The following is a 56,898-nucleotide window of genomic DNA, read 5'->3' as shown; positions in this document are numbered from 1 at the left end:
TCGTCCGCGACGTCGCGCAGGCCCGGATACCAGGGATCGTGCAGGATCGGGGCGCCGAGCGCGGCCAGATGCACGCGCAGTTGGTGCTTCCGGCCAGTCACGGGCTCGAGCACGTAGCGCCAGCAGGCCGGTCCGCGCTCGAGCACATCGATCCGGGTCTCGCTGTTGGGCGTCCCGTCGCGTTCGCGCATGCGGAAGAACGGCTCGCCGCGTTCGATCCGGCTGCGGCGGACATGCGGAAACGCAAGGTCGGGCAGCGGCGGCGCGAGCGCCTCGTAGCGCTTGGCGATGCGGCCCTCGCGGAACAGGGCCTGGTAGGCCGCACGCGTCGCGGGCTGCGCGGAGAACAGCACCAGCCCGGCGGTGCCGCGGTCGATGCGGTGCAACGGCACGAGGTGCGGATTGTCGAGGCGCTCGATCAACCGGGTCAGCAGGGTCTGCCGGACGAAGCCGCCCGCCGGGACGACCGGCAGTCCGTGCGGCTTGTCGGCGACCACCAGGTGCGCGTCGACATGCAGGATCCGTTCGCCGGCCGTGGCGAGCGGTTCCTCCTCGACCTCGCGGTAGTAGGCGATCTCCAGGCCGACGCGATACGCCGCCTCGGCGGCCAGCGGCGCCGCATCGTCGGCCGCCAGCACGCGCCCGCGCGCGAAGCGCGCCTCCCAGGTCTGGCGCGGAATCTGCGGAAACCGCGCGCACAACGCGTCCAGCACCGTGGCCCACGGCCCGGGCGGCAACTGCAGCCGGCTGGCCGGCACGCCGTCGCGCGGCGGCAGCGGCCGACGCGTCATCGGGGGGCACGCGCCCGGATCATCGCGTCGGCAGCCCCATTTCCTCCAGCAGTGCGGGCGCCGGATAGACCTTCGCCATCAGCCAGCGCATGTAGCGCATGTCGACGTGGATCGCGCGCTTGGTGCGGGGATCGAACCACCAACTGGCGCTGACCGACTCCCAATTGCTGTCGAAGTTCAGGCCGACCAGTTCGCCGCGGGCATCGAGCACCGGCGAGCCGGAGTTGCCGCCGGTGGTGTCGAGGTTGGTCAGGAAGTTGACCGGCTGGCTGTCGAGGCTGGGCTCGGCGGTGCCGGCGAAGTCGGCGCGCGCGATCGCGTCGAGCAGCGGCGTGGGCGCATCGAACGGTGCCCGGCCGGTGTGCTTCTCGACGATGCCCGCGACCGTGGTGACCGGCGCGTAGGCGACCGCATCGCGCGGCGACAGCGGCTCGACGCGTCCGTAGCTCACGCGCAGCGTGCCGTTGGCGTCGGGGTACACCGCCCGCCCCTGCGATGCCCGCCACGCGAACAGCGCACGCATGTACGCCGGGCGCAGGCGCAGCTGCTCGCCTTCGCGCGTCTTGCGGGCGTCCTCGGCCTGCAGCTGCGCGGCGACCAGCGGGCCGGCCAGCGCGACCAGCGGGTCGTCGGCGAGCGCCCGGCCCTCGCGCGCGGCCTCGAACCGCGATAACCGCTGCGCCTCGTCGCCCAGCGTGGTCCGCGCATAGAGGGCGTCGAGCGCGGCGGCCAACGACGCGGGCGTGCGACCGAACGCGGTGTCGAACGCCGGCAAGCGCTGGCCGTCGGGCAGCTGCTGGTAGCGGCCGAGCAATACGGTCAGCAGCGCCTTCTCGCCCTCGGGCGAATAACGTCGCTGGGCCTGACGCAGCACGCCCTCGATCAGCGCGTGGTCGCGCTGCTGGTAGCCGCGTTCGCGCATCGCGTCGGGCCTCGCGGATTCGATGCGCAACCGCTCGAGCAGCAGCGCGCTGCGCAGCAGCTGGGTCTGGCTGGCGATCAGCTCGAGCAACTGCTCGCCCTCCCCGGCCGCGCTGCCCTGCGCGAGCACGGCCTGCAGGGCGGCGATGTCGCGCGCGTCCTCGCCATCGGTCGCGGCGAGCATCGCGGTCTCATCGGCCTGGCGTTGGCTCACCGCGTCGCTGCGCAGCAGCCCCTCGAGCTCGCCGGCCGCGCGCTTGCGACGGTTCTTGAGCGTCTGCAGCTGCGCGGCGTAGCGCGTGCGGACCTGCGGGTCGTCGCGGCCGACGGCCTCGACAGCCGCGATCAGCGCATCAAACACCGCGACGCGCTGCGGCAGCGTCCGCGCGACCTGGGCTTCGAACTCGGCGGCGGTGCGATGGCGGAAGGTCGTGCCTGGGTAGCCGGCGAGCATCGCGTAGTCGCCGGCGTGCACGCCATCGCGCGCGACCTGCAGGTGCGCCGGCGGCGCGTAGGGCACGTTGTTGGGGCTGTAGTCGGCCGGCCGCCCGTCGCGCCCGACGTAGGCGCGCAGCAGGGTGAAGTCGCCACTGTGGCGGGGCCACATGAAGTTGTCGATCTCGTCGCCGTAGTTGCCGATCGCGCGCGGCGGCGCGTAGACCAGGCGCACGTCGCGCAGCTCCAACTGCCGGATCAGGTAGAAGTCGGTGCCGTAATAGATGTCGGCGATGCTGCAGCGGACCTCGCCGCCCTGCTCGCACTCGGCCACGAGGCGCTTGCCGGCCGCGTCGACCGTGTCGTGGTAGGCGCGCCCGCTGCGGCCGCGGGCATCGGCCAGCACCGTGTCGGTCACCCGGTCGAAGCCGACGGTCACCAGCACGCGGAAGTCCGGGTTCGACGGGCGTTCGTCGGCGCGGCCGTCGGCGATGAAGCCGGCGTCGATGATGTCGCGCTCGGGACTGCTGTTGTACTGGATCACGCCGTAGGCGACGTGGTGGTTGGTCAGCAGCAGGCCGTCGCCGGAGACGAACGCGCCGGTGCCGCCGCCGACGCGCACCACCGCGCTGAGCGGCGGGCGCGTCACATCGGCCAGCACCCGTGCGTCGCCGCGGAAGCCGGCCTCGCGCATCTGTGCGGCGATCTCGGGCAGCTGGCCGGGCATCCACATGCCCTCGTCGGCATGGGCGGCGGCGGACAGCGACAGGCCGGCCGCGAGGGCGACGGCGAGGGTGCGATGGAACGGCATGGCGGGCATCCGGGAGAAGACGGCGGGACGGCTGGCGACCTTATCCAGCCGGACGGGCCACGACAACGCCCATCGGTCATGGCGCCCGGTTAACGCACCGTCAAGCGCGGCGGCCGCCATGGTCACGTCCGCATCATAGGGGCGTTGCGAGCATGGCCAACATGCCAGTCAACCCCGATCCACGCCGCCCCCACCCCGAAACCTTTCTCACCCCCGCCACCCCGCCTGCCCTGCGCCTGCGCGAGGATGCGTGGGACCTCGTGGCCGCCGACGGCCCGGTGATCGCCACTGCGATCCACGACGGCCACCTGCTGCGGTCGTCGCTGCGCGACCGCGTGGCACTCGACGAAGACACGCGCTGGCGCGAGGAGGACCCGCTCACCAGTCTGCTCGGCCAGGTCGGCGACGTCCGCCTGCGCGTACGGACCTCGCGGTTCGAGGTCGACCTCAACCGGCCGCGCGACCAGGCGATCTATGCCACGCCCGAGGCCGCCTGGGGCCTGCAGGTCTGGGCGTCGCCGCTGACCGAGGCCGAGCGCGACGCGTCGCTGGCGATGTACGACCGCTTCTACGCGATGATCGGCGAACTGATCGACCGCACCGTCGCGCGCTGGGGCTGCGCGCTGCTGATCGACATCCACAGCTACAACCATCGTCGCGACGGTGCCGAGGCGGCGCCTGCCGGGCAGGACGACAATCCCGACATCGAGCTCGGCGTGACCACGCTCGACGCCGCGCGCTGGGGCGGAACCGCGAAGCGCTTTGCCAACGTGCTGCGCCGGCATCCCGTCCGCGGCGTGCTGCCCGATGTGCGCTGCAACGTCCGCTTCCCGACCGGCGGGCATTTCCCCGAATGGGTCTACGCGCACTGGGGCGATCGCGTGTGCACGATCTCGCCCGAGTACAAGAAGATCTTCATGGACGAATGGAGCGGGCAGGTCGACATCCCGGCGCTCTATGCGCTGCGCGACGGCCTGCAGCACGCGGTGGAGGCGGTCCGGCCGGAGTTCCTGGCGTGAGTGCGGACGCTTCGGCGCCCGTGCGCCCGCAGGCGCGCAGCCTGCCCCCGGTCGCGGCGCACATCGACGAGACGCTGGCGCGCCTGGACGCGCAGCTCGACTGGCTGCTCGCCCTCTCGCCGCTCGACGGCGAGGCGTTGTGGAGCGAATTCGACGCCGCGGGCCGTAAGTCAGAACCACAGCTACGCTACATCGACCTGGACACCGACCTCGACGCGGCCCGCCGCACGCTCGACGCGCTTCCGCTGACGCAGGTCGAGCCGCCGGCGCTGCAGGCGCTGCTGGCCGAGAAGCAGCTCGAGCTGCGCCGGATGATCGATCTGGTCCGCGAACGCGACCGGCCGGGCTTCGTGGACGCCAGCATCGCGCTGTTCGGCGGCGTCGAACCCGAGTTGCTCGACGTCGCCGGCCGCATCCTCGATGACGTGCCGGTCAGCGAACCGCTGGCGGCCGACGCGGGCATCGACGAGGTCCGCGCCGCGGTCGAGGCCGAGATCGACTGGTACCGCGCGCAGGCGCCGGGCTTCCACATCGACGTCGTCGTCGACACCGACATCAGTTCGATGCTGATGGTCTCCCACGGCACCTTCTACATCGACGGCAACATCCGGCTGCCGCGCGCGCGCGTGGACCCGCTGATCCAGCACGAGATCGGCACGCACGTGGTCACGCGCCACAACGGCCAGCAGCAGGCGCTGCGCCAGCTGCAGGTCGGCCTGGCGCAGTACGACCCCACCCAGGAGGGCCTGGGCGTGCTGGCCGAATACCTGGCCGGCTTCCTGCCCGGCGAGCGCCTGCGCGTGCTCGCGGCCCGCGTCGTGGCGGCGGCGATGGCCGCCGACGGCGCGGGCCTGCCGGCGATCTTCGAGCGCCTGCACGCCGGACACGGCCTGCCGACCGACGATGCGTTCGACGTCGCGCTGCGCGCCCGCCGCGGCGGCGGCCTGACCAAAGACGCGGTGTATCTGCGCGGCGTCCGCGACCTGCTGGCCTACCTCGCCGCCGGCGGCGAATTCGATGCGCTGTTCCTGGGCAAGTTCGCGCTGTCGCAGCTCGACCTGCTCGAGTCGCTTGTCGACGACGGCTGGGTCGTGCCGCCGGCACTGCTGCCCCGCTACACCGCCGGGGACGACTTCCCCGCCCGCCTCGACGCGTGCCGACGCACGCCCGTCGAACACCTCCACCAGATCCACCGCCCGCCGGAAGCCACCGCATGAGCACGACCGACCACTCCCCGATGCGCCTGGGCTTCGTCGTCAACGACGTCGCCACCGAACAGGACAACTACACGACCATCCGCCTCGCCCGGCAGGCGGTTCACCGCGGCCACCGCGTCGCGCTGATCGGCCTGGGGGACTTCACCTACGACGCCGGCGGCACGATCCGCGCCTGCGCGCGCATCCCGCGCCTGGAACGCTACGAGGACGATCGCGCGCTTCTGGACGACATCCAGGGGCCCGAACGTCAGACCGAGCGGATCTCGGTGCAGGACCTGGACGTGCTGATGCTGCGCAGTGACCCGGCCGAGGAACTGGTCGAGCGGCCGTGGGCGCCGGGCAGCGCGCTGCTGTTCGCGCAGCTGGTGGCGCTGCACGACGTGCTCGTCGTCAACGACCCCACGCACCTGACCGATGCCTCGAACAAGACCTACTTCCAGCATTTCCCCGAGGACGTGCGCCCGGTGACCTGCATCAGCCGCGACGCCGACGAGATCAAGGCCTTCATCGCCGCCCACGACGGCCGCGGCGTCATCAAGCCGCTGCAGGGCTCGGGCGGCCAGGGCGTGTTCGTCGTCGACGAGGACAGCGGCGGCAACCTCAACCAGATGATCGATGCGGTCACCCGCGACGGCTACGCAATCGCGCAGGAATACCTGCCCGGCGCGAAGAACGGCGACCTGCGGCTGCTGATGCTCAACGGCCGGCCGCTGGAGGTCGACGGGACCTACGCCTGCATCCGCCGGTACAACGACAGCGGTGACGCGCGCAGCAACATCAGCGCGGGCGGCAAATACGAGATGGCGGTACCCGATGCCGATGCGCTGCGGCTGGCCGAACTTGTCGCGCCCAAGCTGATCCGCGACGGCATGTACTTCGTCGGTCTGGACATCGTCGGCGACAAGTTGATGGAGGTGAACGTCGACACGCCCGGCGGCATCAACATGGTCGAGGAACTGACCGGGCTGGACTTCAGCGGGGCGATTCTCGACGACCTGGAGCGCAAGCTGCGCCTGCGACGACACTACGGCCGCACGCTCGGCAACGCCGAGCTTGCGATGCTCTGACCCCTGCCCGGTGCCGCACGGCCTCCGCGGCCGTACGGCACCGGCAGCGCGATCACTCCGGCGCCGGGCCCGCGGGCACCGGCGCGTCGGTGGCGCCGCGCACGATGCGCACCGGCACGGACTTCGCAGCCGGAACATGACTGTCGATCGCGTGGTGAGCGACGGGAATCAGCGGATTGCACTCGGGATAGTAGGCGGCGATGCAACCGGCCGGGATCAGGTACGGCACCACGCGCAGCCCGCCCACCTCGCGCCGCACGCCGTCGTCGACGTCGGTGGCCAGCGCGATCTCCTCGCCCGCCGCGATGCCGAGCGCCTGGATGTCGTCGGCGTTCATCAGCACGACGCGGCGCGTGCCCTCGATACCGCGGAAACGGTCGCGGTAGCCGTAGACGGTGGTGTTGAACTGGTCGTTGCTGCGGATCGTCAGCAGCCGATAGCGTCCCGGGCGGTCCTCGAAGCCGGTCGCCGACAGCACGTCGGGCACGTGGAACTCGGCCTTGCCGCTCTCGGTCTCCCAGCGCCGCTCGCGCGCCGCGACCGGACGCGGGAACCCGCCCGGCGTGTGCAGCCGGGCGTTGAAGTCGCGGAACTGCTCGGGGTACGTCGCCTCGATCGCGTCGCGGACCCTCGCGTAGTCGTCCACCCAGGCCTGCCACGGCACGTCCGCGTCGCCGGGGACCGTCGCCAGCGCGATGCCCGCGACGATCGCCGGTTCCGAGCGCAGCTGTGGACTGGCCGGACGGCTGGTGCCGTGCGAAGCATGGATGCATGTCGTGCTGTCCTCGATCGTCACGCGCTGCGAGCCGGTCGCCTGGACGTCCTCCTCCAAACGCCCCAGGCACGGCAACAGCAGCGCCGTGCGGCCGCACAGCAGGTGGCTGCGGTTGAGCTTGGTCGCGACCTGCACCGTGAGCGCCATGTCACCCCAACGCGCCTCCAGCGGCCCGGTCTCGGGCGCGGCGCGCGCGAAATTGCCGCCGAGGCCGATGAACGCGCGCACCGAACCGTCGAGGATGCCCTCGACGGTCGACACCGTGTCGCGCCCCTTCGCCCTCGGCGCGACGAAGTCGTACTGCGCCTCCAGCCGGTCCAGCGGTACCAGCTCGGGCTTCTCCGAGATGCCGACGGTCCGCTGGCCCTGCACGTTCGAGTGCCCGCGGACCGGGCAGATGCCGGCGCCGGGCCGGCCGATGTTGCCGCGCATCAGCGCCAGGTTGCACAGCATGCGGACGTTGTCGACGCCGTGCCGGTGCTGGGTCAGGCCCATGCCGTAGACCAGGATCGCGGCCTTGGCCCGCGCATAGACGCCTGCGGCCGCCTCCATGTCGGCGCGCGCCAGCCCGGACTCGCGTTCCAGGTCCGCCCATGCGCTCGCCCGCAGCGAGTCGGCGAAGGCCTCGAAGCCCTGCGTGTGCTGCGCGATGAAGTCCACGTCCAGCACGCGCTCGCGGCCCTGCGCGAGTGCGGCGTCGTCGAGCGCGAGCACCGCCTTGGCGATGCCCTGCAGCACCGACAGGTCGCTGCCCGCGCGCACCTGGAAATAGGCGTTGCTGATCCGCGTCGACTGCCCGGTCGCCATCGCGACCGGCTCCTGCGGATTGGTGAACCGTTCCCATCCGCGCTCGTAGAGCGGGTTGAACGTGATGATCTGCGCGCCGCGGCGGCTCGCATCCTGCAGGGGGTGCAGCATGCGCGGGCTGTTGACGCCGACGTTCTGGCCGAACGACAGGATGCAGTCGCACTGCGCGAAGTCCTCCAGCAGCACCGTGCCCACCGGCACGCCGATGCTGCGCGGCAGGCCGACCGACGTGCTCTCGTGGCACATGTTGGAACTGTCGGGCAGGTTGTTGTTGCCGTAGACCCGCGCCAGCAGGCCGTACATGTACGAGGTCTCGAGCGAGGCGCGCCCCGATGCGTAGAACACCACGCTCTCGCGCTCCAGCGCGCGGAGCTCGCGCCCGATCGTCGCGAAGGCCTCCTCCCACGACACCGGGACGTAGCGGTCGCGCTCCGCGTCGTAGCGCATCGGTTCGACCAGCCGGCCCTGGGATTCGAGATCGCAATCGGCCCACTGCCGCAATTCGCTCAGCGTGTGGCGCTCGAAAAAAGCGGCGTCGGCGCGTTCCTCGTCGAGCTCCCACATGGTCGCCTTCGCGCCGTTCTCGCAGAACTCGAACGCATGCGGCTCGGCGGGCTTGGCCCAGGAGCAGCTGACGCAGGCAAAGCCGTCGACCTTGTTCTGGCGGGCCAGCTGCCGCGCGCCCTCAACCGTGGGCACGTCCGGCCCGACGCCGTGTCGGAGCAGCGAACGCACCGAGCCCCAGCCGCCTGCGGGGCTGTCGTACCGGCGAATGCGGGTCTGTGCCATCGTTCGTCCTTCGAGCGAGCGGCCCCCGACGCTAGCGCGCAGGCGCTGATGCGAACGTGAAACGGACGTGGTCGCGACGCGTCGAGACAGCGCTCAGTCTGCCAGCTCCCAGAACGCGCGAATCAACGGTTCGGCATCCTCCCATTCGAGCGCCTCGTTGCGCCGCAGGCGAAGCCATCCCGCCTCCAGCCGCGAGGCGCAGTCCTCCCACGGCACCGCGCCCAGGTACTCACGGGCCATCTGTCCGTAGATCCGGCACAACTCGACATCGTCGGTCTTCATCTGACGCTCCCGGCCATCCTCGGCCGTCCCCATCGCAGTGGCGCGACGGCAGGATGCGGGCCCAACATGAACCGGTCTGTGCGGTAACGCACCCATTCAGCCTGGCGTATGCGCGGTGCCGCACATACGACGCCCCATTCAGCAACGAGAATCCACGGTGTAACGACCGAAACGGATGCACCGCCCCGCATGAACAGCAACGCGCCCTGGGCGCCTCTCAATGGATTGCTTCAGGATCTGCCCGCGGAGGTCTGCGACCGCCTGGGCAAGGACCTGCAACTCGTGGAACTGCCGGTCGGCAAGGTGCTGCACGAAGCCGGCGCCGGCCGCTCCACGCTGTATTTCCCGCGCGAAGGCATCGTCTCGATGATGTATGCCCTGGAGAACGGCGACACCAGCGAAGTGGCGATGATCGGCAACGAGGGCGTTGTCGGCGTAGGCCTGCTCGCGGGCGCGCGCAGCATTCCGTTGCGCGCGGTCGTGCAGGTGGGCGGCGAGGCGCTGGCGCTGCGTGCCGACGTCGCGCTGCGCGAGTTCCAGCTCGGCAGCCCGTTCCAGACCATCATCCTGCGCTACATGCAGGCGCTGCTCACGCAGACGGCGATGACCGGCGTGTGCAACCGGCACCACACAGTGGACCGCCAGCTTTCGCGCTGGCTGCTGCTGGTCAACGACCGGATCGGCACGACCGAGATCAAGATGACGCAGGAACAGATCGCGCACCTGCTCGGCGTGCGCCGAGAAGGCGTGACCGAGGCCGCGCGGCGGCTGCAGGAGGAAGGCTGCATCCGTTACAGCCGCGGCCTGATCCAGGTCGTGGAGCCGGCGCATCTGCTCGATCGCGCCTGCGAGTGCTACGAGGTCATTCGCAGCGAGTACGACCGCCTGCTGCGCGAGCCGCTCGATCCCGAGCGCTGAGCCGCGCGACCCTCACCGGGTCTTGGCCCCGGGCCGCGGCATCATGGACGGCCCTCTCCCAGGAGCCGTCCGATGAGCCAGACGCCACCCCGCATCCACGTCGAGCGTGCCGAGCTCGACGCACTCGAACGCAGCATCCGCCTGCTCGACGACGAGGCGATCGTGCAGGTGACGATCGCCGACGGCACCCAGGTCGAAGGCGTGGTCTCCGCGCGCCCCGCGCTCGAGGTGTTCCGCACGGCCGACGGGGCCGAGGGCCACAATGCGCTGCTGCGACTCGACGATCTCGAGGATCCGGCGGTGCCGCACTACGTCTGGGTCGGCGAGATCACGGCGATCGACCGGATCGGCAGCGCCTGAAGCCGCAGCCGCGACACCGGTCGCGGCCCGCGCTCAACCCAGCGGCCACGTCCCCAGGCGTTCGTAGTCGGACTGGCCGCGGACGCTGTGCAGCAGCGAGAACGCGCGCACGGGCCAGTGGATCGGCTGGACCGCGACGGCCTCGGGCAGCGCCTGCTGCGGCCGCGCCAGCGTGACGTGCGGCACGAACGCGGTCCGTCCCGCCTCCCGCAATCCCTGCGCGAGCGCTGCGGCATGCAGCGCTGCGCGGAAGGCGTGCAGCGGCGCATTGGATGCGTCGTCGCCCAGCAGCACGCAGGGCGGCGGTGCGCCGCGGAAGCTTGCGACGCGATCGAACGTCGCCTCGAAAGCGGACACCGCCACCGCATCGGCGGCGCGCCGGGCCGCTGCGATCCAGCGCGGGTTCGCGCCCGCGCTCTCGCCCAGGTAGAGCAGCGTGACGTGCAGGCGATGCGGGGCGGTCATGCGGGCCGACGCCACCGTCGCCCGCGCCGCCGCCTCGATCCGCGCGCGCGTGTCCGCATCGGGCAGCAGCGCGAAGAACAGGCTGCGCACCGGCGACGGCGCGGCGAAGAGGTCGGACTGCGGCGTCTGCGATGGCATCGTGGCGGACCTGCACGGTACGGCGCGGCATTCTCCCATGCGGTGCGGCGTGGCCGCACCGCGCCATGCGCCACTGCGCCGTCGGCGATCAGCCCCTGGATGAACCTGCCGGATCGCCGGCACGTCCGTCGCGCAGCGCCCCGTGCCCGGGCGACCTCTGCGCGGCCGCGTCGTCGGGATGCGGCACCGGCATCGACGCCGGCCGCGCGCAGCCGCGGTACGGGCCCTTGCCGTCGATCGTCAGCAGCCCGGTCATCGGAAACCGCGCGCCCGACATGTCGTCCTCGCAGCGCATGCGACGCACGATGAGCACGATGCCGCCGTCGGCGTCGCGGGCCTCGATGCGCCGGCCGTCGGCCGTCATCGACGACGACACGTCCGCAAACCGCCGCTCCGGCGCATCGACGCCGGTCACCACCACGGTGTCGCCATCCACGCGCGCCTGCCAGAACGGCTCGTTGGTCGACACCACCACGTCGTCCTCGCCACGCACGTCACCCGCGCCATCGCCGATGGCCGCGGACGCGTCGGGGCGGCCGGCAGGCGCATCGGCGGCCGGCTGGCAGGCGGCGAGCGACGCGCACAGCGCGACGCACAGCGGGATCGTTCGATGGAATCGCATGGCGGGCCTCGTCTGAAAGGAGGCGCATCGTGCCGGCCGCCGCGTTCGCATCCGGTCACGACGCCGTGCACGGTCCGCGGGCGCCACTTCGCGTTGACGGCCGCAGGGCCACGATGGCGCCATGCCACGCCGGAAGGCCCGGCGTCTCCGCCCCACGCACCAGGAACCGCCATGCGCCAAGCTCCGTTGTCCGCCGCCCTGATCGCCCTCGCCCTCGTCGCCTGTTCGAACGAACGCGCCGCCGATGCCCACCCCAATCCGGCGTCGCCGCCGCCCACGCCCGCAGCGATGGAAGCGCCGCCGCCGACCGGCTCGCTGGCCGCGCGCGAGGCCGAGGGCGAGCAGCCCTCGACGGTCAGCTACCACTGTGGCGACCGCACCTACACCGTCGCCTACGAGGACGACGGCGCAACCGCGCTGATGCAGGTCGACGGCCGGACCCTGACGCTGCGCACGACGCCTGCCGCGAGCGGCGCCCGCTATGCGGACGACGACGGCAACGTGCTGTGGACCAAGGGCTCGGACGAGGCCGACATCACCGTGCGCGGCGCACCGGCGCAGGTCTGCCGCACGTCCGTGGAGACCGACAGCTGACGGCCGCGCCCGTACGCGGCCTTCACACCGATCGCCCGGGGTGCAGGTAGCCTCCGCTGTGCGCCTCCCCCCATGTCCGTCCCAGGTGTCCACACGCAAGGAGACGATCATGCGCCACGCTCCACCCCTGCTCATCGCCGCCCTGGGCCTCGCCCTCGCCGCCTGTTCGCCGGCCCAGGCACCGGCCGACGAGACCGTTCCGCCGCCCGCGGCCGATGCGCCGGCAGGCGCGACGATGCCGCCCGATCCGGAGACGCCCACGCCCGATGCCGCGCCGATCGCGCGCGTGGTGCACTACGACTGCGAGGGCACGCCGGTCGATGCGACGTTCGACGGTCGCGGCCAGGCCAGTGTGGCGATCGATGGGGCCAACGTCGTGCTGCGGACCGAGAGCGATCCGGCGATGCAGGGCGCGCGCTACGCCGACGACCAGGGCAACGTGCTGTGGACCCGCGGCGCGAACGACGCGATCCTGTTGCGCACCGACCATCCCGACCGCGTGTGCACCGGCACGCCGGGCACGCCCTGAGCGGCGCTTCCGCGCGCCCGGCTCGCCCCCGGCCGACCGTTCCGTCATCGCCCCGCACGCGGCCTGCGTGCGGGGCGATCGCGTTCACTCGCCGCTGGCGTTGCGTGCGGCGATGCGCTCGAGTGCGGTCTGCAGCCGGTCGCGCGGCCACCACTGCCCGCGCACCATGACGCCCACCGGCGTGCGCGCATGCGCCAACGCCTCACGCGGATCGCCGTCGAGCAGTACGAGGTCGGCGCGGCGTCCCACCTCGACGGTGCCGAAGTCGTCGGGCGTTCCGAGTGCGCGCGCCGGGTTGCGCGTGCCGGTGACCAGCACCTCGTAGGGGGTGAGGCCGGCCGCCTGCATCATCGCCATCTCGCGATGCACCGAGAAGCCCGGCACGTTGAAGAACTGCGGCGCATCCGAGCCCAGCGCGATCGGCGCGCCGCCGTCGTGGAGGGCCTTGAGCAGCTGGCGTCGCAACGCCACAAGGCGTGCGGCCGCGTCGGGCTGGAAGTCGGGGCGCTGGGCGTACTCGCGCTTCGCGCGCAGCCAGCGCGTGCGCTCGCGGGCGGGCATGTAGCGCATCTCGGGCCACGCGAGCATGCGTTCGGGCGTCTCGGCAGACGCCATGTGCTCGACCAGGCTCAGCGTCGGCACGTTCCAGGTCCCGGCGGCGACCGTGCGGCGGACCGCCTCGTCGATGCGCGCGGTGTCGACGCGGTCCACCCAGGCACTGCCGAACCAGCCGGCCTCCGCGTCGGCGACCGGCGCCCCCGGCACCAGAAACTCGACATAGCGGTCGAGATGGTCGATCGAGGCCTGCCCGGCGTCGAGCGCGGCCACGAGGCCGACGCCCGAGGGAATGTGCCCGGCGAACGGCAGGCCGAGCGCATCGGCCGTGCGCACCATCGTCGGATAGGCCTCGGCCGGAATGCTGCCGAGCTTGATCAACTCGGCGCCCGCCGCACGATGGGTACGGACCTCCGCCTCGACCGCCGCCGCGTCCTCGCCGCGCAGCCAGGGGCTGGCGACGACCAGCGTAGGGCCGGCCACCTCCCCCGATTCGATGCGCGCGCGCAGCGCCGGATGCGAGGGATCGCCGGACATGTTGCGCACCAGCGTCACGCCGTTCGCCAGGTACAGCAGCAGCGTGTCCTCGACCTCCTCCGGCCGGTCCGCGCCCGGGACGTGGCCGTGCATCTCGGCGAGCCCGGGCATCAGCACGCGCCCTGCGCCGTCGATGCGCTCGGCCTCCTCGGGAACGCGGGCCTCGGCCGTCGGGGCGATCTCGACGATGCGGCCGTCGCGCACGACGACGGTGTGGTCATCGAGTCGGACGTCGCGGTCCATCGGCAGCACGTCGACGCCGACGAAGGCGACGGCCCGCGACGTGCCGGGCGCCGGGCCGGCAGCGTGCGCGCAGAACGCGAGCGGCGCCAGCGCCAGCAGTGCGGCCGCGATCCAACGGCGCCCGCTCATGGATCGGGCGTCGCGTGCATCGCGACATTGAGCTGGTCGATCACGACGATCCAGTCCGCGTCCTCGATGCGTTCCTCGCGCAGCAGCTGCGCCTGGGCGGGCGTCCAGAACGGGGCTTCCTCGAGCCGGACGTCGTCGGGCAGCGGGGCATGCTCGGCGATGAAGGCGCGGATCGAGGCCTCGTCATCGGGCAGGCCGAGCTGGGCGAAGAGTTCGGAAAAAGGGTGCACGGTCTGGTCCACGGGGGTTCCTCGGTCGACGGAGCGGTGGCGGTCAGCCTAGCGACGCTGGCGTCAAGGACGCTTGAGCGTCGGCGGCGCGTCCGTTGCGCGCGCGATCGCGACGACTGCAGCGATAGGCGGCTTTCGATCCCAGATGAGCGAGAACAAGGAGTGGCGTTCCTGTGGGCGCCTGCCGGGTACCGCGCCCAGTCGCGGCCCGATATCCGCTTGGTGGTCACGGCACCCGGCAGGCACTGGACATGGATGCGACAACTGATCGAACAGCCATATGGCGAGCGCGCGCAAATTCTTCCAGCAGGCGACGCTGCGTCCATCCGAAGTGGGACTGCAAACGTATATGGGAGCGGACTGACGGCCGGTGGCCGCGACGAGCGCCATGGATGGCGCGCGCCCGAGTCAGGACAGGATGGCCTGACCGAGGGAAGAGCGGCTTCCGGCTGGCAGGCTGCTGCCTATCCGAAGTTGGGCTCCCATTTCCGCACCCCGGAGAAGGGCAAAAAAAAACCGCCGGCATGCCGGCGGTTGTGTGCGTTGCGGATCGACGGGATCGTCAACTGGTCACTTTCTTGGCGACCGTCAGGCCGAGCACGAACAGCACGACCGCGATGATGATCGCTGCCCAGAACAGGAACTTCGCGATGCCCATCGAGGCACCCGCGACGCCGGTGAAGCCCAGCGCGCCGGCGATGAGGCCGATGACGGCGAAAATGATGGCCCATTTGATCATGTCGTTCTCCAAGCGTCGGTGGAAACGCGACGTGGTGGATGTCGCGTCGGCGGTCCGCAGTCTGTGACCGCGCCGGTGCGGTTGGTGTGAACGCGCCTCACGACGAGGGCGTATGGATCGGCACCGCCGTGCGGGACCGTCGCCACAGTGCGAGCGAGACCGCGACCAGCCAGCCCAGGATCGCGGCGATCACCGTCTTCTGCGCCAGCCCGCGCGGCGCGTCCCGCCAAAGCGCCAGCACCCAGATCGAAGCGAAGCACAGCAGCGCCCACGGCAGCGCCCAGCGCGCGCAGGCCCGCCACGCGACGTCGCGGCGCAGGCGCACCGCCTGGAGCACCATGCCGGTGGTCGCGAACAGGAACGCACCCTGCGCGGAGACGCCGTGGATCAGGCCTTCGAGCGTGCGGTCGATGCCCGGCAGGTCCATCCACGCGTATGCCGTAGTCGCCAGCGACAGCCCGCCGAGCACGAACAGAAGCAACGGCGCCGCGCTGCGTGCGGCGGTGCAGGTGGCCCGCCGCAGCCCCCAGCCGAGCGCGGCCATCCCGGCGCCGAGCGCGACGTACGCGGCCTGCAGCCACGGCCCCCAGGCGCCGATCAGGTACAGGCTCATCTGGCTGTGCACCGGGTCGAGATCGGGGCGCAGCAGATGCAGCGCGACCGCGCTGACGCAGAACGCGACCAGGCTCGCCAGCGCCAGCAGCGCCCAGACCTGCGGGACCGGGCCCGGCGACGGTGGCGCCGAGGGCGGCGGTGGTGCAGACACCATGGTGCGACGAGCGAAGCGGCGGGCCGGCCATTCTATGGGCCTGCGGCGTGCGTCGCGGCCCAGCAACGCGGTCGTCACGCCACGCGACGCGACCCCAGGCACGATGCCGGCTGACTTCCGGCCGACCCCGCCCGATGGCCCGCACCCGCGACGACCGCAACCGCCACGCCGCCACCCGCCTGCCCGGGCTGACGATCGACAGCTGCAACCTCGCGCTGCGCGATGCCGACGGCGGCGGCTTCATCGGCGACCGCGCCAGCCAGCGCGCGTTCCGCGAGCTGCTGGACCTGCGCCGGCGCCACCACTTCACCGGCAGCCGCGATCCGTTCGGCCGCACGCCGACCGACGCGATCGGCAAGAAGGAGATCGACCTGGTGCTCGTCGGCGGCGATCCCGACGCCGCGCACCTCGTGCACGCCGCGATCGAGGACCATGCCGAGCGGCTGGCGGGCGTGATCCGCTGCTTCCTCGCGCAGCCGGAGTGGGACGGTGTGAAGCGGATCGTGATCGGCGGTGGATTCCCGGGCAACCGCACCGGCGCGCTGTCGGTGCGCCGCGCCGCCCGCCTGCTCAAGCTCGCGCGGGCCGGGGTCGACCTGACCCTGCTGCGCCACGACGGCGACGACGCAGGCCTGCTGGGCTGGGTGCCGCTGGCCCCGGCGCGGATGCAGCGGCATGACGCCTTCCTCGCGGTCGACATCGGCGGCACCAACATCCGCTGCGGCATCGTCGCGCCCCGCCTCGACGCGCGCGACGACGGCAGCCGCGCGACCGTGCTCGAGCGCACGCAGTGGCGGCACGCGACCGACGCGCCCGACCGCGACGAGGCGATGACCCGCACCGCGGCGATGCTCAACGGGCTGATCGCGCATGCGCGCACGCGGGGCCTGCGGCTGGCGCCGTTCGTCGGGGTCGCCTGCCCCGGGCAGGTCGCGCCCGACGGCGCCATCCTGCACGGCGCGCACAACCTGCCCGGCGACTGGGAGGCCGCCGACTTCCGCGTGGCTGATGCGCTGCAGGCGCGCCTGGACCGGATCGGCGGCCGCCAGGCGCAGGTGCGGCTGCACAACGACGCCGTCGTCCAGGGCCTGAGCGAACGCCCGCGCATGACCGGCGTGCGCCGCTGGGGCGTGCTGACGATCGGAACCGGCCTGGGCAACGCGAGCTACACGACGCGCCGTTCCTGAACCGCGCCGCCGGGGCGCGGGGACCTGCGCGCCCGCGGTGCTATGCTGGCCGCCGGGCCTTGCGCCCGTTCCGCGCGTCCCGCGCGACCTGAGCCGTCGCCCGCCTCGCTTCCCCCACGTGTACCGCCCCGCCCGGGCGACGCTCCCCAGGAAGCGCAATGACCGGCCATCACCCCTTCCCGCCCTCGCCTTCGTCGCACGCCTCGCGTCGTCCGGCGCGCCGTCGATGACGGGAGAGGAGATCGACTGCGCCCGCTGCGACGCGGTCTGCTGCCGGCTCACGGTGGTGCTGCAGGGCGACGATGACGTGCCGGACCGGTTCGTCGAGGTCACCGACGCGGGCCTGCACGTGATGGCGCGCGACGAGGAAGGCTGGTGCGTGGCGATCGACGCGGCCCGCATGCGCTGTTCGATCTACGACAGCCGTCCCGAGATCTGCCGGCGATTCGCGATGGCCGGCGCCTATTGCCGCTCGGTCCGCGAGGACTACGCCGAAAGCGGGCGACGCGGCATTCCCCTGACGATGTACTGAAGGAGCGACCGATGTCACGCACCAAGAAAACGGTGTCCCCCCCTGCCCCGCAGGCCTCCCCCGCGACCGCGTCGAGCACCGGCCACCTGTTCGCAGGCCCGCGCAAGCCCGGCGACCGGGGCGCGAACGTGACCAGCGACCGCATTGCGGCCGACCTCGCGCGGTTCCGCGCGGCCGGCGGGCGCATCGAGGTGCTGGGCGTCACCCGCACGCTGACGCGCGTCGACGCCGAGCCGCCGAAGGCCGCGACCGGCGCAGCGAAGAAGACCCGCGGCGGCTGAGCCGCCTGCACGCGGCGTCGATGCCGCCGCTGCGACGCTGCGGCCTGCCGTTTCGCCCCGCAGGTGCCGCGATGTCGCTGACCCCACCGATCGTCCCGCTCGACCCGTTGCCGATGCGCGACCGCGTGGTCGTCGTCACCGGCGGCGCACAGGGCATCGGCCGCGGCATCGCGCAGGCGGTGCTCGGTGCCGGTGGGCGCGTCGCGATCGGCGATCTGGATCGCGATGCCGGCGCCGCCTGCCTGGCCGAATGGAACGTCGGCGACCGCGCCTGGTTCGCGCCGCTGGACGTCGCCCGCGAGGCGTCGGTGCGCGGCTTCCTGCGGAAGGCAGCCGCGCGCCTGGGCCCGATCGACGGCCTGGTCAACAACGCCGGCCCGGCCGATCCGCAGGTCGACGACCTCGCCACGCTGCCGCTGGCGCAATGGCGTCGCTTCGTCGACGCGCACCTCACCGGCGCGTTCCTGTGCTGCAAGCACGCGCTGCCGATGCTGCGCGAACGGCAGGGCGCGATCGTCAACATCGCCTCCAGCCGGGTGCTGCAGTCCGAGGCGCACACCGAGCCCTACGCCGCGGCCAAGGGCGGACTCGTCGCGCTCACGCATGCGCTGGCGATCAGCGAGGGGCCGCGCGTGCGGGCGAACGCGATCAGCCCGGGCTGGATCGTGACCGACGACTGGCGGCGTCCGGCCGCGCGCCGACGTCCGAAGCTGTCGAGGCGCGACCACGCCCAGCACCCTGCCGGCCGGGCCGGCACGCCGGAAGACATCGCAGCGCTCGCGGTGCATCTGCTCTCGCCGGCATCGGGCTTCGTGACCGGCCAGAACATCGTGGTCGATGGCGGCATGACGCGGAAGATGCAGTACGCCTGACGCGGCGACGCAGCCGTCACGCGGCGCCCCGCGCGCTGAACCGCGGCGCTCCCAAAGCCCGGGTTTCATGTGGAGTTGCCAAACGCGCTGCGAGCATCGACGGCGTTCCTTCCGTCCTTCCGTGGAGATCGCCATGAACACGTTCCGCACGCTCGCCTGCCTCGGCCTGTTTTCGCTGGCTGCGGCCGGAACCGCCCACGCCCAGCACTACGGCCCCCAGGACGAGGGGCGCCGCTTCGACGACGGCAGCCGCGTGGTCTGCAAGGACGTCGAGGTCCAGCGCAACAGCACAGATCCCAATCGCGTCGGCGGCACGGCGGCCGGTGCGGTCATCGGCGGCCTGATCGGCAACCAGATCGGCAGCGGCAATGGACGCAAGATCGCGACCGTCGGCGGCGCCGTGGCGGGTGGCGCGATCGGTCGCAACGTCCAGGGCAACCGCCAGGAGACCCGCGGCGACCGCGTCGTCGAGACACGTTGCGATCGCGTCTATCGCTGACCCCATCGCTTCACAATGCCCAGCCGGCATTCCCTTGGGAATGCCGGCTTTTTTGTTTTTCGCCAATAGCCAGAAGCATCCCGTCAGGGAAAGGTTGTCGTCCCCAGCCCGCATCAGCCTGAAACGCTCCTTTCCGTCGCCCGCGCTACCGGGGCGCGTGCGCGGCGCCACACTTTCCGGTCGCCGCACCGCGGCCCGTCCCTCCCCACCAGGAAAGCCGAGCATGTCCAGCAACCCGTTTCTCGAGGCCTCGCGCCGCCGCCGCACCCAGTACAGCCTCGGGCGTTCGCTGCCGATTCCGCAGCAGGCGACCATCGAACTGATCCAGGAGGCGGTGCGCCTGAGCCCGTCGTCGTTCAATTCGCAGAGCGCGCGCGGGGTGATCCTGTTCGGCGACCAGAGCGTCGCGTTCTGGGGCATCGTCAAGGACGCGCTGCGTGCGATCGTGCCGGCCGACGCCTTCGCCGCCACCGACGCGAAGATCGACAGCTTCGCGGCCGGCGCCGGTACCGTGCTGTTCTACGAGGACCAGGACGTGATCCGCAGCCTGCAGGACCAGTTCCCGCTGTATGCGGACAACTTCCCGGTGTGGTCGGAGCACTCGAGCGCGATCGCGCAGTTCTCGGTGTGGACCGCGCTGGCCAACGCCGGCATCGGCGCCAGCCTGCAGCACTACAACCCGCTGCCCGACGCCGCGGTCGCCGCCCGCTGGTCGCTGCCCGCGAGCTGGAAGCTGCGCGCGCAGATGCCGTTCGGCTCGAACGAAGCGCCGTTCGGCGACAAGGACTTCATCGACGACGCCGTGCGCTTCCGCGTGCACGGCTGAGCCGTCCCACGCAGCGACGCCGCACGACGGCGTCGCTGCCGGTTGCGGTTCGATTGCCGCGCCGGCGCGCACGACAAGGGCATCGACCATCGTCCCAGGGCGTCGCGCGGCCGGTCCGGGTATCTTCGACGGCTTGCCGGCTTTCGGAGACCGCCCATGTTCCAGCGCGCCACGCGCCTGTCCGTCCGCCTGGTCGAGCGCTACCTGCCCGACGCCTACGTCTTCGTGCTGATCTTCACCGCGATCGCCGCCGCGGCCGCGCTCGCGATCGAACGCACGCCGCCGCTGGAGCTGATCCGGCACTGGGGCGGCGGCTTCTGGGAGCTGCTGGGCTTCTCGATGCAGATGCTGCTGGTGCTGGTGACCGGCTTCATCCTCGCGCGCACGCCGCCGGTCGCGCGGATGCTCACCGCGCTGGCCTCGCGCTGCCGCACGCCGCGCAACGCGATCGTCGTGGTCACGCTGGTGGCGCTGATCGCCAACTGGATCAACTGGGGCTTCGGCCTGGTCATCGGCGCGCTGTTCGCGCGCGAGGTCGCGCGCCACGTGCGGGTGGACTACCGCCTGCTCGTCGCCAGCGCCTACTCCGGCTTCCTGGTCTGGCACGGCGGCCTGTCGGGCTCGATCCCGCTGACGATCGCCACCGAAGGCCACTTCCTGCAGGACACGATGGGGCTGATCCCCACCAGCGAGACGATCTTCGCGCCCTTCAACCTCCTGATCCTCGCGCTGCTGGCGATCGCGATCCCGCTGATCAACCGCGCGATGACGCCGGGCGACGACGAGGCGGTGCTGTTCTCGCCGCCCGACGACCCCGCGCCGCCGGCGCTCGCGCACGACGCCACGCCGGCAGTGCGCCTGGAGCACGGGTGGATCCTGTCGGTGGCGGTCGGCGCGGCCGGGCTGGCCTACCTGGTCGACCACTTCGCCACGGGCGGCGGGCTCAACCTCAACATCGTCAACTACGGCTTCCTGATGCTCGGCATCGTGCTGCACCGCACGCCGGCGCGGTTGCTCGCCGCGCTGCAGGAGGCGATCAAGGGCGGCGCGGGCATCGTGGTGCAGTTCCCGTTCTATGCCGGGATCATGGCGATCCTCGTCGGCTCGGGGCTGGCGACCACGCTGTCGGAGTGGTTCGCCTCGTTCGCGAGCGCCTCGACGTTGCCGCTGTGGACGTTCCTGTCCGCCGGGCTGATCAACATGTTCGTGCCGTCGGGCGGTGGCCAGTGGGCGGTGCAGGCACCGGTGATGGTGCCCGCGGCGCAGGCGCTGGACGCGGATCTGGCGCGCGTGGCGATGGCAGTCGCCTGGGGCGATGCGTGGACCAGCATGCTGCAGCCGTTCTTCGCGCTGCCACTGCTGGCGATCGCCGGGCTGAAGATCAAGGACATCATGGGCTACTGCCTGATGCTGCTGTTCGCTTCGGGCGTGATCATCGGCGCGGTGTTCCTGTTCGCGTGAGCGGCGTGCGTAGAATCGCAGGCGCCTTCGTCCGATGGAACCGCCCGTGACCGCATCCCGCCGCATCGCACCCCTCGCCCTGGCCCTGACCGCCGCGCTGTCCGTCGCCGCGTGCGGCACGGCGCCGACGGCATCGACCCCGGACGCGTCGCGGCCGGCCGGCAGTGCCGAGCGCACCGACACATCGGTGTCGGCGTTCTTCGCGCGGTTCTCCGACGAATGGATGCGCCGGCAGCCGTCCGCATCCACCGCCAGCCGCTACTTCGACGAGGCCCTGCAACGGCAGCTGGACCGCGAACTCACGCCGCAGACGCCCGCGTTCCGCGCACAGACGATCGCGCTGGCCGAGCGCGGCCTGGTCGAGCTCGCCCGCTTCGACCCGGCGGCGATGTCCGACACCGAGCGCGTGTCGGCCGAGTTGATGGCCTGGCAGCTGCGCAGCCTGATCGAAGGCGACCGCTACGACGACTACGCGTATCCGCTGCAGCAGTTCGGCGGCGCCAACGTCGGCCTGCCGAACCTGATGACGGTCGTGCACCCGGTGCGCGACGCGCGCGATGCCGACAGCTACCTCGCCAGGCTGGATCTGTTCGAGGCCCGGATGGACGAAGCCACCGCGCAGGCCCACGCACTGGCCGCGCGCGGCATCCTGCCTCCGCGCTTCATCCTCGAGGCGACGATCGCGCAGATGCGCCAGTTCGTGGCCGCGCCGCCGCAGCGCAATCCGCTGGTCGCGACGTTCGACGAACGGCTGCAGGGCGTCGACGGGCTCGATGCCGCCACGCGCCAGTCCTCCGTCGAGGCGGCGACGCGCATCGTGCGCGACAGCGTGTACCCGGCCTGGTCGCGTGCGATCGCCGAGCTCGAAGCGCAGCTGCCGCGCGCGACCGACGATGCCGGCCTGTGGCGCTTCCCCGACGGCGAACAGGCCTATGCCTACCAGTTGCGCCGCTTCACCTCCACCGACCTGGACGCACGGCAGATCCACGAGATCGGCCTGCGCGAGGTCGCGCGCATCGAGGGCGAGATGGACGCGATCCTGCGCTCGCTCGGGCGCGACGACAGCAGCGTCGAGGCGCGGCTGGCGCAGTTGCGCCGCGACCTCGCCTATCCCGACGACGCCGCCGGGCGCGCGGCGATCATGGCCGACATCGAGACGATGATGCGCGACGCCGAGCGCCGCAGCGACGCGCTGTTCGACATCCGCCCGCGCTCGGCGGTGATCGCCCGGCCCTACCCGGAGTACCGCTGGGCCAGCGCGGCCGCCAGCTACACCGCGCCGCCGCTCGACGGCTCGCGCCCGGGCGTCTACCAGATGCCGCTGCGGCCCGAGCGGCTCACGCGCTTCGGCCTGCGCACGCTGGTCTACCACGAGACCGTGCCCGGCCATCACTTCCAGGTCGCGCTGGCGGTGGAGAACGCCGCGCTGCCGAAGTTCCGCCAGACGCGCGCATTGGGTGGCATTTCGGCCTTCAGCGAGGGCTGGGCGCTGTACGCCGGGCGCCTGGCGGCCGAGGAAGGCTGGTACGCGGACGACCCGGAAGGCCGGCTCGGGCAGCTGGACGCCGAGCTGTTCCGCGCCCGTCGGCTGGTCGTCGACACCGGCCTGCACGCGATGCGCTGGACCCGCCAGCAGGCGATCGACTACGGCATTCCGCCGTCCGAGGTCGACCGCTACGTCGTCATGCCCGGCCAGGCGACCTCGTACATGATCGGCCAGCTCGAGATCGTCCGGCTGCGCGACAAGGCGCGCGCCGCGCTCGGCGACCGCTTCGACCCGCGCGCGTTCCACAACCGCGTGCTGCTGACCGGCGTCGTGCCGCTCGACCTGCTCGAACGCGAGGTCGACGCCTACGTCCGCGAGGCCTCGACCGCCGGCTGAGCGGCGAGGCGGCCCGCGCCGGGCGCCGCCCGTCGCGATGCGATCGCCCCGTAGGAGCGCGCTCGCGCGCGCGATGAGCTTTCCCGGGAAGGCCCTCGCGGCCAAGGCCGCTCCTACAGGGGGCACCGTGCCTGCAGGCGGGACGCCGCGCGTGCAGGTCTGCGGTGTCCGGCGAAACGCCGACGCCGGGCTCGCCCGGCGTCAGGCGCGCGTCGACGCCGGGCGGGCCCGGGGCGACGCGTGCGGCGTGAGGATCACCAGATCCGGACGCGGTCCTCGGGGGCGATCCACAGCGCATCGCGCTCGGTCACGTCGAACGCGTCGTACCACGCGTCGACGTTGCGCAGCGGCGCGAAGGCGCGGATGTGGCCCGGCGAATGCGTGCCGTTGACCAGCTGCTGGCGCAGCGCATCGTCGCGCCACAGCGTGCGCCACACCTGCGCCCAGCCCATGAACAGCCGCTGCTCGCCGCTGAAGCCGTCGATCTCCGGTGCCGGCTTGCCGTCCAGCGAGCGGCGGTAGGCCTCGAGCGCGATCGTGATGCCGCCCAGGTCGCCGATGTTTTCGCCCATCGCGACCTTGCCGTTGATGTGCATGCCCGGCAGCTGCGGGAACGTGTAGGCCTCGTACTGCGCGCCGAGCTTGGCCGCCTGCGCCTCGAACTTCGCCGCGTCCTCGGCCGTCCACCAGTCGCGCAGCACGCCTTCGCCGTCGGACTTGCGCCCCTGGTCGTCGAAGCCGTGGATGATCTCGTGGCCGATCACGCCGCCGATGGCGCCGTAGTTGACCGCGGGGTCGGCCTGGGGATCGAAGAACGGCGGCTGCAGGATCGCGGCCGGGAACACGATCTCGTTCTTGACCGAGTTGTAGTAGGCGTTGACCGTCTGCGGGGTCATGCCCCACTCGCCCTTGTCGACCTCCTTGCCCAGCCGGTTGCGGCGGTAGTCCCACTCGAACGCCAGCGAGCGCTCGGCGTTGCCGAACACGTCGCCGGCCTCGACCTCGAGGCCGCTGTAGTCGCGCCAGGTCTCGGGGTGGCCGATCTTCAGGCCGAAGCCGTCGAGCTTTCTGCGCGCTTCGGCCTTGGTCGCCGGCCCCATCCAGTCGAGCTGCTCCAGCCGTGCGCCCATCGCCACCTTCACGTTGGCGACCAGCTCGTCCATCTTGGCCTTCGAATCGGCCGGGAAGTACAGCCCGACGTAGTCACGGCCGATCGCCTCGCCCATCGTGCCCTCGGCGAACGCGACGCCGCGCTTCCAGCGCTCCTGCTCCTCCGGCTGGCCGGACAGGAACTTGTTGCGGAACTCGAAGCGGGCGTCGGAGAACGCCTTCGACAGCAGCGGCGACGCGTTGTCGATGGTGTGGAACGCCTGCCAGGCCTGCAGCGTGGCGACGTCGGTGTCGGCGAAGATCTGCGCCATCTTCGGGATCGCGGTGCTCTGGCGCACGACCGCGCGCGGCGCCTGCTGCACGCCGGCCGCGGCGAAATACGTGGCCCACGGGAAGCCGGGCGCGGTGGTCGCGAAGGCGGACAGCTCGACCGGGTTGTAGGTCTTGTCGCGGTCGCGGCTCTCGGCGCGCGTCCAGTGCGCCTCGGCGATCTTCGTCTCCAGCGCGAGGATGGCCTCGGCGTTGCGCTGCGGCGCGTCCCAGCCGCCGAGCTCGAGCAGTTGCGCCACGTAGGCCTGGTAGCGCTCGCGCTGCGGGGCGAAGTTCTCGCGCAGGTACATCTCACGGTCGCCCAGGCCCAGGCCCGACTGGCTCATGTACAGCGTGTAGCGGTCCGGGTCGCGCTGGTCGTCGGACACGCCCAGGCCGAAGAAGCTCCGGCCGAAGTCGCCCTGGCTCTGGCCCATCAGCCTGGCCAGCGCGTCCTTGTCGCCCGCGGCGCGGATCGCGGCCAGCTTGGGCGCGAGCGGCTGCGCGCCCAGCGCCTCGATCGCCGCCTGGTCCATGAAGCCGGCGTAGAGCGTGGCGACCTTGGCGCGGTCGGGATGCGCGGCGTCGGCGACGTCGTAGCCCTCGACCAGCTGGCGCACGCGCGCCTCCGACAGGTCGCGCAGCACCAGGAAGGCACCGTAGCTCGACTTGTCGGACGGGATCTGCGTGGTCTTCGCCCAGGTGCCGCTCACAAAGCCGAAGAAATCCTCGCCCGGGCGCACGGCGGGGTCCATGCCCGCGGTGTCGATGCCCCAGGTGCCCATGCGCTGCGCGGCGACGGCATCGCCCGATGCGGACGCCCCGCCGGCGCCGGGCTCGCTCGGCAACAGCGCCTGCAGCGTGCAGGTCTCGTCGAGGCAGCGGTGGTCGTGGGCCGCGGCGGTGCCGGCCATCGTCATCGCCACGGCGGTCGCCGCGGACAGCAGGGTCTTCTTCAAGCGCGATCTCCATCGAAAACGTTCGGGAGGCCGCCACCGGCGGTGCCGGGCGGCCGACTGCCAAGCATACCGGGCACGCCGGGCCTGCGCCCGGCCGTCAGTCGCCCGCGCCGCCGGTCGCGGACAGCACGCGGATGGTCTGCGTCAGCCGGTGGATCGCACCGGGCGCCAGCGCGACGACGTCGGGGCCGGCGTTGGCAGCCTCCAGGCACAGGAAGCCGCGCCACGCCTCGCCGATGTCGTCCATCCGCGCAGCGGCGGCCGCGCCGGGGTTCCAGACCACCAGCGAGCGGCTGCCCGCGACGTCCAGCGCGATCCGGCGGCCCAGGCCCGGGTCGTCGAGCACGTACCGCCCGGGCGCGTCGCGGTAGATGCGGTCGCTGCGGCCCGGGTCGCGCGGGTCGTCGAGCGCCCAGTCGCCGGCCTGCGGATGCGCGGCGTAGCCGTCGTTCTTGTCGAGGTAGGTCAGCCCGTCGAGCCCGCGCACGCGGACCTGCGCCACGTCCGAGACGTGGAAGTAGGTATGCAGCGCCTGGGTGATCGCGACCGGGCGGGCGCCGGTGTTGGTCGTCGCCAGCGTCTGCTCCAGCGTCCGGCCGATGCGCAGCGTCATCCGCAGCTGCAAGCCGAGGTCCGCGTAGTCCGGCGGTGCCAGTTCGATCGACAGCGTGCCGTCGTCGGCGCGCGATGCCGCGAGCAACCGCCAGCGCACCGTGCGCACGAAGCCGTGCGACGGCACGTCGCCGGTCTGGTCCTGCCGCCCGAAGTACGGCCAGACCACCGGCGTGCCGCCGCGGATCGCAGCCGGCGGCGGCTTGGCCGACGGCGACAGCCACAACGCGTCCTGCTGCCCCGCCGGCACGTACGACAGCAGGTGGCCGCCGTGCAGCGCGACCGCGGCGGTCGCCAGCGGTGTTTCGACCAGCAGCGCCTCGAAGCCGGCGAAGCGCCCCAGCCGCAGGCCGGCCACCTGGGGCAATGCGGGCGGCGGGGCGGGCGCCGCCGCGGCGGCGACGGCGGCGGGATGGTCGGCCGGGACGGCGAACGCGGTTCCGGACACGGACGGGGACGTGGGCAAGGCGGTCTCCTGGGCCGGCCGCGCGTCGCGCGCGGGACCGGCGCCGGCGCATCCGGCGAGCAGGCCGCAGCACAGCAGCAACGGGCGGATCGGCATGGGCGAAAAGAGGGCGGGAACGGGATCGCGCAGCTTAGCGGGCCGCACGCCCGCGTGCAGGTCGCCAGGCCGCGGTGGGGACAGCGCCCCAGCCCCACCCCGGCCATCACGCATGCTCGGGACCGCCGGGCGTTGGCGGCGCTGCGATGTCGGATGTCGTGCGCACGCCGCGCCCGGGCGTGCTGCCGCGCAGCATTGCGGCGTGTCCGGGCACGCGGATTTCACATGGCCGCCACGTGATTCCGTGAACCCGATCGCGGAACGAAGCATCCGGGTGCCTCGCTGGCTGACAGCGCTGTCAAGCACACGCAGGCTCGGGTCCGGCTCGCTCCCCCGCCGGGCCGCTTCCCTTTTTCGAACACAAGGAGCCCGCCATGGATCGCGTACGCCTGTTCGCCCTGCCGCTCGTCGCCTGCCTGGGCGCCGCGGCCACCCTCGCCCCGGCCGCGCATGCCCAGACACCCGTCTGGCAGGAGAATTTCGACGACCCGTCGATCGACGGCAACACCTGGACCTACGACGTGGGGACCGGCTGCCAGATCGGCCTGTGCGGCTGGGGCAACGCCGAGATGCAGTACTACACCAGCCGTCCGGAGAACGCGCGCATCGAGGACGGCCGCCTGATCATCGAGGCGCGGCGCGAGACCTTCGACGGCAGTCCGTTCACGTCCGCGCGCCTGAAGACCGAGGGCCGCGTGCAGTTCAAGTACGGCACGCTCGAGGCGCGCATCAAGATTCCCGAGGTCGGCAACGGCGTATGGCCGGCGTACTGGCTGCTCGGCGCGGTCGGCGTGTGGCCGGCACGCGGCGAGATCGACCTGATGGAGGCCGGCTCGGCGCAGGCGATCGCCGACGGCATGGCCAACCGCCGCATCGGCGCGGCGGTGCACTGGGACTACAACGGCTCGCACGCCTCGCATGACGACGTCTACGACAGCCCGGTCCCGCTGCACCAGGACTTCCACGTCTACAAGCTGACCTGGGACCCGGACTTCATCCGCGTCTCGATCGACGGCCAGCAGTACTTCGAGTTCGACATCTCCGACGTGGAGGGCCCGCAACTGCACGAGTTCCACGCTCCGCATTACCTGCTGCTCAACGTCGCCGTCGGCGGCACCTACACCGGCGTGCACACGCCCGAGGGCGTCACCGCGCCGCTGCCCGGCCGCATGGAGGTGGACTGGATCCGGCTCTACCAGGACCATCCCGACAGCGAGTTGTACCTGGGCGGCAACAACGCCGTGCCGGCGGGGCGCTTCGGCGTGTTCACCGAGCGCAGCGGCCTGGCCGGCGCGCTGGACTTCGGCAGCAACGCGGACCTGTTCCTGTGGAACAACCTCGCGCCGATCGTCGCCGCGCCGTTCGAGGGCAGCGAGCTAATGGCCTTCCGCGCCAATCCCGGCGACTGGTTCGGCCTGGGCATCATCACCGACGTGCGCAACATGGGCGCCTATGCCGGCGGCAGCCTGAAGTTCCGCATGCGCACCGCCAGCCAGGCGCCGTTCCGGGTGGGCATCAACACCTCGTTCGGCGACAGCTGGATCGGCTTCGCGCCAGGCGGCCAGCAGTACGGCCTGGTCCGCGACGGTGCCTGGCACGAGGTCAGCATCCCGTTCTCGGCCTTCCACGATCTCGACCTGCACGCGGTCAAGCAGTTCTTCATGGTCGCCGGCGATGCGCCGGGCCAGCCGGTGGACCTGTTCATCGACGACGTCTACTACCAGAGCCCGTGACCGCGGACGCGCGCGCCGTCGGCCGGCGGCGCGCGCGATTCCCACGCCTAGAACACCGACAACCCGGTCATCCGCGTGAAGCGGTGCAGCGCGTAGGCGCCGAGCGCCGAATTGCCCTTGTCGTCGAGCGGCGGCGACCACACGCACAGGCCGAGCACGTTCGGCACCACGGCGACGATGCCGCCGCCCACGCCGCTCTTGGCGGGCAGGCCGACGTGGAACGCGAACTCGCCCGCGGCGTCGTAGGTGCCGCAGGTCATCATCACCGCATTGATCCGGGTGCTGCGCTCGACGCTGGTCACACGCGTGCCGGTGCCCGGGCACACGCCGCGGCCGGCCAGGAAACGCACGCTGCGCGCCAGGTCCACGCAATCCATGCGCAGCGCGCACTGGAAGAAGTAGAGGTCGAGCACGGCATCGACGTCGTTCTCGATGTTGCCGAAGCTGCGAATGAAGTTGGCCAGCGCGATGTTGCGATGGCCGCTGCGGCGCTCCGAGGTCCAGACCTCCTCGTCGCGCCCGACCTCGGGGTTGCCCGAGCGCTCGCGCATGAACGCGAGAATCGTGCTTTCCGGATCCACGTACCGCGACAGCAGCACGTCCGCGACGACCAGCGCACCGGCGTTGATGAACGGATTGCGCGGAATGCCGCACTCGTGCTCGAGCTGCACCAGCGAGTTGAACGGATCGCCCGACGGCTCGCGCCCCACCCGCTTCCACAGCGCGTCGCCGGCGGCGTCGAGCGCCAGCGTGAGCGTGTGCACCTTGGAGATGCTCTGGATCGGGAACGCCTCGTGCGCGTCCCCGACGCTGTAGACCTCGCCATCGAGCGTGGCGACGGCCATGCCGAAGCGGTCGCGCGGCACGGAGGCCAGTGCGGGAATGTAGTCGGCGACCTTGCCCTCGCACGCGTCGAAGCGCGCCCGCACTTCCGCATCGATGGTCGCCAGGATGCCGGGGATGTCGTGGCGCGTGAGGTCGTGCGGATTCTGCGGCGGGCTGTGCATCGGCGATCTCGTGTTCGGACGGCCCGCAGTCTGCCGGTGGCGGCGTCAAGCGCCGGTCGCCGGCGTGCGGGCACGCGTGCTTGACGCCTCTCGCGGCACACTGCCCATCCCGCCGCCTGGAGAGACCGCACGATGGGCATGCTGATCGACGGCCGCTGGCACCGCGACGACGACGGTCTGGTCGATGCCGACGGGCGCCTGGCCCGGCCGCAGACGCAGTTCCGCAACTGGATCACCGCCGACGGCAGCGCCGGCCCCACGGGCGAGGGCGGCTTCGCCGCCGAGCCCGGCCGCTACCATCTCTACGTGGCGCGCGCCTGCCCGTGGGCGCATCGCACGACGCTCTTCCGCGAGCTCAAGGGCCTGCAGGCCATGATCGGGCTGTCGGTCACGCACTGGCTGATGGCCGACGACGGCTGGACCTTCGCGCAGGCGCCGGGCGTCGTGCCCGATCCGATCAACGGCGCCGACACCGTGTGGCAGCTCTACGCGGCTGCCGATCCGCGCTATACCGGCCGGGTCAGCGTGCCGGTGCTGTGGGACACCCGACGCGCCACCATCGTCAGCAACGAGTCGGCCGACATCATCCGCATGTTCAACGCCGCCTTCGACGGCGTCGGCGCGGCCGAGGGCGACTATTACCCCCAGGCCCTGCGCGAGGAGATCGACGCGGTCAACGCGCGCGTCTACGACGGGCTCAACAACGGCGTCTACAAGGCCGGCTTCGCGACCCGCCAGGACGCGTACGACGAGGCCGTCGAGGCGGTGTTCGCAACGCTCGACTGGCTGGAACTGCGCCTGTCGGGCGAACAGTTCCTGTGCGGCCACACGCTGACCGAGGCCGACTGGCGGCTGTTCACGACGCTGCTGCGCTTCGACGCGGTCTACCACGGCCACTTCAAGTGCAACCTGCGCCGGTTGGTCGACTATCCCGCCCTGCTCGCCTACACCCAGCGCCTGTACCGCCACCCGGCGGTCGCGCCGACCGTCGACTTCGACCACATCAAGCGCCACTACTACCAGAGCCACCGGCAGATCAACCCGACCGGCATCGTGCCCGCCGGTCCGGTGCCGCCGTTCGGACGCTAGCGCGCCGGCGCGCGATGCGGCGACAGCGGCGGCGGCACGCAGCCGATCGCCGACAGCGGCCCGTGCAGCGCCGGCACCCGCATCAGCCACGGGCCGGCGAGCGTCAGCAGGCCGGCCGCCAGCACCAGCGACGCCGCCAGCGCGCGCAGTCGCGGGCGCTGCAGCCATCGGCCCATGCGCTGGCCCGACCAGGTCAGCGGCAGCATCACCGGCAGCGTGCCCAGGCCGAACGCGGCCATCGTCAGCGCACCGCCCGGCACGCTGGCCTGCATCCACGCCACCGTCAGCAGGCTCAGGCTGAGCCCGCAGGGCAACCAACCCCACAGCATCCCTAAGGCGACCCGGCGCGGTACGGTGTCGGCCGGCAGCAGGCGGCGCTGCAGCGGCTGCAACCGGGCCCACAGGCGCGCGCCCGGCCGGCGCAGCAGGTCGAAGCCGCCGCGGCCGAACAGCCGCAGCGCGACCAGCACCAGCGCCACGCCCAGCAGCATGCGCAGCCCGAAGCCGATCCAGGGATTGCCGAACACGCCGACCAGTCCGTGCCCGAAGCCGCCGACGATCGCGCCGGCGAGCACGTAGCCGCCGACACGGCCCAGGTTGACCTGCAGCGCGTGCGGCCAGCCGCCGGACGGCGACGCGGCCGAGAAGCCGGTCGCGATGCCGCCGCACATCGCCGCGCAGTGCAGGCCACCCAGCAGGCCGCTGGTCAGCGCGGCCAGCACCACGAGCCAGTCAATCGGCACGCGGCCGATCCTGCGCCGCCGGCGCCTGCGGCGGGCGGATGGCGGGCGCCCGGCCCGCGTCGTCGCGGCCGTCGTCGTCGACCAGGATGTCGAGCGCCGGCGTGTCGAGGTCGTCGAACTGGCCGCGCTTGACCGCCCAGACGAACGCGGCGATCGCGATGCCCAGCAGCACGAGGCTGATCGGGATCAGCAGCAGGAGGATTCTCATCGCGGTTCTCCGGTCGCCGGCGCCCGGGTCAGGCGCAGCGCGTTGGCGGTGACGATCAGCGACGACAATGCCATGCCCAGCGCCGCGATCCACGGCGTCACCAGCCCCGCGGCGGCCAGCGGGATCGCCAGCAGGTTGTAGCCCATCGCCCAGCCCAGGTTCTGCCGGATCACCCGCCGGGTGCGCCGCGCGACCTCGATCGTCGCCGGAATCCGCGCCAGCGTCGAACCGGTCGTCACCAGGTCGGCGGCGCGCTGCGCGAGCGAGGCGCCCTCGCCCATCGCGATCGAGACGTCGGCGCCGGCCAGCACTGGCGCGTCGTTGAGGCCGTCGCCGATCATCGCCACGGTGCGGCCCTCGGCCTGCAGCCGGCGCACCAGCGCGAGCTTGTCCTCCGGTGCCTGCCGCGCGTGCGCATCGTCGATGCCCAGGCGCGTCGCCAGCGCTGCGACCGGCGCCCGCGCATCGCCGCTGGACAGGTGCAGCGACAGGCCGAGACCGCGCAGGCGCTGCAGCGCGGCGGCGGCATCGTCGCGCACGTGCTCGCGCAGCGTGAAGCGCGCCACCGCGCGCGCGCCGTCGCCGAGCCATAGCGCACCGTCGTCGGTGCGGGCGGCGGCGAAGCCGGCCTGACCCAGCCGCCAGCGCACGCCTTCGACCGTGCCCTCGACGCCCTGCCCCGGCACCACGGCCACCGCATCGGCGGGCGCATCGGCCACGATGTGCGCGAACGCCTGCGCGATCGGGTGGTTGGCGTCGCGCTCGAGCGCGGCGGCGATCCGCAGCGCACGTGCTGGATCAAACCCGTCGAAGCCGGTCGCCTCGTCGAGTTCGGAGCGCGCGGCGGTCAGCGTGCCGGTCTTGTCGAAGACCATGTCGGTCGCGCGCGAGAGCGTCTCCAGCGCGTCGGCCCGGGTCGCGAGCACGCCGAGCCGGGCCAGCGCGCCGTGCGCGGTGGCCAGCGCCGTGGGCACCGCCAGCGACAGCGCGCAGGGGCAACTGACCACGAGCAGCGCCAGCGTGACCTCGAACGCGCGCGCCGGGTCGTGGATGCGCCAGCCCACGTAGACCGCCAGCGCGGTCAGCAGCAGGCCGGCGACGAAGCGGCTGCCGATGCCGTCGGCGACCCGCGCCAGGCGCGGCCGGTGCGACTGCGCCTGCTCGACCAGCCGGGTGAGCTGCGAGAGCCGGGTGTCGGCGCCGGTGCAGGTCACGCGCACGCGCGCCGGCCATTCGCGGCAGACCGTGCCGGCGTACAGCGCCTCGCCGGCGACGCGGCGCACCGGCGCCGACTCGCCGGTCAACAGCGATTCCTCGAACACCGCCGCGTCGTCGAGCAGCACGCCGTCGGCGGGCAGCACGTCGCCGGCGGCGACGCAGGCGATGTCGCCCGCGGCCAGCTCGACGGCCGGCACCGACTCGCGCGTGCCGTCGGCCCGCTCGCGCACCGCCAGCGACGGTCGCGCCCGCGCCAGCGCATCGACCTGGGCGGTCGCGACGTTGCGCGCGCGCTGCTCGAGCATGCGCGCGGCCAGCAGCAGGAACACGAACATCACCGCCGCGTCGTACCAGACGTGGGTGCCGCCGCGGATCGTCTCCCACAGGCTGGCGAGGTAGGCCAGCAGCGTGGAAGTCGCGATCAGCGTGTCCATGCCGACGTGGCGCTGACGCAGTTCGCGCGCCATGCCCGCCAGGAACGGCCAGCCCGAATAGAACACCACCGGGGTGGACACCAGGAACGTGATCCAGCGGAAGAAGTCGCGCGTGGCCAGCGGCATCTGCTGGTCGAAGTCCAGATACAGCGCCTCGGCGAACATCATCGCCTGCAGCGTGCCCAGGCCGGCGATGCCCAGCCGCAGCAGCCAGCGCCGGCGCTCGCGCACCCGTGCGCGTTCGCGCGCGTCGCCGCCGGCCAGGTACGGACGGTAGCCGAGCGCGGCCAGCCGCTGCAGCACCTGCGACAACGGCGTGCGCGCCGGGTCCCAGGCGATGCGGATGCGGCCGGTGACCGCGTTGGCGGTGACGTCGAGCACGCCGTCCTCGCGGCGCAGTGCGCGGTCGATCAGCCACGCGCACGCCGCGCAGCGCATGCCGTCGGTCAGCAGCGTGAGCGCGCGCCCGCCGGGCACCGCGTTCGCGTGCTCGCGCAGCAGATCCTCGCGGTCCCAGATGCCGAAGTCGATCGCCTCGTTGCCGACCGGCGCGGGCATCGCGCTGCGCAGGCGGTAGTAGTCGCCCAGGTCGGCATGGCGGATCCACTGCGCCGCGGCCGTGCAGCCGTCGCAGCAGAACGCCTGCTCGACGCCGTCGATCGGGGCGCGCACCGCGTGCGCGGTCAGCGGCTCGCCGCAATGGAAGCAGCCCGCGGACGCGGGATGCGCGGCGGCGGTCATCGCACGACTAGGGTTGCAGCGACGGCGCCAGGCGGGCGGCGTGCTGCTGCCTGGGCAGGCGTCCGTGCAGGCGCCACGCGCCGTCGGCGGGGGCCAGCTGCAGGATCCAGTCGTGGCCGTCGTCGATCCGCGTGGACGAACGCCACCCCGTCTCGGTCGGCGCCAGTTCCAGCTGCAGGTCGTCGCGGGACTGGGTCGGATGCTGGAGCACGAGCTGCAGCGCGGCGTTGCGCGGGAAGGTGCCGGTCGCGGGGATGACCTCGACGACGGATTCATCGATCCGCACGATCGCGCTCAGCGCCATCTGCCGCGCCCGCGCATCGGGTCCCAGGTCCGCGGTCTGGATCTGCGAGACGCGGCGCACGTCGTCGGTCACCACGTCGGCGCCGCCCGAGCGGGTCGCGATCACCACCAGCCCGACGCCGGCGACGATGGAGGCCAGCGGCAGGCCGATGACCAGCCACATCACCGGGATCCGCCACAGCGGGCGCTTGTCGTCTTTCATCACATCGGTCCGAAGAAACTGCTGTCGACTGTCTGGCGCGTGCCGTCGCCGCTCTCGACGACGAACCGCACCTCGTGGCGGCCGCGCACGCCCTCTGGCGCGACGAGCACCAGCGGGAACGAGACCACTTCCTCCGCCCGCGCCGGCACGGCATCGGCATTGTCGCGCAGTTCGATGCCCGGCGTTGCCGACTCGACGACGATGCTGAACTCGCGCGCCGCGTCGGTCTTGTTCACCAGCTTGAGCGTGTAGGCGTTTTCGGTGCTGCCGTCGTCGGCCTCGCGGTAGAGCGCGTTGCGGTCGCGCAGCACCTCGACGATTAGGTCGCTGCGCGTGCCCACGCCGACCGCCCAGGCCGCGCACAGCGCCAGCAGCAGCGCGCCGTAGACGAAGATCCGCGGCCGCAGCACCTTCGTGTCCTTGCCGTCGATCGCGTTCTGGGTGGCGTAGCGGATCAGCCCGCGCGGATAGCCCATCTTGTCCATGACGCCGTCGCAGGCGTCGATGCAGGCGCCGCAGGCGATGCACTCGTACTGCAGGCCGTTGCGGATGTCGATGCCGGTCGGGCAGACCTGCACGCAGATCGTGCAGTCGATGCAGTCGCCCAGTGCGTCGGGCGCGAACTTGGGCAGCGGCTCCACCGCACCCAGGTCGCCGTCCCAGGTGATCGTGCCGCGCGCCTGCGCGTTCTGGCTCGCCGCCGACGGGTGGCGGCCGGCGCGGAACACGTAGTCGTAGGCGACCAGCTTGTCGAGCAGCCCGCGGCCGCGCTCGAGCACGCTGCCCAGGCCGCGCTTGCGCGGGCCGCGCGGTTCGCCGCGCATCGGGTCGTAGGCGATGATCAGCGTGTTGCGGTCGAACATCGCGCTCTGGAAGCGCGCGTAGGGACACATGTACTTGCAGACCTGCTCGCGCAGGAAGCCGGCGTTGCCCCAGGTGGCGAGCGCGTAGAACAGCACCCAGAACGTTTCCCAGCCGCCCCACGACAGCGTCGCCGCGCGCGCCGCCAGGTCGGTGATCGGGGTGAAGAAGCCGACGAACGTGAAGCCGGTCCACAACGCGAACACCGCCCAGATCAGGTGCTTGCCGCCCTTGCGCAGCAGCTTCTCGCCGGTCCATGGACCGGCGTCGAGCTTCATGCGCTTCGAGCGGTCGCCCTCGGTCCAGCGCTCCATCCACAGGAACACCTCGGTCCACACCGTCTGCGGACACGCGTAGCCGCAGAACAGGCGCCCGGCGAGCGCGGTGAAGAAGAACAGCGCCATCGCCGCGATGATCAGCAGCAGCGCCAGGAACAGGAAGTCCTGCGGCCAGAAGGTCAGGCCGAAGACGTGGAACTTGCGCGCCGGCAGGTCGAACAGCACCGCCTGGCGGCCGTCCCAGCGCAGCCACGGGAACACGTAGAACATGCCCAGCAGCCAGAACACTGCGGCCACGCGCAGCCGGTTGAGCCGGCCGGAGACGTCGCGCGGATAGACCTTGCGCTCGCTGACGTACAGCGAGCCGCCATCGTCGACGACCTCGAGCGGGATCGAACCCTTCATCGGGCCGCTCCGGAGAGCGCGGGGGAAGACTGCGGGCACATGGGCTGGATGCGATTCATCTGGCTGACCGGTTGGGGGCGACCGGCTGGCGCGCTGACCACTGCGTGTATTGTCCGCCCCTGCCCGGGTGCCGGGATGCGACCCGATGTCGCAGCGCGGCGCGCGCCCGGCTCAGTCGGGCGACAGCGGGCGGTTGAAGCGGCTGGCCGGCCGCAGCAGGATCCAGGTGAACAGGCTGGAGGCCGCGGTCGCCAGCCAGAACATGAAGAACCCCAGCGTGTAGCCCAGCTCGCGCGACAGCGGCAGGTCGGGGAACGTCATGTCGCGCAGCGCGAGCGGATCGACGAAGCCGAAGAACACCATCGTGCACACGCCCGCCGAGAAGAAGCTCGGCCACAGAATCGCGCCCACCCGCTGCGCCATCGGACGTGGCGGGTGGTCGAAGCGCGGTTCCGTGAAGTCGGTCATTGCTGTGCCGTGTTGTCCGCTGCCGGCCTATTGGACAACGACCAGACGTAGGCCGCAACCAGGCGCGAGCGGGTCTCGCCGAGCAGTTCGCGGTGCGCCGGCATCGTGCCGTGACGCCCCTCGTTGATGGTCTGGCGGATGCTCTCGAGCGTGTTCGGATAGAGCGTGTTGCGCACGGTCAGGTTCGGCGCGCCCAGGGCCTGGTTGCCCTTGCCGTCGACGCCGTGGCAGGCCACGCACAGTCCCTGGAAGTGCTGCTCGCCGCGCGCGGCCATGTAGTCCGTGCTCAGCGTCTCCTCCAGGTCCGACGACCGCAGCGCACGCACGTAGGCGGCGGTCTGGGTCACCGCGACGTCGCCGCCGATGCCGGCCAGCACCGAGCCCAGTGGCGGCATGATGCCCTGGCGACCGTCGAGCACCGTCTCCAGGATCCGCTCCGGCTCGCCGCCCCAGTTCCAGACGTCGTCGGTCAGGTTGGGATAGCCCGGCGCGCCCTGCGCCGTCGAGCCGTGGCAGGCCGCGCAGGTGTTGGCGAAGATCGAGCGGCCCAGTTGCATCGCGCGCGGGTCGCCGGCCAGCTGTTCGAGCGGCTTGCCGGCGAACACGCCGAAGGTCTCCTCGAGCTGGGCGTCGCGCTCGGCCTTCTCGGCGTCGTGCTCGCCCGCCGACGACCAGCCGCTGGTGCCGGCGAAGTTGCCCAGGCCCGGGTACCAGATCAGGTAGCCGATCGCGAAGACGATCGTCAGGTAGAACAGGTTGATCCACCACTTGGGCAGCGGCTTGTTGTACTCGGTGATGTCGCCGTCCCAGACGTGGCTGGTGTCCTCGGGCTTCGGGTCGCCGGGGCGGCGCCGCGACGTCCAGACCAGCAACCAGACGCAGCCGACGATGTTCAACGCCACGATGGCGATGACATACCACGACCAAGCGTTGCTCATGACCCCTGCTCCTCGTCATCGTCCAGCGGCAGCTGCGCGGCTGCCTCGAATTCGTTCTTGCGCTTCGGGCTCCACGCCCAGATCCAGCCGCCGATGAAGCACACCAGCAGGATCGCGGTGACGATGCCGGAGATCATGGGGTGTCCCCTCCCTTGGGTGCGTGCCGGCCGAGGCCCTGCAGGTAGGCGACCACGGCGTCGAGCTCGGTCTTGCCGGACACGTCCTCGGCGGCCTGGGCCACCTGCTCGTCCGAGTAGGGATCGCCCAGGCGCTGCAGCGCGCGCATGCGGCGACCGACCTGCTCGCCGTCGACCTGGTTCTTCGCCAGCCACGGATAGGCCGGCATGTTCGACTCGGGCACCACGTCGCGCGGGTTGTGCAGGTGCACGCGGTGCCAGTCGTCGGAGTAGCGGCCGCCGACGCGGGCCAGGTCCGGCCCGGTGCGCTTGCTGCCCCACTGGAACGGCCGGTCGTAGACCGACTCGCCGGCCAGCGAGTAGTGGCCGTAGCGCTCGGACTCGAAGCGCAGCGTGCGCACCATCTGCGAATGGCAGTTGTAGCAGCCCTCGCGGACGTACACGTCGCGCCCGGCCAGCTCCAGCGCCGGGTACGGTTCCACGCCGGGCAGCGGCTCGATCGCCTCGGCCTGGTACATCAGCGGCACGATCTCGGCCAGACCGCCGAACGAGACCACCACCGCGATCAGCGCCGCCATCAGGCCGACGTTCTTCTCGACCTTCTCGTGCGCGTTCTTGTTCTCGCCGCTCATGCCTGGCCTCCTGCGACGACCTGGGCGGCCACCGGGGCGGGGTTGTGGGAGGAATCGGGCGGCAGCACCGGCTGGTCGGCCGCGACGGCCTGGCTCTGGCGGTACGTCTTCCAGAAGTTGAACGCCATCAGGAACATGCCCGACAGGACCACGATGCCGCCCAGCAGGCGCACCAGGTAGTACGGGTAGGTCGCGCTGAGGCCCTCGACGAAGCTGTAGGTCAGCGTGCCGTCCTCGTTGGTGGCGCGCCACATCAGACCCTGCATCACGCCGGCGATCCACATCGAGGCGATGTAGAGCACCACGCCCAGGGTGTGCAGCCAGAAATGCAGGTCGATCCACTTGGTGGAGTACATCTCCTTGAGGCCGAGCAGGCGCGGCATCAGCGAGTAGATCGAGCCGATCGAGATCATCGCCACCCAGCCCAGCGCGCCGGCGTGGACGTGGCCGACGGTCCAGTCGGTGTAGTGCGACAGCGAGTTGACCGTCTTGATCGACATCATCGGTCCCTCGAACGTGGCGATCATGTAGAACGAGATCGCGACGATCAGGAACTTGAGGATCGGGTCGGTGCGCAACTTGTGCCACACGCCCGAGAGGGTCATCACGCCGTTGATCGCGCCGCCCCAGCTGGGCGCCAGCAGGATCAGCGAGAACACCATGCCCAGCGACTGCGCCCAGTCGGGCAGCGCGGTGTACTGCAGGTGGTGCGGGCCGGCCCACATGTAGACCGCGATCAGCGCCCAGAAGTGCACGATCGACAGGCGGTAGGAGTAGATCGGCCGGCCGGCCTGCTTGGGCACGTAGTAGTACATCATGCCCAGGAAGCCGGCGGTCAGGAAGAATCCGACCGCGTTGTGGCCGTACCACCACTGCACCATCGCGTCGACCGCGCCGCTGTAGACCGGATAGGACTTCAGCGGACCGACCGGGATCGAGATGTTGTTGACGATGTGCAGCAGCGCCACCGCGATGATGAAGGCGGCGAAGAACCAGTTGGCCACGTAGATGTGCTTGACCCGGCGCTTGGCGATCGTGCCCAGGTACAGCACCGCGTACGCCACCCAGACCACCGTGATCAGGATGTCGATCGGCCATTCGAGCTCGGCGTACTCCTTGCCCTGGGTCCAGCCCAGCGGGAGGCTGATCGCCGCGGCGACGATGATCGCCTGCCATCCCCAGAACACGAAGGCGGCCAGCTTGTCGGACAACAGCCGGACGTGGCAGGTGCGCTGCACGACGTGCAGGCTGGTCGCGAACAGCGCGCAGCCGCCGAACGCGAAGATCACCGCGTTGGTGTGCAGCGGGCGCAGGCGACCGTAGCTGAGCCACGGAATATCGAAGTTCAGCGCGGGCGCGTACAGCTGGGCGGCGATGATCACGCCCACCAGCATGCCCACGATGCCCCAGACCACGGTCATCACCGCGAACTGGCGGACCACCTTGTCGTTATAGGTTTCAGTTATGGCGTGCATGTGCCGCCCCCTTTCTTGGATGAGGAATGTTAGGCGCCCGTGATGTCGCTCCACCTTGATCTCGATCAAGGTGCCCCTGCGACCGTTGTGCCTTGATGTCCACGGCCCGGACCACCGGGAGACATGGACCTGCCCATTCTAGAGAGTCGGCCATCGCTTTGCCGGCCGGCGGCGGCCGTGCGCGTGCGACCGATCAGCGCACCGCGGGCACGCCGGCGACCAGCCGGGCGGCCTCGGCGACCGTCACCAGTGCATCGGCACCCTGCGCTTCCTGCACCCCGGCCTCGCGCAACGCATCGCCGTCGGCGCGACCGGCGAGCCCCTCGGCGCTGACCGCGACCCCCAACCCCTGCCCCAGCCCGGCGAGCGCGCGGACCATCCGTTCCGACTCGTCCTGGCCCATCGTCTCGACCAGCCGGCGTGCGATCTTGACCTTGTCGATGCGGAATTCGCGCATGTGGTAGAGGTTGGAGTAGCCGGTGCCGAAGTTGTCGAGCGCCACCGAGACCCCGGCCTCGCGCAGCGGTGCGAGCGCGACCTTTGCCGCGTCCAGGTTGTGCACGATCACGTTCTCGGCGATCTCGATCTCCAGGCGCCGGGGGTCGAGCCCGGCGCGCTCGAGCACCGCCAGGATCTGCCGGCCGAGCTCGCGGTCGCGGACCTGGACCGGCAGCACGTCCATCGACAGCGTCACGTCCGCCGGCCAGCCGGCCGCCGCCCGGCAGGCCTGCTCGAGCACGCCCATCGACAGCGCGTGGATCAGGCCGCTGTCCTCGGCGACCGGCAGGAAGCGTTCCGGCGGCACGTCCTCGCCCTGCGCGTCGCGCCAGGCCGGCACCGCCTCGAAGCCGACCACGCGCCCGCTCGCCAGGTCGATCGCCGGATGGAACCGCGCCTCGATGCGGCCTTCGGCCATCGCCTGCTGCAGCGCGCGCTCCAGTTGTTCGCGTTCGCGCAGCAGCCGGTCCATCTCCTCTTCGAAGAAGCAGAATGCCGAGCGCCGGCCGGCCTTGGCGCGGTACAGCGCGACGTCGGCCCGGCGCAGCGCCTCGGGCCCGTCGTGCGCGTCGGTGGGCAGCAGCGCGATGCCGATGCCGGCCCCGACGCGGTGCTGCGCGCTGCCGGTCGAGACCGGCTGTTCGAACGCCTGCACGACCCGCAGCGCCAGGCCGGTCACGGCCTGTGGACCGAGCAGGTGCCGGGCCAGCACCACGAACTCGTCGCCGCCCAGCCGCGCGACCAGATCCTGGTCGCGCACCGCGGCCAGCAGCCGCTGCGCGGTGACGATCAGCACCTCGTCGCCGATGGCATGCCCGTGCGCGTCGTTGATCTGCTTGAAGCCGTTGAGGTCGAGCAGCAGCACCGCGTGCACCCTGCCCACGTCCGGCGGCGAGGCCGCCGCGCAGGCCAGCGCTTCCTCGAACTGGCGCCGGTTGGGCAACCCGGTCAATGGATCCTGGTACGCCAGTTCCCGCGCCCGGCGCTCGGCCGCGGTCCGGCGCGCGATCTCCCGCCGCAGCTCCCGGTAGCGACGGATCGCGAACACCAGCAGCCCGAGCACCAGCACCGTGCCCAGCAGCAGGCTTTCGTTCAACGCGATCCCGCGCTGCGCCGAACTCATCGTGTCCTCGGTCGCGATGATCTCGATCTCGAACGCGAGGTAGGCCAGCACCGTCAGTAGCCCGGCGAGGATGCCCAGATCCCGGATGCTCACCCGATGTCTCACGAAGAAGCTCCACAGCCGGACGACGACGCGGTTCCGGCGTGCGCCGGCGGCATCCGGTCTGCGTTGCCCCGTCCCGGTGGCCAAAGCCGCCCTCCTCGAACCCGTCGAGCCGACCGTAGGCCCGCGCCGGTGAAGGCCGTGCGTGGGACGCCGGGTGCGGATGCGGGCAACCGGCATCGGCCGCGCGGACGCCGCTCCTATACTCGGCCACGGTCCCCGGGCGCGGCGTTCGCCGGTCCGGCATCGCGACAAGGAGATCCGACCGCCATGCCGCCAATCGCCCCGTCGCTCGCAGCGCTCGCGCTGCTGCTCGCGCCGCCCCTCGCCGACGGACAGGCGACCCGGTTGACCGCGGCCGACTACGCCCGGGCCGCCCGGGTGCTGGATGCGACGCTGTCGACCGCGGTCCGCAACGGCGCGGTCGAGGCCCACTGGTTCGACGACGGCCACCGCTTCTGGTACCGGCGCGACGCGGACGGCCGGGCCGAGTACCGCATCGTCGATCCCGACGCGCGCACGTCGTCGCCGGCGTTCGATAGCGGAGCGCTCGAGGCCGCGCTCGCGGACGCGGCCAGCCCTGCGGCCGCGGTCGACGTCGTCGCGATCCTGCCGGCCGAGCAGCGGGTCCAGGTCCGTCTCGCCGACGGGCGCATCGGCGACTGCCGGCTCGACGTGCCGCGCTGCACCATGCAGGCCGCGCCCACGGCCGGGATGCTCGCATCTCCTTCGGGCACACGTGCCCTGTCCGTCGCCGGTCACGACCTGGCGCTGCGGGAGGCGGACGGCACCCGCCGGCTGACTGTCGACGGCGCCGCGCACCATGCCTACGGAAAACTGCCCGACGCCTCGCAACGCGTGCTGGCCGCGTCGCCGGCGACGCCCGCACCGGTCGGCGTGGCATGGGCGCCGGACGGCAGCCGCCTGTTCGGTACTCGGCTCGACGAACGCGCGGTGGCGCCCTACCCCTTCCTCGAATCCGTCCCGCGGGACGGCAGCTGGCGCCCGAAGCTGCATGCGCCACGCCTGTCGCTGCTCGGCGAGCCCCCGCCGCCGCAGGAGGTCTTCGCCATCGATGTCGACAGCGGCCGCAAGCGCGTGATCGACCTGGGCGAGGGATGGCGCCTGCACGACGCCGACCTGGGCTGGTCCCGGGATGCGCGCAGGACCTGGCGGATCGCACACACGCCGGGATGGAAGGCGATGGCGCTGGTGGAGATCGACGTCGCCGAGGGCCGCACCCGCCGCATCGTCGAGGAAACCGCCGCGCGGACCAGCCTGCTGCCACACGGCATGCCGTTCATGCCGCCCAACGTCCGCGTGCTCGAGGACAGCGGCGAGGCGATCTGGTTCTCCGAGCGCGACGGCTGGGGCCACCTGCATCTGTACGACCTGCGCAGCGGACGGCACATGCGTGCGCTGACGCAGGGCGCGTGGACGGTCCGCGACGTGATCGAGGTCGACCCGCAGCGCCGGCAGGTGTTCTTCACCGCCAGCGGCCGCGAGCCGGGGCGCGATCCCTACTACCGCCACCTGTATCGCGTCTCGCTGGACGGCGGCGAGCCCCTGCTGCTGACGCCCGAGAACGCCGAACACGACATCCCACCGCCGTTCGCCACGCTGCTGCCGCCAGCCCCGCCGCGGAGAGCGTTCTCGCCCGACCGCTCGGTCTTCGTCGACAGCTGGTCCACCGTCGACGCCCCGCCGGTGACGGTCCTGCGCGCGGCCGACGACGGGCGGATCCTCATGCCGCTCGAGACCGCGGACACCCGCGCGCTCGATGCAGCAGGCTGGCGGCCGCCGCGTCGCCTCTCCGCGCTCGCCGCGGACGGCCGGACCGAGCTGTTCGCCACGGTCTGGCTGCCACCGGACTTCTCGCCGCAGGACCGCCACCCGGTGATCCACGCGACCTACGGCGGACCCTGGACGCTCAACGCGCCGCGCAGCTACGCCGAGGCCGTCTCGACGTTCAACCCGGTCTCGCGCGCGAGCCTGGCCGAGCTCGGCTTCGTCGTGGTCACCATCGACGCGCGCGGCACCCGCGGCCGGTCGCGCGCCTTCGCCGACGTCGGCTACGGCGACTTCGTCGGGCCCGCGATCGAGGACCACGTTGCGGTGATCCGCCAGCTCGCGGCGCGCCTGGGGGGCTTCGACCTCGACCGCGTCGGCGTCTACGGACATTCCTTCGGCGGCTACGTCGCGGCACGCTCGCTGCTCGCCCGCCCCGACTTCTTCAAGGTCGCGGCGTCCTCGGCCGGGCCGCACAACTACCAGGGCCTCTACGGCATGGAGCACCTGCTCGGGCTGCCCGACTACGGCGATGGCGCCACGACGCGGCCCACGCCGCAGTCGGTCCCCGACCTCTATCGCGACCTGGACAATGCCCACCTGGCGCCGCGGCTGCGCGGCCGCCTGCTCCTGGCCTACGGCGACCTGGACGAGAGCGCCTACCCCGCGCTGACGCTCCAGCTGGCCGACGCGCTGGTCCGCGCGAACAAGCGCTTCGACCTGCTGTACCTGCCCAACCGGGGCCACGACTTCTTCCGCACCGATCGCTACTACACGCTCCGGTTGTGGGACCACTTCGTCGAACACCTGCTGGGCGTCCGTCCGCCGGGGGGCACGGACCTCGAACCCGACGGCTGAGCGCGGCGGCGACCGGCGATGCGTTCCGCACTCAGCCCCACAGCGCCGGGACCGGCAGGTACATCGTGCCGTCGCGCCAGGCGATCGCGTCGGGCCAGTCGTCGGCCTGCAGCCAGGGGGCGTCGAGATCGCAGACCGCGCATTGCTGAGCGAGGACCATCGCCGGCGCGACCGAGACCGAGCCGCCGAGCATGCAGCCGACCATCAGCGCGAAGCCATGCGCTTTCGCGGCGGCGGCCAGCGCGAGCGCGGCGGTCAGCCCGCCGACCTTGTCGAGCTTGATGTTGACGTAGCGGTAGCGGCCGACGAGGCCCGGCAGGTCGTCGGCCGTCGACAGCGATTCGTCGGCGCACAGCGCGATGCCGGCCGCGTCGCCTGGCGCGAGCGCGGCGTCCTCGCCGGCGGGCAGCGGCTGCTCGATCAGGTCCACGCCGTACGGTCGCATCGCGCGCGCATGCGTGCGCAACTCCGCGCGCGTCCAGGCCTGGTTGGCGTCGACGATCAGCCGCGCACGCGGCGCGCCCCGGCGGACCGCGGCCACCGCCTCGACTGGCGCGTCGCGGCCGACCTTGAGCTTGATCCACGGAAACCCCGCATAACCACGCGCGGCCTGTTCGCAGGCCTCGGGCGGACGAATGCCGATCGTCACCGCCGAGGCCACGGGCCGCCACTGCCTCACCCCGGCAAGCCGCCACGCGGGAACGCCGCAGCGCTTGGCCTCCAGGTCCCACAGCGCGGCATCGAGCGCATGCCGGGCGCCGCCCGCGGGCAGCAGCGCGCACAGGGCCTCGCGCCCGGCACCGGCCTCGATCGCGGTTCGGACCGATTCGATCTGCAGCGCCATCGAGGCCGGGGTCTCGCCGCGATAGGCGACGCCGCCGGCCTCGCCGCGGCCGACGCACGCGCCCTCGGCGATCTCGACGACGATCACCGCGGCCTCGTTGCGCACGCCGCGCGCGATCGCGAACGGCTCCTTCAGCGGCCACGCATGCGGCCGCACCCGCAGCACGCGCCGGCTCATGACAGGATCGAGGCGACCACGCGGTCGGCCGGGGTGCGCAATGGGTCGAAGGCCGGCACGCCCAGCGTGCGCGCGGCATCGTCGAGCGCCTGCAGCGCGTCGGCCTCGGCCAGCGCCGAGGTGTTGAGGCTGACCGCGGCGATGCGCGCGCCCGGGTTGGTGAGCCGCGCGGCCTCGACATAGGGCCCGGCCGCGTCGCGCAGGCCGCGCACCGGGTAGTCCGGCCAGCTGACGAGGTGCCGGCGCACCGGATCGTGGCACAGCACCAGCGCATCGGCCTGGGCGCCGTGCAGCAGGCCGAGCGTGACGCCGGCATAGGCGGGATGGAACAGCGACCCCTGCCCCTCGATGACGTCCCAGTGCTCGGGCGCGGCGGCAGGCGCGATGCACTCGGCCGCGCCGGCGATGAAGTCGGCGACCACCGCGTCGATGGCGATGCCGCGTCCGGCGATCATCACGCCGGTCTGGCCGGTCGCGCGGAAGTCGGCATCGACGCCGGCGCCGCGCATCGCGCGTGCCAGCGCCAGCGCGGTGTACTTCTTGCCGAGCGCGCAGTCGGTACCGACGGCGAGCACGCGGCGGCCGCTGCGGCGGCGACCGGTCGCGCGCGGCAGGTCGTCGGGCGGGCGGCGCACGTCGACCAGCGCGACGCCGGCCGCGCGCGCCGCCTCCGCCAGCCCGGGCACCGACTCCAGCGGCGTGTGCAGCCCGCTGACGATGTCCAGCCCGGCCTCGACGGCCTCGCGCAGCACCGCCGTCCAGCCGGTCTGGATGCGCCCGCCCGGCGGCGTCACGCCGATCACCAGCGCGCGTGCGCCGGCCTGCGCGGCGGCGCGCGGTGCCAGGTCCGGAAGTCCGAGGTCCACGCCGCAACCTGGCATGCGCAGCTGCGCCAGACAGCGCTCGGGCGCCCAGTCGCGCAGGCCGAAGGCGGTCTTGGCCTTCAGCGGCGAGGCCTCCTCGCCGAGGAACAGCAGATAGGGCGCGCGCAGCCGCACGCTGCGGACCGGCGCTGCGCCACTGTCGTCGGCGGCCGGCGCACCGGTCGTTCCTTCCATCCACTGCTCCGTCACGGCGTCGTCCGGTTCTGCGAGAACGACGATTGCAGCACGCGTACCGTGCGCCGGGTATCGGGAGAAACCCGGATTCTGCGCCTGCACGCCGATTCACACGCTTGTCACATCGCCGTGACCGGTGCTAGAACGGGATTGCGCAGCCGGTGCTGCGTCAACCTGCCGCAGGACGCGACCGTCTCCTCGTTTCCTCATCCGGCACGCCCATGCTGATCCTCGATCCGGTCCGCCCGTCCTCGCCCGCCGCCGTCGCCAGCGGGGCGCTGATGCGCGCGCTCGACATGGGCGCGCTGTGGCAGGCCTGCGCGGCGCTGGTGACCAAGGTGCTGCCTTGCCACTCGTGCAGCCTGATGTTCGACATCGACGGCTACGAGCCGCAGCAGGGCCGCCACTTCATCGCCGGGACGCAGGACCACGCGCCGCCGGTGACGAGCCTGGCGGTCTCGGCGCCGTACCTGGCGGCGAACCCGCAGGTGCGCTGGTACACGTTCTCGCAGATCGCCTCGCAGGACGAACTGGCCGCCGCGCGCCTGCGCGCGCAGAATCCCGCGCCGGGCTGGCGCGAGTTCATCCACCTGGCCTTCTGGAACGGCGACCGGCTGGACGCGGTGCTGAGCATCCGCATCCGTGCCGAACACACCCGCCTGTCGGATGCGGAACTCGCGTTCCTCGGCGACCTGCACCCGGTGCTCGACGCCGGCCTGCAGCGCGTCCGCGCACTGGAATCCGAGCGCGTGCGCCACCGCGCGTTCGAGGCGCTGCTGCACCGGCTGCCGCTGGCGACCGCGGTCGTCGACGAACGGCTGACGCCGCTGTACCTGTCGAGCGAGGCAAGGCGCATCTGCCAGCGCTGGAGCGATGCGGCGCCCGGGCGGCGACTGCCCGAGGCCGTCGAGCACGGCCTGCGACAGGCGATGCGCACGCCCGGCGCCTGGCCGGACGACGCGCTGGGCGAGAGCCGCATGGTGGCGCTGGCGCATCCGCGCCGCGGCCTGCGGATGCGCGTCGAGGTCAGCGCGCCGCTGGCGCTGTCGTCGTTCCGCGCGCACCACATCCTGACCTTCGCGCCGGACGCCGCGGCCGAGGCGCCGGCCGCGCATGCGCTGCCGTTGCTGCAGCGGCTGTCGCCGAGCGAGCGCCGGGTCGCGGCGCTGATCGCCGACGGGTTGCGCAACGCCGACATCGCCGCACGCCTGAGCCGTTCGCCCAAGACCATCGAGAGCCAGATCAGCGCGATCTACCGCAAGCTCGACGTCGAGAACCGCGCGCAGCTGGTGCGCCTGCTGACCTGACGCACCGGTGCTTCCGCGACCGGCGCGCAGGCCGTTGCATCGCGCCGTCCTCGCGCGCTACGGCTCACTTCGCCGCCGGCAGCACCTCGCCCGCGAGCGCTTCGGCCGCCGCGCGCAGGTCGGCGTCGCCGCCGCGCGCGTTGACGTGCAGCGCGACCACGACGTCGGCCTCGGGCCAGTTCGCCAGGTACGAGTAGGTGCCCTTCACGCTGCCGCTGTGCGCGTAGTACGTGCGTCCGGCCGCGTCCTGCTGCTGGCGCCAGATCAGCCCCTGCACCGGCACCGCGTCGCGCGAGGGCGCCTTGCCCGGGGGCGGCGGCAGCAGCGTCACCGCGGCGTCGAGCTGCGGGCGGTACATCTCGGCGATCGCCTCGGCGCCGAGCAGCCGGCCGGCATTGAGCGCGTGTCCCATGCGCACCATGTCCACGTCGCTGGCCAGGATGCCGCCGCCGACGTACTTGTAGCTGACGTTCTCCTGCACCGTGTTCTCGAGCACGCCGCGCGCGGCGTCCCATTCGTAGCCGCGGCCGCGGCGCGGCACGATCCGCGCCGGCACGTCGAACTGGGTATCGGCCATCGCCGACGGCGCCCAGATGCGCTCGCGCATGTAGGTCTCCATGTCCTGGCCGCTGGCCTGCTCGATCGCGGCCTGCAGCAGGTTGGTGGCGAACGTGGAGTAGTTCCAGTGCTTGCCCGGATCGGACAGCAGTGGCTCGTCCATCCAGCGCCGCGAGCCGGCCTCGATACTGTCGAACTGCTGGAAGCGCAGCACGTCGCCCTCGCCGAACTCGCCGGGCCGGTAATGGCGGATGCCCGAGGTGTGGGTCAGGATCTGGCGCACGGTGATCGGCGCCTGCTTGCGCGGGAACCACGGCGCGTAGGTCTGGATCTCGGCGTCGAGGTCGATCCTGCCCGCCTCCACCAGTTGCATCACCGCGATCACTGCGACGACCTTCGACACCGAGCCGATGTTGTGCACGCTGTCGCCGGTGGCCGGTACCGCGTTCTCTGCGTCGGCCGCGCCGATGCCGCCCGAATAGACCAGTTCGCCGTTCGCCATGATCGCGGCGGTCGCGCCGGGCGCGTGCGCCGCCTCGCGCAGCGCTTCGAGCTGCGCCTGCAGGCGGGTCGTGTCGAGCGCCCAGGCGGGTGCGGCGGCCAGCAACAGGCCCAGCAGCAGGCTGGCGGTGCACAGGCGGGCGTGGGAGACGGCGGGGAATCGACGCATCGGAACGGATCCTGGGACGGGAAGAAAGGTGGCGGTCAGTCCTGCGGGCGCGGCGCCTGCAGGTGCCGCTGCAGGAAGCCGGCGATCGCGGCGTTGACCCGCAGCTCGTTGGCGTAGCGCATCATGTGGTGGGTGTCGTCGACGACGACCAGCGTTTCGTGCGGCGCGCCGAGCGCGCGCAGGCGGTGGACCATGTCGACGGTCTGGCCGAAGTGCACGTTGCGGTCGTCGTCGCCGTGGATCAGCAGCCCCGGCGAACGCCAGCCCTGCACGGCGGAGATCGGCGAGGCGCGCCAGGCGATCTGTCGCGCGCGCTCGGCCGCGTCCGCATCCGCGTGGTGCCGGCGGTCGAAGATCGCCGCGTACTCGTCCGCGGTCCAGTCGTGCACGCCGTGCACGTCGACGCCGGCGGCGAACAGGTCCGAATCGTGCGCCAGCGCCATCGCGGTCAGGTAGCCGCCGTAGGAGCCGCCGTAGATGCCGATGCGCTGCGGGTCGACGCCGTCGAGCCCCTGCAGGAAGCGGCCCGCCGCGCGGATGTCGCGGTACTCGGCGCCACCGGCCACGCCCGCGTCGGCGGGAAAGTGGAAGTCGTGACCGTAGAACGGCCCGAGCCGGTAGTTGACCGCCAGTACCACGAAGCCCTGGCTGGCCAGGTACTGGTTGAGCGCGTAGGTATTGGCGTAGTACGTGCCGTAGTGCCAGGTCAGCAGCATCTGCCGCTGCGGCCCGCCGTGCGCGAACACGACTGCCGGACGCCGGGCCGTGCCCGCGTGCGGTTCGAACAGCTGCCCGCGTACCCGCGTGCCGTCCTGCGCGTCGAATTCGACGCGTCGCGGCACGACCAGCCGATCGACCGGGTAGCCGGGCGTCGGCGCGGCCAGCAGCCGGATGCCGCCGTCGGGCGCGCGCTGGGCGGGCAACGGCGGACGCTGCGCGGTCGCCGACAAGAACAGCAATGCGCCGGAAGGCGTCGATGCAGGCGACCACTCCGAGCCGGCACCGGCGGTCAGCGCCTGCGGCGCCCCGCCGTCGACGGCCACGCGGAACAGGTGGCGGCGGTCGATGTCGTCCGGGTCGTCGCCGGCATTGGCGCTGTAGACGATGCTGCGGCGATCGTCCGAGAGCACCGCCTGTTCGACCTGGAACGCGCCGGGCGTCAGCAGCGCGGGCGTGTCGCTGCCCGGCGCCAGCGCGTAGAGATGCATCCAGCCGTCCTGGTAGGACAGGAACACGATGCGGCCGTCGGCCGCCCAGTCGAACAGCGCCGGCAGGCCGCCGGGCAGCGAATCGCGCAGGCTCTCGCCGCTCGACCAGCGGCGCTGCGCCTCGCCGGTGCCCGCATCGGCGACCCAGATCGACCACGGCCGCGGCACGAAGCTGCGCGGCGCGCCGTCGGCGGTCTGCCGGCGCGCGAACAGCAGCTGGCGGCCGTCGGGCGACCAGCGCGGCAGCGCGTCCTGGGCGACGTCCGGCGCGATCCACAGGATCGGCGTCGCGGCATCGCGGAACACGCCCACGAGCGTATGCGTGTCGCGATCGACGGTGAACGCCAGGCGGTCGCCCTGCGGCGACCACGTCAGCGCGCCGACGCGGCCGCGGGTCTCGAACAGCGTCTCCGGCACGCCGGGGCCGTCGGTCGGGGCCGCCAGCACCTGGCCGTCGTGCACGAACGCGACGCGGCGCCCATCGGGCGACACTGCCGCGCCGTCGCCGTCGCCGATCCGGCGCGGCGCGCCGCCCGAGAACGGTGCGGCCCAGACCTCGACCCCGGACGTGGTCGGCAGCGACCCGGCATTGACCGCATCGCTGCGCCCCCAGTTGCTGCCGTGCTCGCCGCCGCGCACGTAGACCACGGTGCGGCCGTCGTCGGAGAGCTGCAGCGCGCTGAGCTCCTGGCCGTCGTCATCGCCGTAGGCGGTCAGCCGCCGCGGCGCGAACGCCGGGCCCTCGGCGACCCACACGTTGCGCCGGCCGCGATGCGACGACAGCCAGGCGACGCGCTCGGCGTCGCGCGCGGCGACCAGCGCGGTCGGAAAGTCGTAGTCGCGCAGTTGCTCGAGCGTCGGCGTTTCCGCCTGCGCCGATGCCCCGCCCGCGCACAGCAGCGCGAGCACGAGCCATGCCGCGGCGAACAGCGCCGCCGGACGTTCGCTCCATGGTCCCCACCGATGACGCATCGCCTGTCCCCTTGCCTGGAATCGCCCGGCCGTGCGCATCACCGCCGCCCGTCCGCCGCCGCTTCGACCTCGGCCCACACGCGCAGCAGGTTGCCGCCCATGATCGCGCCGATGTCGGCCTCCGAGTACCCGCGCCGCTGCAGCCCGGCGATCACCGCAGGATACGTCGACACGTCCTCCAGCCCGACCGGCAGGTAGCCGCCGACGCCGTCGAAGTCCGAGCCGATGCCCACGTGCGCGGCGCCGAGCAGGCGCACGCCGTGGTCGATCTGGTCGAGCAGCGCATCGAGCGACGCGACCACGCGCGGATGTTCGCGCCGCCATTGCGCCTCGAACGCCGCGCGATCCTCGGGCGGTTCGCCTGCGGCGGCGCGCGCCGCGGCCCGCGCGTCGAACGCGTTGCGGGCGCGATACAGCGCCTGCAGGTCGGCCGCCGCGCGCGGATCGATGAAGCTGGTGCCGAACGGAATCTGGACCACGCCGCCCCGGTCCGCGATCGCGCGCGCGAGGTCGTCATCGAGATTGCGCGCGAACCCGGGCGTCAGCTGCCGGAACGCCGAGTGGCCGGCGATCACCGGCGCGCGGCTCAGCGCGACCGCCTGCCGCGTGGCCGCGTCCGACAGGTGCGAGACGTCGACCATCATGCCCAGCCGGTTCATCTCCGCGATCGCCGCGCGCCCGGCCGGGCTCAGGCCCTGCCAGCGCGGCGCCGCCTCGTACGACGAATCGGCGAAGGCGTTGTTGGCGCCGTGCGCCAGGATCAGGTACCGCACGCCGCGGTCGAAGAAGCCGGCGATCGCGGCCGGGTCGCCTTCCAGCGGCGCGGCGTTCTCCATGCCCATCGCCAGCAGCACGCGGCCCTGGCCGCGCTGCGCCGCCACCTGCCCCGGCGCGCGCAGCAGCGCGAAGCGGTCGGGATGGCGGGCAGCCAGCGCCTCGACCGCGTCGATCTGCGCGTGCGCGCTCTGCCAGGCCTCGCCGGCCGCGTCCTGCGCGGCCGAGGTGTAGATCGACATGAACGCCACGTCCAGCCCGCCGGCAACCGCACGCGGGTGGTCGAACTCGCGGTCGGGCGCCAGCGTGCCCAGGTCCGCCCAGCGCCGCTGCAGCCGCGAGGGCGCGTCGATGTGGGTGTCGACGATCGTCAGCCGCTGCGCGAGCGCGGCGGCTTCGTCGCCGCCGGCCGCCGCCGTCGGCCCGGCCAGCATGGCCGCGAGCAAAGCCGAGAGCGCGACCGTCCTCATCGCGCCGCGCCCTGCCCGTCCAGCAGCACCCGCTGCCAGAACTGCAGCCCGGTCCAGAAGTAGTAGTCGGCATTCTCCTTCTTGTGGAAGCCGTGGCCCTCGTTGCGCGCCAGCAGGTGCCAGGCGTCGCCGCCGTTGCCGCGCACGGCCGCGACGATCTGCTCGGCTTCCGACGCTGGCACGCGCGGATCGTTGCCGCCGGTCGCGACCAGCAACGGGATGCGCAACTCGTCGACCCGCGTCAGTGGCGAGATCGCCTTGAGCTTCGCCCGCTGGGCCGGATCGCGCTCGTCGCCGTACTCCACCCGACGCAGGTCGCGGCGGTAGGCCTGGGTGTTCTCCAGGAACGTGACGAAATCGGAGATCGCGACGAAGCAGTTGGCCCCGCGCAGGCGGCTGCCGTAGTGGATCGCGCTGGCGTAGCACATGTAGCCGCCGTAGGAGACGCCGGTCACCGCCGTGCGCGCGGGGTCGAGGGCCGGGTCGGCCTGCAGCGTGTCGAGGAACGCGCCGATGTCGCGCACCGAGTCCTCGCGCAGGTCCGCGCCGTTGTCGAGGTTGACGAAGCGCTTGCCGTAGCCCGACGAACCGCGCACGTTCGGGAAGAACAGCGCGATGCCCAGTTCGTTGACCAGGTAGTTCTTCGCGCCCAGGAACCCGGGGCGGCTCTGGCCTTCGGGGCCGCCGTGGATGTCGAGCAGCAGCGGGCGCTGGCCCGGGAAGCGCGCCGGATCGGGCCGGTAGAGAAAGCCGCTGACGCGCTCGCCGTCGAAGCTCGCGACCTCCACCAGCTCGGGCGCCACGTTGTCCGCCGGGTCCAGGCCGCCGGTCTCGCTGTGCGTCCAGCGGCGCACGGCCAGCGTCTTGGGGTCGATCGAGTACGCATCGCCCGCGGCCTGCGCCGAGGACATCGACAGGCCGATCTCGCCCCAGGGCGCGATCGCCAGCGTCGGCCCGACGCTGTAGGGCATCACGCCCGCCGGCAGGCCGTCGACGCTGCGCACCTGCCCGCTGGCGGTGTCGAGCACGCGCAGCCGCGACACGCCGGCCTCGTTGATCGCGTAGGCGACGGTGGTGCCGTCGTCGGACAGTGCGAACGCGGTCACGTCCCAGCGCGGCTCGCGGCTGACCGGCGCGAAGGCGCCGCTGCGCGGGTCGAGCCTGCCCAGGCGCAGGAAGTCCGACGCGACGTCGGACACCACCCAGATCGCACCGTCGGCGCCGTAGGTCGGATCGACGTAAGAGGCCGGCGCCTCGCCGCGCGTCACCGCGCGCATCCGGCCGCTGGCCAGGTCGAGCTCGTGCACGTGTGCCTCGTTGATCGAGACCCGGTTGAGCACCAGCGCGCGACGGCCGTCGGGCGAGAAGTCCGCAAAGCGCCAGCCGCCGCCCTCGACGGCCGCCACCAGGCGGTCGCTGGCGCGGTCGCGCGGATCGATCACGTACAGGTCGGCGTCGCTGCCGTTGCGGCGCGTGGAGGTATAGCCGATCCAGCGGCCGTCGCGGCTCCAGCTGCCGAAGCCGTTGCGGCTGCGGCCGTCGGTCAGCAGGTGCAGGCGCCCGCCGTCGAGCCGGTAGAGCTGGAAGAACTCGTCGCCGCCCGCATCCTTTTGCACCACCAGGGCATCGCCCGCGCCCGGCGAGGCCGAGGCGTAGGCGATCGGCTCGTGCTCGAAGCTCAGCTGGCGCCGATCGCCGCCCGGCGCGGCGACGCCGTGCACCTGGTGCGTGCTGCCGAACCGGGTGCGCACGAGCATGCCGCGGGTGGCCGGGTGCCAGCCCAGAAAGCCGGCGTCGCGCGACTGCAGGTAGGGGGCGGTCGCCGCGGCCAGCGCCTGCGGCACCTCGGGCACGCCGTCGGCGACGAGCGCCTCGGGCCGCGGCACCTGGGCGCCGAGCGGCAGCGCGGCGGCCAGCGCGAGGCCGGCAAACAGCGAAGGGAGTCTTGGTCGCATCGTCGGATCTCGGGTCTGGGCGGGCGGAGGTGGCGGCGGCGGGCGGTCAGAACCGCATCCGCGCGCCCAGCGTGACGTAGCGGCCGATCACGTCGTAGTACGGCGAGTACAGCGAGCCCACCGGCGGGTCCTTGTCCAGCAGGTTGGACGCGTTGGCGTAGAACTCCACGTCCGGCCCGTTGTCATAGCGCAGCCGGTACTTCAGGCCCAGATCCACGTACACGTAGCTGGGAATGGCGTTGTTGGTCAGCTCGAGCGTGGTGTTGTAGTTGCCGGCCGAGATGTAGCGTGCGCGCAGGTCGACGCCGAAGCCGTCGTTCTGGTAGCCGACCGACGCGACGCCGCGCCAGCGCGGCGTGCCCAGCCCGAACGAGTAGCCCTGCGAGGTCACGTACTCGATCCGGCTCACGCCGTCGTCGGTGGTCAGGCTGTCGACCCAGGTGCCGAGCAGGCGGAAGTTCAGCGCGCCGGGCAGCGCGGAGAAGCGCTTCATCGGCAGCAGATAGGCCGCCTCCACGTCGATGCCGTTGGTCTGGTAGCGCGACAGGTTCGCTTGGCTGGACACGATGCGGGTCAGGTTGCCCGCCGCGTCGCGTTCGACCCGCGCGCACATCTCGGCGTTGCCGTTGAAGCAGCGGGTCAGGATGTCCTGCGCGCTGACCGAGACGATGACGTTGGCGATGTCGATGTCGAAGTAGTCGACCGACAGGTCCAGGCCGGGCACGCCGGCCGGCGACCAGGTGACGCCGAAGGTCGTGGTGTCGGCCTCCTCGGGCACCAGGTCCGGGTTGCCGCCGCCGTTGGTCAGCGCGTAGACCGTCGTCCCGGTGAACGGATCGATGACGTTGTTGTAGCCCGTGGTGGTCTGGGTGTAGAGCTCGGAGAGGTTGGCCGAGCGGATGTCGCGCGAGCGCGTGAAGCGGCCGCGGAAGCCCTCGAAGAATTCGTTGGTCAGGCCGGCCTTCCACGACCAGATCGAGCCGGTGGTGTCGTAGTGGCTCAGGCGCGCGGCGCCGTTGAACTCCAGGTGCCGGAAGCCCGGCACGGCGTCGAGCAGCGGCACCACGGTCTCGACGAAGCCTTCCTTGACCGTGTACTCGCCCGACATCGCCGAGGGATTCCAGCGGCTGAAGGCCTGCTCGGCGCTGAGCGCGTCGACCTCCGTGCGCACCGATTCGCGGCGCGCGTCGATGCCCACGGCCACCGACACCGGACCGGCCGGCAGTTCGAAGGGCTCGCCGCGCAGGTCCGCACCGCCCACGTGCAGCACGGTGCGCGAGCGGCTGCGCGGGGTGCCGGTGACGTAGGCCTGGGCCGCGTCCGACGGCGCACCGAGGCCGAACAGGTCGATCGGCACGCAATCGGTGCCCGGGTCGGTCAGCGCGACCCGGCACACCGCGTTGCCGGTCGCCGGGTCGATGACCGAGTCGACCGCGCGTGCGTAGTTGTCGCGCAGGATGCGGTACTTCACGTTCTGGTTGTTCTCGTACTCGCCGTAGCTGTAGAACGCGTTCCAGCGCCAGGTCCGACCGAACTGGCCGTCGAGCGCCAGCGTCGCCTGGTCGGTCACGCGCTCGAAGTCCATGCGCGAGTTCGCGAAGTCGGCGGTGTTGAAGCGGCCCATCTTGAAACTGGTCTCGCCGGCGGCCAGCATCGCCTGGCGAACCTCGTCGGACAGGAAGGCGTTGTCGATGCCGATCGTCAGGTCGCCGCGGTTGTCGTCGCCGACGTAGGCGTACTCGTTGGCCACGCGCGAGCGCCGGTACTCGGCGGTGAGCTTCAGCCCGTCGGTGACCCAGTAGATCGCACGCGCGAGTCCGGCCCAGCGCGTCTGCGGCGTCATCAGCGGGCTCAGGTCGTCCGACGATGGGCCCTCGCCGCCGACCATCGAGTTGCCCACCACGCGCCCCTTGTCGAAGTCGCGCAGCGAGCCGTCGGGGTTGAACGCCTTGTCCTTGAGCACGCCGGACGTGATCACGCCGCCGTAGGCCGCGTTCGAGAAACCGACGTCGCCGACCGTGGTGTAGGTGCCGTCGCCGTTGGCGACCTGGGTCCAGCGCCCGATCCCCGGCCGACTGGTCTTGGGGATGATGCCGTCGTGGTCGGAGTACTCGGCGCCGACCACCACGTGCCCGCGGTCGCCGGCGAACGCGCTGCCGAACGCGAAGCCCAGCGCGCGCTGCTGCGCGTCGGAGAACGACGACTGGCCGCCGTGCAGGTCGAACTTCATGCCCTCCAGCGACTCGTCGATGCCGATGTTGACGACGCCGCCCACCGCACCCGAGCCCCACGCCGCCGAGGCGCCGCCGGTCACCACGTCGACGTCGCGGATCATGATCGTCGGCACGGTGTTGAGGTCGTTCTCGCTGACGAAGCGGCGGCCGTCGAGCAGCACCAGCGTGCGGCTCGTGCCCAGCCCGCGCAGGTCCACGGGCGCGGCGCCCGCGCTGGTGTTGGTGCCGGTGGTCTGCGCCGACGTCGTCGCGCGGAACTGCGGCAGGTCGTTGAGCGCGGCGGCGACGTTGGGCCGGGCGACCACGTCCAGTTCCTCGGGAGTGACCTGCACGGTCGGCGTCGGCGAGACGAAGCCCGGCCGGTCGATGCGCGAGGCGCTGACGGTGACGTTGGCCATCGTCTTGACCTGCTCGTCCTGGGTCTGTGCGAACGCGGGCAACGCGCAGGTCAACGCCAGGCCGATGGCCAGGGCCAGCGGCGTCTTCGGGGCGGGAGCAACTTTCACGGGCGGGCCTCGTCTTGCGTGGGGAGTGGAGGACGCGCGGACGACACGGCGCGCGCCTGGTGCCGAACGCGCCTGCGCCGTACCGCATGC

General features: G+C 72.1%; 49 protein-coding genes and 1 pseudogene (1 of these 50 only partly in view). 19 read left to right on the top strand and 31 right to left on the bottom strand.

Features of this window, described 5'->3' with window-relative positions:
* Together WQ56_RS03795 and WQ56_RS03790 are read right to left on the bottom strand one after the other, a co-directional pair.
* On the bottom strand, positions 1-791 hold the 5' portion of the coding sequence (locus tag WQ56_RS03795; protein ID WP_047135743.1) for a pseudouridine synthase. The gene continues 100 nt to the left of window position 1, outside the view; 791 of the gene's 891 nt are visible here — the first part of the coding sequence; it begins with the start codon at positions 789-791; its stop codon lies beyond the left edge, outside the window.
* Between the two features lie 19 nt (positions 792-810).
* Positions 811-2,958 carry a S46 family peptidase gene (locus WQ56_RS03790; protein ID WP_047135742.1) on the bottom strand — a complete coding sequence of 716 codons (2,148 nt, stop codon included), beginning with the start codon at positions 2,956-2,958 and terminating at the stop codon, positions 811-813.
* A 152-nt stretch (positions 2,959-3,110) separates the two neighbouring features.
* Between WQ56_RS03790 and WQ56_RS03785 the strand changes: the two genes are divergently transcribed.
* Genes WQ56_RS03785 through WQ56_RS03775 form a run of 3 tightly spaced genes read left to right on the top strand, consistent with a single transcriptional unit; the run spans position 3,111 to position 6,261 of the window.
* Complete coding sequence (locus WQ56_RS03785; protein WP_082132180.1) at positions 3,111-3,977, top strand: N-formylglutamate amidohydrolase; 867 nt, start codon at positions 3,111-3,113, stop codon at positions 3,975-3,977.
* Complete coding sequence (locus WQ56_RS03780; protein WP_197076430.1) at positions 3,974-5,194, top strand: tyrosine/phenylalanine carboxypeptidase domain-containing protein; 1,221 nt, start codon at positions 3,974-3,976, stop codon at positions 5,192-5,194. Before WQ56_RS03785 ends, WQ56_RS03780 begins: the two co-directional genes overlap by 4 nt.
* A complete protein-coding gene (locus WQ56_RS03775; protein WP_197076429.1) occupies positions 5,191-6,261 on the top strand; it encodes a glutathione synthetase in 1,071 nt (356 codons plus the stop codon). Before WQ56_RS03780 ends, WQ56_RS03775 begins: the two co-directional genes overlap by 4 nt.
* Before the next feature lie 52 nt (positions 6,262-6,313).
* Here WQ56_RS03775 and WQ56_RS03770 read toward each other — a convergent pair whose 3' ends face one another.
* Entirely contained in the window at positions 6,314-8,632 is a 2,319-nt protein-coding gene (locus WQ56_RS03770; RefSeq protein WP_047135741.1) for an FdhF/YdeP family oxidoreductase, read from the bottom strand.
* Between the two features lie 93 nt (positions 8,633-8,725).
* The gene (locus WQ56_RS03765; RefSeq protein WP_156170300.1) at positions 8,726-8,914 is read right to left on the bottom strand and encodes a hypothetical protein; all 189 of its coding nucleotides are present in this window, start codon (positions 8,912-8,914) and stop codon (positions 8,726-8,728) included.
* A gap of 189 nt (positions 8,915-9,103) precedes the next feature.
* Here WQ56_RS03765 and WQ56_RS03760 point away from each other — a divergent pair, with 189 nt between their 5' ends.
* Entirely contained in the window at positions 9,104-9,832 is a 729-nt protein-coding gene (locus WQ56_RS03760; protein ID WP_052772825.1) for a Crp/Fnr family transcriptional regulator, read from the top strand.
* A 72-nt stretch (positions 9,833-9,904) separates the two neighbouring features.
* Positions 9,905-10,192, top strand: coding sequence for a DUF3247 family protein (locus WQ56_RS03755; protein ID WP_047135739.1), 288 nt, complete (start codon positions 9,905-9,907; stop codon positions 10,190-10,192).
* Between the two features lie 33 nt (positions 10,193-10,225).
* On the opposite strand, the gene WQ56_RS03750 is transcribed toward WQ56_RS03755, so the two are convergent.
* Together WQ56_RS03750 and WQ56_RS19015 are read right to left on the bottom strand one after the other, a co-directional pair.
* Positions 10,226-10,795: a 2'-5' RNA ligase family protein gene (locus WQ56_RS03750; RefSeq protein ID WP_047135738.1), complete on the bottom strand. Its 570-nt coding sequence runs from the start codon at positions 10,793-10,795 to the stop codon at positions 10,226-10,228.
* Positions 10,796-10,883: 88 nt separating this feature from the next.
* The gene (locus WQ56_RS19015) at positions 10,884-11,417 is read right to left on the bottom strand and encodes a hypothetical protein (protein WP_052772824.1); all 534 of its coding nucleotides are present in this window, start codon (positions 11,415-11,417) and stop codon (positions 10,884-10,886) included.
* 171 nt (positions 11,418-11,588) lie between these two features.
* Here WQ56_RS19015 and WQ56_RS19010 point away from each other — a divergent pair, with 171 nt between their 5' ends.
* Positions 11,589-12,011 (top strand): MliC family protein, encoded by a 423-nt coding sequence (locus tag WQ56_RS19010; protein ID WP_197076428.1) that lies wholly within the window; start codon positions 11,589-11,591, stop codon positions 12,009-12,011.
* Positions 12,012-12,120: 109 nt separating this feature from the next.
* The gene (locus WQ56_RS03735; protein ID WP_052772823.1) at positions 12,121-12,540 is read left to right on the top strand and encodes an MliC family protein; all 420 of its coding nucleotides are present in this window, start codon (positions 12,121-12,123) and stop codon (positions 12,538-12,540) included.
* Between the two features lie 84 nt (positions 12,541-12,624).
* Here the strand turns inward: WQ56_RS03735 and WQ56_RS03730 are convergent, their stop codons facing one another.
* From WQ56_RS03730 to WQ56_RS03715, 4 genes are all read right to left on the bottom strand, one after another.
* Complete coding sequence (locus tag WQ56_RS03730) at positions 12,625-14,004, bottom strand: amidohydrolase family protein (protein WP_052772822.1); 1,380 nt, start codon at positions 14,002-14,004, stop codon at positions 12,625-12,627.
* Positions 14,001-14,246, bottom strand: a complete 246-nt coding sequence (locus WQ56_RS03725; RefSeq protein WP_047135736.1) for a DUF2789 domain-containing protein — start codon at positions 14,244-14,246, stop codon at positions 14,001-14,003. The genes WQ56_RS03730 and WQ56_RS03725 overlap by 4 nt, the downstream gene beginning before the upstream one ends.
* A gap of 550 nt (positions 14,247-14,796) precedes the next feature.
* A complete protein-coding gene (locus WQ56_RS03720; RefSeq protein WP_047135909.1) occupies positions 14,797-14,973 on the bottom strand; it encodes a DUF1328 domain-containing protein in 177 nt (58 codons plus the stop codon).
* Between the two features lie 97 nt (positions 14,974-15,070).
* On the bottom strand, positions 15,071-15,742 hold the full coding sequence (locus tag WQ56_RS03715; RefSeq protein WP_082132175.1) for a DUF998 domain-containing protein: 672 nt from the start codon (positions 15,740-15,742) through the stop codon (positions 15,071-15,073).
* Positions 15,743-15,876: 134 nt separating this feature from the next.
* Between WQ56_RS03715 and WQ56_RS03710 the strand changes: the two genes are divergently transcribed.
* The 8 genes from WQ56_RS03710 (at position 15,877) to WQ56_RS03675 (ending at position 23,282) form a co-directional block, all read left to right on the top strand.
* Positions 15,877-16,929 (top strand): ROK family protein, encoded by a 1,053-nt coding sequence (locus WQ56_RS03710; RefSeq protein WP_047135735.1) that lies wholly within the window; start codon positions 15,877-15,879, stop codon positions 16,927-16,929.
* 226 nt (positions 16,930-17,155) lie between these two features.
* The gene (locus WQ56_RS03705; protein WP_047135734.1) at positions 17,156-17,461 is read left to right on the top strand and encodes a YkgJ family cysteine cluster protein; all 306 of its coding nucleotides are present in this window, start codon (positions 17,156-17,158) and stop codon (positions 17,459-17,461) included.
* A gap of 11 nt (positions 17,462-17,472) precedes the next feature.
* Complete coding sequence (locus WQ56_RS03700) at positions 17,473-17,742, top strand: hypothetical protein (RefSeq protein ID WP_052772820.1); 270 nt, start codon at positions 17,473-17,475, stop codon at positions 17,740-17,742.
* A gap of 71 nt (positions 17,743-17,813) precedes the next feature.
* A complete protein-coding gene (locus WQ56_RS03695) occupies positions 17,814-18,614 on the top strand; it encodes an SDR family oxidoreductase (protein ID WP_047135733.1) in 801 nt (266 codons plus the stop codon).
* A 133-nt stretch (positions 18,615-18,747) separates the two neighbouring features.
* Positions 18,748-19,113, top strand: coding sequence for a glycine zipper 2TM domain-containing protein (locus WQ56_RS03690; protein WP_047135732.1), 366 nt, complete (start codon positions 18,748-18,750; stop codon positions 19,111-19,113).
* A 223-nt stretch (positions 19,114-19,336) separates the two neighbouring features.
* Entirely contained in the window at positions 19,337-19,939 is a 603-nt protein-coding gene (locus WQ56_RS03685) for a nitroreductase family protein (protein WP_047135731.1), read from the top strand.
* 156 nt (positions 19,940-20,095) lie between these two features.
* On the top strand, positions 20,096-21,400 hold the full coding sequence (locus WQ56_RS03680; protein ID WP_047135730.1) for a TIGR00366 family protein: 1,305 nt from the start codon (positions 20,096-20,098) through the stop codon (positions 21,398-21,400).
* A 46-nt stretch (positions 21,401-21,446) separates the two neighbouring features.
* Entirely contained in the window at positions 21,447-23,282 is a 1,836-nt protein-coding gene (locus tag WQ56_RS03675) for a DUF885 domain-containing protein (protein WP_197076427.1), read from the top strand.
* A 254-nt stretch (positions 23,283-23,536) separates the two neighbouring features.
* On the opposite strand, the gene WQ56_RS03670 is transcribed toward WQ56_RS03675, so the two are convergent.
* Together WQ56_RS03670 and WQ56_RS03665 are read right to left on the bottom strand one after the other, a co-directional pair.
* The gene (locus tag WQ56_RS03670; RefSeq protein ID WP_047135729.1) at positions 23,537-25,660 is read right to left on the bottom strand and encodes a M13-type metalloendopeptidase; all 2,124 of its coding nucleotides are present in this window, start codon (positions 25,658-25,660) and stop codon (positions 23,537-23,539) included.
* Positions 25,661-25,757: 97 nt separating this feature from the next.
* Positions 25,758-26,774 (bottom strand): annotated as a pseudogene (locus tag WQ56_RS03665) (D-hexose-6-phosphate mutarotase); the annotation flags it as partial.
* 434 nt (positions 26,775-27,208) lie between these two features.
* Here WQ56_RS03665 and WQ56_RS03660 point away from each other — a divergent pair.
* The gene (locus WQ56_RS03660) at positions 27,209-28,567 is read left to right on the top strand and encodes a glycoside hydrolase family 16 protein (protein ID WP_047135728.1); all 1,359 of its coding nucleotides are present in this window, start codon (positions 27,209-27,211) and stop codon (positions 28,565-28,567) included.
* 47 nt (positions 28,568-28,614) lie between these two features.
* Here the strand turns inward: WQ56_RS03660 and WQ56_RS03655 are convergent, their stop codons facing one another.
* The gene (locus tag WQ56_RS03655) at positions 28,615-29,574 is read right to left on the bottom strand and encodes a glutaminase (protein WP_082132172.1); all 960 of its coding nucleotides are present in this window, start codon (positions 29,572-29,574) and stop codon (positions 28,615-28,617) included.
* Between the two features lie 132 nt (positions 29,575-29,706).
* Between WQ56_RS03655 and WQ56_RS03650 the strand changes: the two genes are divergently transcribed.
* Complete coding sequence (locus WQ56_RS03650) at positions 29,707-30,663, top strand: glutathione S-transferase family protein (RefSeq protein WP_047135727.1); 957 nt, start codon at positions 29,707-29,709, stop codon at positions 30,661-30,663.
* Here WQ56_RS03650 and WQ56_RS03645 read toward each other — a convergent pair.
* The 11 genes from WQ56_RS03645 to WQ56_RS19005 form a co-directional block, all read right to left on the bottom strand.
* Positions 30,660-31,406, bottom strand: coding sequence for a sulfite exporter TauE/SafE family protein (locus WQ56_RS03645; RefSeq protein WP_047135726.1), 747 nt, complete (start codon positions 31,404-31,406; stop codon positions 30,660-30,662). The two genes, WQ56_RS03650 and WQ56_RS03645, sit on opposite strands and share 4 nt — an antisense overlap.
* Positions 31,396-31,614 carry a cbb3-type cytochrome oxidase assembly protein CcoS gene (ccoS, locus tag WQ56_RS03640; RefSeq protein WP_047135725.1) on the bottom strand — a complete coding sequence of 73 codons (219 nt, stop codon included), beginning with the start codon at positions 31,612-31,614 and terminating at the stop codon, positions 31,396-31,398. The genes WQ56_RS03645 and ccoS overlap by 11 nt, the downstream gene beginning before the upstream one ends.
* Positions 31,611-34,007 (bottom strand): heavy metal translocating P-type ATPase, encoded by a 2,397-nt coding sequence (locus WQ56_RS03635; protein ID WP_047135724.1) that lies wholly within the window; start codon positions 34,005-34,007, stop codon positions 31,611-31,613. Before WQ56_RS03635 ends, ccoS begins: the two co-directional genes overlap by 4 nt.
* Positions 34,008-34,014: 7 nt before the next feature.
* Positions 34,015-34,512: a FixH family protein gene (locus tag WQ56_RS03630; RefSeq protein ID WP_047135723.1), complete on the bottom strand. Its 498-nt coding sequence runs from the start codon at positions 34,510-34,512 to the stop codon at positions 34,015-34,017.
* On the bottom strand, positions 34,512-36,056 hold the full coding sequence (locus tag WQ56_RS03625) for a 4Fe-4S dicluster domain-containing protein (RefSeq protein WP_052772818.1): 1,545 nt from the start codon (positions 36,054-36,056) through the stop codon (positions 34,512-34,514). Before WQ56_RS03625 ends, WQ56_RS03630 begins: the two co-directional genes overlap by 1 nt.
* Before the next feature lie 171 nt (positions 36,057-36,227).
* A complete protein-coding gene (locus tag WQ56_RS03620) occupies positions 36,228-36,524 on the bottom strand; it encodes a hypothetical protein (RefSeq protein WP_047135722.1) in 297 nt (98 codons plus the stop codon).
* Entirely contained in the window at positions 36,521-37,462 is a 942-nt protein-coding gene (gene ccoP, locus WQ56_RS03615) for a cytochrome-c oxidase, cbb3-type subunit III (protein WP_047135721.1), read from the bottom strand. Before ccoP ends, WQ56_RS03620 begins: the two co-directional genes overlap by 4 nt.
* Positions 37,459-37,599: a cbb3-type cytochrome c oxidase subunit 3 gene (locus tag WQ56_RS17925; RefSeq protein ID WP_082132171.1), complete on the bottom strand. Its 141-nt coding sequence runs from the start codon at positions 37,597-37,599 to the stop codon at positions 37,459-37,461. Before WQ56_RS17925 ends, ccoP begins: the two co-directional genes overlap by 4 nt.
* Complete coding sequence (ccoO, locus tag WQ56_RS03610; protein ID WP_047135720.1) at positions 37,596-38,231, bottom strand: cytochrome-c oxidase, cbb3-type subunit II; 636 nt, start codon at positions 38,229-38,231, stop codon at positions 37,596-37,598. Before ccoO ends, WQ56_RS17925 begins: the two co-directional genes overlap by 4 nt.
* Positions 38,228-39,706, bottom strand: coding sequence for a cytochrome-c oxidase, cbb3-type subunit I (gene ccoN / locus WQ56_RS03605; protein ID WP_047135719.1), 1,479 nt, complete (start codon positions 39,704-39,706; stop codon positions 38,228-38,230). The genes ccoO and ccoN overlap by 4 nt, the downstream gene beginning before the upstream one ends.
* A gap of 193 nt (positions 39,707-39,899) precedes the next feature.
* The gene (locus tag WQ56_RS19005) at positions 39,900-41,432 is read right to left on the bottom strand and encodes an EAL domain-containing protein (RefSeq protein ID WP_197076426.1); all 1,533 of its coding nucleotides are present in this window, start codon (positions 41,430-41,432) and stop codon (positions 39,900-39,902) included.
* 267 nt (positions 41,433-41,699) lie between these two features.
* On the opposite strand from WQ56_RS19005, the gene WQ56_RS03595 reads away from it, so the two are divergent.
* Positions 41,700-44,075: a prolyl oligopeptidase family serine peptidase gene (locus tag WQ56_RS03595; RefSeq protein ID WP_052772816.1), complete on the top strand. Its 2,376-nt coding sequence runs from the start codon at positions 41,700-41,702 to the stop codon at positions 44,073-44,075.
* Positions 44,076-44,106: 31 nt separating this feature from the next.
* Here the strand turns inward: WQ56_RS03595 and WQ56_RS03590 are convergent, their stop codons facing one another.
* Entirely contained in the window at positions 44,107-45,096 is a 990-nt protein-coding gene (locus tag WQ56_RS03590) for a dipeptide epimerase (RefSeq protein WP_047135718.1), read from the bottom strand.
* Positions 45,093-46,154: a DUF1611 domain-containing protein gene (locus WQ56_RS03585; protein WP_197076425.1), complete on the bottom strand. Its 1,062-nt coding sequence runs from the start codon at positions 46,152-46,154 to the stop codon at positions 45,093-45,095. The genes WQ56_RS03590 and WQ56_RS03585 overlap by 4 nt, the downstream gene beginning before the upstream one ends.
* Before the next feature lie 221 nt (positions 46,155-46,375).
* Here WQ56_RS03585 and WQ56_RS17590 point away from each other — a divergent pair, with 221 nt between their 5' ends.
* A complete protein-coding gene (locus WQ56_RS17590; protein ID WP_052772815.1) occupies positions 46,376-47,461 on the top strand; it encodes a helix-turn-helix transcriptional regulator in 1,086 nt (361 codons plus the stop codon).
* Positions 47,462-47,525: 64 nt separating this feature from the next.
* On the opposite strand, the gene WQ56_RS03575 is transcribed toward WQ56_RS17590, so the two are convergent.
* From WQ56_RS03575 to WQ56_RS03555, 5 genes are read right to left on the bottom strand one after another with little or no spacing between them, the layout of a single operon-like run.
* The gene (locus tag WQ56_RS03575; protein ID WP_047135717.1) at positions 47,526-48,689 is read right to left on the bottom strand and encodes a serine hydrolase domain-containing protein; all 1,164 of its coding nucleotides are present in this window, start codon (positions 48,687-48,689) and stop codon (positions 47,526-47,528) included.
* 35 nt (positions 48,690-48,724) lie between these two features.
* Entirely contained in the window at positions 48,725-50,869 is a 2,145-nt protein-coding gene (locus WQ56_RS03570; RefSeq protein ID WP_082132169.1) for a prolyl oligopeptidase family serine peptidase, read from the bottom strand.
* 38 nt (positions 50,870-50,907) lie between these two features.
* A complete protein-coding gene (locus WQ56_RS03565) occupies positions 50,908-52,113 on the bottom strand; it encodes a dipeptidase (protein WP_047135716.1) in 1,206 nt (401 codons plus the stop codon).
* On the bottom strand, positions 52,110-54,068 hold the full coding sequence (locus WQ56_RS03560; protein WP_052772813.1) for a prolyl oligopeptidase family serine peptidase: 1,959 nt from the start codon (positions 54,066-54,068) through the stop codon (positions 52,110-52,112). Before WQ56_RS03560 ends, WQ56_RS03565 begins: the two co-directional genes overlap by 4 nt.
* A 46-nt stretch (positions 54,069-54,114) precedes the next feature.
* Positions 54,115-56,808: a TonB-dependent receptor gene (locus tag WQ56_RS03555; RefSeq protein ID WP_052772812.1), complete on the bottom strand. Its 2,694-nt coding sequence runs from the start codon at positions 56,806-56,808 to the stop codon at positions 54,115-54,117.
* Positions 56,809-56,898: the final 90 nt, after the last annotated feature.

The organism is Luteimonas sp. FCS-9 (assembly GCF_001014645.1).
Classification (GTDB): domain Bacteria; phylum Pseudomonadota; class Gammaproteobacteria; order Xanthomonadales; family Xanthomonadaceae; genus Luteimonas.
The sequence above is the reverse complement of the archived record's forward strand: the minus strand, read 5'-3'. Positions and strand labels throughout refer to the sequence as shown.

Coding starts and splice junctions, on each gene's coding strand:
- WQ56_RS03790 (WP_047135742.1), bottom strand. CDS start 2,958: ATGCCGTTCCATCGCACCCTCGCCGTCGCCCTCGCGGCCGGCCTGTCG.
- WQ56_RS03785 (WP_082132180.1), top strand. CDS start 3,111: ATGGCCAACATGCCAGTCAACCCCGATCCACGCCGCCCCCACCCCGAA.
- WQ56_RS03775 (WP_197076429.1), top strand. CDS start 5,191: ATGAGCACGACCGACCACTCCCCGATGCGCCTGGGCTTCGTCGTCAAC.
- WQ56_RS03770 (WP_047135741.1), bottom strand. CDS start 8,632: ATGGCACAGACCCGCATTCGCCGGTACGACAGCCCCGCAGGCGGCTGG.
- WQ56_RS03765 (WP_156170300.1), bottom strand. CDS start 8,914: ATGAAGACCGACGATGTCGAGTTGTGCCGGATCTACGGACAGATGGCC.
- WQ56_RS03760 (WP_052772825.1), top strand. CDS start 9,104: ATGAACAGCAACGCGCCCTGGGCGCCTCTCAATGGATTGCTTCAGGAT.
- WQ56_RS03755 (WP_047135739.1), top strand. CDS start 9,905: ATGAGCCAGACGCCACCCCGCATCCACGTCGAGCGTGCCGAGCTCGAC.
- WQ56_RS03750 (WP_047135738.1), bottom strand. CDS start 10,795: ATGCCATCGCAGACGCCGCAGTCCGACCTCTTCGCCGCGCCGTCGCCG.
- WQ56_RS19015 (WP_052772824.1), bottom strand. CDS start 11,417: ATGCGATTCCATCGAACGATCCCGCTGTGCGTCGCGCTGTGCGCGTCG.
- WQ56_RS19010 (WP_197076428.1), top strand. CDS start 11,589: ATGCGCCAAGCTCCGTTGTCCGCCGCCCTGATCGCCCTCGCCCTCGTC.
- WQ56_RS03735 (WP_052772823.1), top strand. CDS start 12,121: ATGCGCCACGCTCCACCCCTGCTCATCGCCGCCCTGGGCCTCGCCCTC.
- WQ56_RS03730 (WP_052772822.1), bottom strand. CDS start 14,004: ATGAGCGGGCGCCGTTGGATCGCGGCCGCACTGCTGGCGCTGGCGCCG.
- WQ56_RS03720 (WP_047135909.1), bottom strand. CDS start 14,973: ATGATCAAATGGGCCATCATTTTCGCCGTCATCGGCCTCATCGCCGGC.
- WQ56_RS03715 (WP_082132175.1), bottom strand. CDS start 15,742: ATGGTGTCTGCACCACCGCCGCCCTCGGCGCCACCGTCGCCGGGCCCG.
- WQ56_RS03710 (WP_047135735.1), top strand. CDS start 15,877: ATGGCCCGCACCCGCGACGACCGCAACCGCCACGCCGCCACCCGCCTG.
- WQ56_RS03705 (WP_047135734.1), top strand. CDS start 17,156: ATGACGGGAGAGGAGATCGACTGCGCCCGCTGCGACGCGGTCTGCTGC.
- WQ56_RS03700 (WP_052772820.1), top strand. CDS start 17,473: ATGTCACGCACCAAGAAAACGGTGTCCCCCCCTGCCCCGCAGGCCTCC.
- WQ56_RS03695 (WP_047135733.1), top strand. CDS start 17,814: ATGTCGCTGACCCCACCGATCGTCCCGCTCGACCCGTTGCCGATGCGC.
- WQ56_RS03690 (WP_047135732.1), top strand. CDS start 18,748: ATGAACACGTTCCGCACGCTCGCCTGCCTCGGCCTGTTTTCGCTGGCT.
- WQ56_RS03685 (WP_047135731.1), top strand. CDS start 19,337: ATGTCCAGCAACCCGTTTCTCGAGGCCTCGCGCCGCCGCCGCACCCAG.
- WQ56_RS03680 (WP_047135730.1), top strand. CDS start 20,096: ATGTTCCAGCGCGCCACGCGCCTGTCCGTCCGCCTGGTCGAGCGCTAC.
- WQ56_RS03660 (WP_047135728.1), top strand. CDS start 27,209: ATGGATCGCGTACGCCTGTTCGCCCTGCCGCTCGTCGCCTGCCTGGGC.
- WQ56_RS03655 (WP_082132172.1), bottom strand. CDS start 29,574: ATGCACAGCCCGCCGCAGAATCCGCACGACCTCACGCGCCACGACATC.
- WQ56_RS03650 (WP_047135727.1), top strand. CDS start 29,707: ATGGGCATGCTGATCGACGGCCGCTGGCACCGCGACGACGACGGTCTG.
- ccoS (WP_047135725.1), bottom strand. CDS start 31,614: ATGAGAATCCTCCTGCTGCTGATCCCGATCAGCCTCGTGCTGCTGGGC.
- WQ56_RS03635 (WP_047135724.1), bottom strand. CDS start 34,007: ATGACCGCCGCCGCGCATCCCGCGTCCGCGGGCTGCTTCCATTGCGGC.
- WQ56_RS03630 (WP_047135723.1), bottom strand. CDS start 34,512: ATGAAAGACGACAAGCGCCCGCTGTGGCGGATCCCGGTGATGTGGCTG.
- WQ56_RS03625 (WP_052772818.1), bottom strand. CDS start 36,056: ATGAAGGGTTCGATCCCGCTCGAGGTCGTCGACGATGGCGGCTCGCTG.
- WQ56_RS03620 (WP_047135722.1), bottom strand. CDS start 36,524: ATGACCGACTTCACGGAACCGCGCTTCGACCACCCGCCACGTCCGATG.
- ccoP (WP_047135721.1), bottom strand. CDS start 37,462: ATGAGCAACGCTTGGTCGTGGTATGTCATCGCCATCGTGGCGTTGAAC.
- WQ56_RS17925 (WP_082132171.1), bottom strand. CDS start 37,599: ATGATCTCCGGCATCGTCACCGCGATCCTGCTGGTGTGCTTCATCGGC.
- ccoO (WP_047135720.1), bottom strand. CDS start 38,231: ATGAGCGGCGAGAACAAGAACGCGCACGAGAAGGTCGAGAAGAACGTC.
- ccoN (WP_047135719.1), bottom strand. CDS start 39,706: ATGCACGCCATAACTGAAACCTATAACGACAAGGTGGTCCGCCAGTTC.
- WQ56_RS03595 (WP_052772816.1), top strand. CDS start 41,700: ATGCCGCCAATCGCCCCGTCGCTCGCAGCGCTCGCGCTGCTGCTCGCG.
- WQ56_RS03590 (WP_047135718.1), bottom strand. CDS start 45,096: ATGAGCCGGCGCGTGCTGCGGGTGCGGCCGCATGCGTGGCCGCTGAAG.
- WQ56_RS03585 (WP_197076425.1), bottom strand. CDS start 46,154: ATGGAAGGAACGACCGGTGCGCCGGCCGCCGACGACAGTGGCGCAGCG.
- WQ56_RS17590 (WP_052772815.1), top strand. CDS start 46,376: ATGCTGATCCTCGATCCGGTCCGCCCGTCCTCGCCCGCCGCCGTCGCC.
- WQ56_RS03575 (WP_047135717.1), bottom strand. CDS start 48,689: ATGCGTCGATTCCCCGCCGTCTCCCACGCCCGCCTGTGCACCGCCAGC.
- WQ56_RS03570 (WP_082132169.1), bottom strand. CDS start 50,869: ATGCGTCATCGGTGGGGACCATGGAGCGAACGTCCGGCGGCGCTGTTC.
- WQ56_RS03565 (WP_047135716.1), bottom strand. CDS start 52,113: ATGAGGACGGTCGCGCTCTCGGCTTTGCTCGCGGCCATGCTGGCCGGG.
- WQ56_RS03560 (WP_052772813.1), bottom strand. CDS start 54,068: ATGCGACCAAGACTCCCTTCGCTGTTTGCCGGCCTCGCGCTGGCCGCC.